Here is a 50,005-nt window from a genome sequence, read left to right as displayed (position 1 = left end):
TTTATCTAGGCGCCAGCCGGCGCGGTGTACCCCACCCCCCGCCCGCGCGTAAACCACCACGCCTGGCACCCGGTGGCGTGGCGCCGCGGGGGGCGGGGCGCGGCCAACGAAGCCTGGGGCAAGAAGCCGCTGGTGACGGTGTTCGTCACGAGGTGACGAACAAGGGAGTAGGGGAGTAGGGCAGTAAGGGAGTAGGGAAGTAGGAAGTAGGAGCGCAAACAGATGCACTTCTAGATCCAGTTTTTCCCTACTCCCCTACTGCCTTACTCCCCTACTCCCCTAACCCGGGAGTACGCTATGCTCGGACGCCTCAACCATGTCGCGCTTGCGGTGCCGGATCTGGCCGCGGCTGCGGCGGTCTATCGCGATACGCTTGGCGCGCGCGTGACCGCGCCGCAGGCGCTGCCGGAGCATGGCGTTACGGTGGTGTTCGTCGATGTCGGCAACACCAGGATCGAGTTGCTCGAGCCGCTCGGCGAAGCCTCGCCGATCGCCGCATTCCTCGCGAAGAATCCGTCCGGCGGCATGCACCATGTCTGCTATGAGGTGGACGACATTGTTGCGGCGCGCGACCGTCTCAAGGCCAGCGGCGCGCGCGTGCTCGGCGACGGCAATCCGAAGATCGGCGCACATGGCAAGCCGGTATTGTTTCTGCACCCCAAGGATTTCTTCGGCACGCTGGTCGAACTGGAGCAAGCATGAGTTGGGTTTCGTTTATCGCCCTGTTCTTCGCCACATGGTGGGTGGTGTTGTTCGCCGTCCTGCCGTTCAGCATGCGGACGCAGGACGAGGATCGGGACGTGACGCTTGGCACGGTTCCGAGCGCACCGCGCGGACCGCACATGCTGCGCGCCGCGCTGCGCACGACGATCGCCACGCTGGTCCTCATGGGTATCTTCTACGGCATCACGAGAGGGCTTGGCCTCGGTATCGACGACATCCCGCACATCGTGCCGGATTTCAACCAGAGCCCAGCGCATTAGCCGGCTACCTATCGTGTCCGACTATCCCAGCCTAGCTGAGGCTCTGAAATCAAGCTGAGCCAGCAAGGTCAACCCAAAGTAAAGGCCGGGGCGGGTTTGGGCTGACGCAACGTCATGTGGTTTGATAATCTGTCGTGCTAACCAGATGATTGCACAAAAAAAATGCAAGGCGCGAGGCCTTGCAATTTAAACGCGTCCGATCTGTTTCCGGTGTCCGGCGGCAGCGAGTTACCGCGCCTAGATCGCATCCTCCCAAGACTTTGACCGCGTAGGAGGGCAGATTTTTCTCTACCCTCTCGGTTATGGGGGCACACTAGCCTAAGGCGGGTGAAAATGTCACGAAGAATTTTGCCCAGAAACAGGCAATCTCGTGCTGCAGTGCACAATAGTACGGCAGGCGTTGCTTGCGAAACGCCCAGCAAGCCGCGTGCGGCAATTGCGGCGCCTGTGCAGCGCCTGGGCCGGGTTTCCATTCCGCCATGAAATGGCTATGAAGCCGGGGCAAGCAAGCCTGCGCTGCGCCGATTCCGGCGCCGCCATCCTCTCTCACGGACCAGTTCATGCGTTTGTCGCGCTATTTCCTGCCCATCCTCAAAGAAAATCCGCGCGAGGCTGAGATCGTCTCGCATCGGCTGATGCTGCGCGCCGGCATGATCCGCCAGCAGGGGCAGGGCAGCTTTTCCTGGCTGCCGCTCGGCAAGCGGGTGCTGGACAAGGTCTGCCGGATCATTCGCGAGGAGCAGAATCGCGCCGGCGCGCTCGAAATCCTGATGCCGACCATCCAATCGGCCGAGCTGTGGCGCGAAAGCGGCCGCTATGAAGACTACGGCAAGGAGATGCTGCGCATCAAGGACCGGCAAGACCGCGATATGCTCTACGGGCCGACCAACGAGGAGATGGTCACCGAGATCTTTCGCTCCTATGTCAAGTCCTACAAGGACCTGCCGCTCAACCTCTATCACATCCAGTGGAAGTTTCGCGACGAGGTGCGCCCGCGCTTCGGCGTCATGCGTTCGCGCGAGTTCCTGATGAAGGACGCCTATTCCTTCGACCTCGATTATGAAGGCGCCAAGGCCGCCTATAACCGCATGTTCGTGTCCTATCTCAGGACGTTTACGCGCATGGGGCTGCAGGCCATTCCGATGCGCGCCGACACCGGGCCGATCGGCGGCGACCTCAGCCATGAGTTCATCATCCTGGCCGACACCGGCGAGAGCCAGGTGTTCTGCCATCGCGATTGTCTGTCGCTGGCAGTGCCCGGCGCAGACACGGATTTTTCGAACGACGCCGAGATCGGCGGCATCGTCAAGACGTGGACGACGCCCTATGCCGCCACCGACGAGATGCATGACGAGGCGGCATGGGAGAAGGTGCCCGCGCGCGACCGGGTCTCGGCGCGCGGCATCGAGGTTGGGCATATCTTCCATTTCGGCGACAAATATTCCAAGCCGATGGGTGCCAAGGTGACCGGCCCGGACGGCAAGGATCATTTCGTTTCTGGCGGTTCCTACGGCATCGGCCCGTCGCGGCTGGTCGCGGCGATCATCGAGGCCAGCCATGACGATAACGGCATCATCTGGCCGGAGGCGGTGGCACCGTTCGATGTCGGCTTGATCAACATGAAGGCTGGCGATGCCGAATGCGACCGCGTCTGCGGCGAGCTGAATGCCGCCTTTGCCGCCGCCGGCAAGGAGGTGCTCTACGACGACACCGACCAGCGGCCGGGCGGCAAGTTCGCCACCGCCGACCTGATCGGGCTGCCGTGGCAGGTGATCGTCGGGCCGCGTGGTGTCGCCGCCGGCGAGGTCGAAATCAAGAACCGCAGGACCGGCGAACGCGAGACGCTGCCGATCGCGGACGTGAAGCAGCGCTTCGGTGCCGCGGCATGAACGAAGCGGCGGCAGCAAGACCATCGGGCGCCGGGCCTTTTTCCGGCTTCGAGCGCTTGGTGGCGTGGCGCTACCTGCGCTCGCGCCGCAAGGAGACGGTGATTTCGGTGATCGCCTCGATCTCTTTCCTCGGCATCATGCTGGGCGTTGCCACGCTGATCGTCGTCATGGCGGTCATGAACGGCTTTCGCGCCGAACTGCTGACGCGCATCCTTGGCGTCAACGGGCACCTGATCGTGCAGCCGCTCGACATGCCGCTGGAGGACTATGCCCAGGTCGCTGGCCGCATCAACGGCGTGCCCGGCGTTAAATACGCCATCCCGCTGATCGACGGGCAGGTGCTGGCGCAAGGCAATGTCGGCGGCGGCACCGGCGCGCTGGTGCGCGGCATACGCGGCGAGGATCTCGGCAAGATCACCATCGTCGCCAACAACATCAAGGAGGGCTCGATCGTCGGCTTCGACACCGGCGAAGGCGTCGCCATCGGCAGCCGCATGGCCGAAAATCTCGGCCTTGTGCTCGGCGATACCATCACGCTGATCTCGCCCGAGGGTGACATCACGCCGCTCGGTACGACGCCGCGCATGAAAGGCTATCCGGTCACCGCGATCTTCGAGGTCGGCATGTCGGAATATGACAGTTCCATCGTCTACATGCCGTTTTCGGAAGGGCAGCTTTACTTCAACATGGACGGCCGGGCGCAGACGATCGAGATCTACGCCGACAATCCCGACAATATCGACGCGCTGAAGCCGAAGGTCGAAGAGGCGGCGCAGCGGCCGATCAGCCTTGTCGATTGGCGGCAGCGCAACAAGACGTTCTTCGACGCGTTGCAGGTCGAGCGCAATGTCATGTTCATGATCCTGACGCTGATCGTGCTGGTGGCGGCCCTCAACATCATTTCGGGCCTGATCATGCTGGTCAAGGACAAGGGCCACGACATCGCCATCCTGCGCACCATGGGCGCGACGCGCAGTGCCATCCTGCGCATCTTCCTGATGACCGGGGCTGCGATCGGCGTTGTCGGCACCATCGCCGGCGTGCTGCTCGGCATCGTGATCTGCCTCAACGTCGAGCGCATCCGCCAGTTCTTCTCCTGGCTGGCCAACGAGCGGCTGTTCAATCCCGAGCTTTATTTCCTAAGCCAGCTGCCGGCCCGCATGGATGCCAGCGAGACGATCTCGGTCGTTCTCATGGCTTTGGCGCTGTCGTTCCTGGCGACCCTGTTTCCGGCCTGGCGCGCGGCCAGGCTCGATCCGGTCGAAGCGCTGAGGTACGAATGATGGCCGAGGCCATTATCGAGCTGAAGAGCGTCGAACGGCACTATGTCCAGGGGCCGCGCAAGCTGACCATCCTGAACGGCGCCGATTTTTCGCTGAAGCGTGGCGAGATGGTGGCGCTTGTGGCGCCGTCGGGCACCGGCAAGTCGACGCTGCTCCACACCGCCGGGCTGCTGGAGCGACCGGACGCCGGCGACGTGATCCTGGCGGGGCGCGCCTGCGGCCGGCTTTCCGACGACGAACGCACGGCGATCCGCCGCAACGACGTCGGCTTCGTCTACCAGTTCCATCATTTGTTGCCTGAGTTTTCTGCGCTGGAAAACATCATGATGCCGCAGCTGATAAAAGGGCTGCCGCGCAAGGAGGCGGCCGAGCGGGCGGCGCAATTGCTCGACTATATGCAGATCGGCAAGCGGGCACAGCATCGCCCCTCCGAGCTCTCCGGCGGCGAGCAGCAGCGGGTCGCCATTGCGCGTGCCGTCGCCAATGCGCCGCTGGTGCTTTTGGCCGACGAGCCGACCGGCAATCTCGACCCGGTGACTGCTTCCTATGTGTTCGAGGCGCTGGCAGCACTGGTCCGGCAATCGGGCCTGGCGGCGCTCATCGCCACCCACAATCACGAGCTCGCCTCGCGCATGGACCGCCGCGTGACGCTGGCCGACGGCAAGGTCGTGCCGCTTTAGAGTGCGCTGCAATTGAGGCGATGACGGCCTGCGAGCTGTGCCGTGCGCCGTCCCGCCGCTTTCGCGCGCCTGTCGGCCCCGAAACGCTCGGCATCTCCCTCTCAACCGTTTCTTAACCCTGTCGAAATGACCGAGCGCAATTCCGGTGACGCCCGGACTGCGATCGTTGACATTCGAACAAAATTAGAACAAAATACGAACATACTAACAACAGGAGAGAGTTATGACCGATCTTGTTCAGGATGTCGTCTCGCTGGTGTGCATGAGCACGTTCCTCATTTCCATGGCAATCTGGATCGGCGCGATGTGAGGATTGAGCTCAAGGGCGGGCTCGATGCTGATGAGCGACGGCCGCCTTCGCATAGTGGCGCAGGCATTGGGCGAGTGTTTCAGCCGGCCTTGCGGGAAACTTCGACAGGCGACACCGCGGCGGGCCCGAACACGTCCTCGAAAGCGGATTTCAGCGCCAGGTCGAGGTCGGCCATGGTCACGGGAAGGCCGAGGTCGACAAGGCTGGTGACGCCGTGATCCTGGACGCCGCACGGCACGATGCCGCTGAAATGGCTAAGGTCCGGCTCGACATTGATGGCGATGCCGTGAAAGCTCACCCAGCGCCTCAGCCTGATGCCGATGGCGGCGATCTTGTCCTCGGCCGCCGAGCCGTCGGGCAAAGCGGGGCGGTCCGGCCGAACCACCCAGACGCCGACGCGGTCCTCGCGGCGTTCGCCGCGTACGTTGAAGGCGGCCAGCGAGCCGATGATCCATTGTTCGAGTGCGGCGACGAAGGCGCGGACATCCTCGCGCCGCCGCTTCAGGTCGAGCATGACGTAGGCGACGCGCTGGCCCGGCCCATGATAGGTGTATTCGCCGCCACGCCCGGCGGCAAAGACCGGGAAACGGTCCGGCTCGATCAGGTCCTCGATGCGGGCGCTGGTGCCGGCGGTGTAGAGCGGCGGGTGCTCGACCAGCCAGACCATCTCGCCGGCGGCGCCGCTGCGGATTGCCTCGGCGCGCGCCTCCATCACGGCGAGCGCATCGGGATAGGCGGTGAGCCCCGGCTCGATGCGCCATTCGACCGGCGCCGAGCCGGGCAAGGGCAGGAACGACGTGGCGATCTGGCTGCGTTCTGTCATGATATCTCGTCTCGCCACTCATATGGCGGCAATCGGTACAAACGTCCAGTTCCGGCACGTTCGGCCCTTGAACAGTTATGCCGATGTCCGGCCGATTATTGCTGGCCGCGCACTTGTTTCACCGGAAACGATTTGCTACACGCCGCGGGCCGGTTGGTTCCGGCTCCTACCACGTGCGGTCGTGGCGGAATTGGTAGACGCGCAGCGTTGAGGTCGCTGTGGGGCAACCCGTGGAAGTTCGAGTCTTCTCGACCGCACCATTAAATTCGAAAGCGGAATCTCTTACACGTTGAATTCGAGCACGGCGAGGAGCGTCCTTGTCAGGGCGCGAGGCTTTTTGCCTGGTTGCGATCACGAATGTGGCCCAGTTAAGAAGCAATCGGCGCGCGGAGCCATCTATGCGGTTGGCGTGCAAACTATTCGCGCACCAAGCGTCCGATTGCCCACCGGATCACAAATACAACAACGATCGGTACGTAGCCGTCCACGGCATAGTGGCAGCCAGTGTACACCGATCCGTACAGGATCAGGCCTGTAAAGGTCCAACCGAGAACGAGCCGGCGCTGGGTGTGGTTCGAGGGCCAGCTCGATCTCGACGCTGATCGGATGGTTCATGGCCTATGGTCCAGCGACGATCGCAGCGAAAATAAGCACCTTTGCGCTTGCCTTGAAGGCATCCTATTCTGGCGGGTAGTATCCGCTCGTGGGCATAGAATGTCGGTACTGCCTTTCTTAAGAATTTACGCGCTGCTCAACGCGGTGCTGGCTGCGACTGGGCTTGTGGCGGTGGCTACGCTCACGATACCGGACATGCCCGGACGAAGCAGACTGGCTTTGGCTGCCGTGCTCGCGGTCATTTGGGGTGTCTATCTCCTGGAATTGGCGGAGAAACTGCTCAAGCGCCGGGCGGGAGACGTTCGGGACAGGACGCCGGCAATCGCCATTGATGTGCTCGCGGTTTTGGTTCCACTCGCCGCATTTCTGCTCGTCGGCACGCCTGACCGGAGCCTCTACTGTGCTGTCTGGCTGCTGAAACCGCTGCGCGACTCAACTTTCTTCCCGCTGCTGGGCAGAATCCTGACCAACGAAGCGCGCAACCTGATCGGCGTCGCCACGGTCTTCGGCATCGTTCTTTTCGGTTTTGCGCTCGCAGCCTATGTCATCGAGCGCGACGTCCAACCGCAACAGTTCGGCAGCATCCCCCAGGCAATGTGGTGGGCGGTGGTCACGCTGTCCACCACCGGCTATGGCGACGCTATTCCGGAAAGCTTCGCCGGCCGCGTCCTTGCCGGGGCGGTCATGATGAGTGGCATCGGCATCTTCGCGCTCTGGGCTGGCATTCTTGCCACCGGCTTTTATCAAGAAGTCCGTCGCGAGGATTTCGTCCGCAATTGGCAATTGGTCGCCGCCGTGCCGTTGTTTCAGAAGCTCGGCCCGGCCACACTAGTCGAGATCGTGCGCGCATTGCGACCTCGCATCGTGCCGGCGGGCGCTGTGATCTGCCGCAATGGCGAGACCGGTGACCAGATGTTCTTCGTCGTGGAGGGGCGCGTCAGCGTCGCGACGCCGAACCCGGTGGATCTGGGCCCTGGCGCCTTCTTCGGCGAGATGGCGCTGATCACCGGCGAACCGCGCTCGGCGACCGTCAGCGCCACAACGGTGGTCTCACTCCTGTCGCTACACTCGGCGGATTTCCAGATGCTGTGCAGCAGCAGCCCGGAGATCGCAGAAACCATCCGCAAGACCGCGCTCGAGCGGCGCGGCGCGGCGCCTAACGGTTGACCGTATTAGACTAGGTATTCGTCAGGAGGAGGATGCGGTGCCAAGGCGGCCAATTGCCTGCCGATGGCGGCTGGCTGGAACTACATGCTCTGCCGCTGCCGAACCACCCTCAATACAAATCGCCACGGAATCGTAGAAAAATGCTTTAAAAATCAACGCGGGAGGCGTTGCGGCGCTGCATCTCGACCGCACCATTAAATTCGAAAGCGGAATCTCTTGCCCGTTGAAATTCGAGCACGGCAGGGAGCGTCCTTGTCGGGGCACGTGCTTTTTGCCTGATTGCGGTCGCGAGTTTGGCTTATGCGAAGTGGCCATCGGCAGGCATGGCCATCTATCGACAAGCGCACATAACTATTCGCGCACCAGGCGTCCGGTCGCCCACCAGATCACCGATACAACAACGATCGATGCGTAGCCGTCCACGGCATAGTGCCAGCCGGTGAACACCGATCCGTACAGGATCAGGGCTGCAAAGATCCAACCCAGAACGCCAAGCCAGCGATTGATCGATGACAGCAAATAGGCGTTCAATGCGGCAAAGGCGACATGCATGCTTGGCATGGCCGAGATGCCGCCGCCAAGACTTGGCCGGCCGCTTTGGTAAGCCATCAGGAGATATGCCGCGGGTTCCCGCACCATGTAACTATGGTCCAGCCTGTCCAGGGCCGCATTCAATCCGTGGAAGCGATCCACGCCGACAAAGTGGTGGTAGTAAACCGGTCCGACCGATGCCAGCGCCAGGGCCAAGACCGTTCCGAGGACGGACAACGTCAGCGCTGCTGCGCAGAGATAGCGGATGCGGGCAATCTCGTCCGACCAGAGCGACACGAAAAGAATGGTGCCGAACCACTGGTAAAACCAAATGACTTCATAGCTGTTGAAGACGACGAACGACCAATTGTTGCTGTCGAGCTTATGGACGATCTCCCATGGCGGCATCCCGTGCAGCCATTCATCAGCGTCGGCCAACCAGTTGTCGGCATAGTATGGGACGACGGACGGGATGGCGATCTTGTAGGTAGAGAACGCGGTCAAGCTGGCAAAGAAGAACAGCAGCACCAGCAGACAACCGCGCCAGCGCCCTTGAACCAAATCCAGTGCGTAGCGAACCGGTTGCCGCCGGCCATGGATTAGCGCGGTACAGCAGACGCCACCGATAAACAACACCGGAATGCCAACAAGAAACTTGTGAGAATAGATTAAGGCAGACGTATAGAATACTTCTGGATATAGTGCAGATGCGCCTAAAACGTATGTCGCCATGAACAAGGAGAGGCGCAATTGCCATATGGCGGAGGGCCTGTACCGAGAGGCTTCCGTAGTTAGGGCCAAACCAATTTACCCGTTCTTAACGTTTCGCCGGAGAGACACATACACCGATAAGGTAAAAACCTTGCCGCCAGGTTTACTTTTCCCCGGTGGTCGACATTTGCCGGCCGGCCCGCATGCCGTGGATCGATTCCCTGAGCAATCTTGCATCCGCATTGCTGTCCATGCCCCGCGTGAAGGAAGCCTCGAGCCGGCCGGTTGCTTAAACACGGGCCCGCCACGCCTTCGGTTGACATATCATAAGTTTTAGCTTATCATAAGTCATGGTTTATGATTATGCAGGAATGGTGGCCTTGGCCGATCCGACGCGCCGCAAGGTGTTCGAGCTCATCGCCGATCGGCCACGCTCGGTCATCGATCTGACGCGAGTGCTTCCGGTCTCGCAGCCGGCGGTATCGCAGCACCTCAAGGTTTTGAAGGAAGCCCGGCTGGTCCGCGCAGAGCCGAAAGGTGCCAGCAACATCTATCATCTCGACCCGCATGGGCTCGGCGAGATGCGTGCCTGGCTCGACCGCATGTGGGGCGATGCGCTCGACGCCTTCAAACGGGAAGTCGACAACAGCAAGGAGAAGAGGAAATGACGACCATGATCAAGCCCGCGCCGGTCAGGAAGTCGGTGACCGTGGAGGTGCCGCTCGACAAGGCGTTCGATGTGTTCACCACAGGATTCGGGCGCTGGTGGCCGGCTTCGCATTCGATCGGCAAATCCGCCCTGACGACCGCGGTGATCGAACCGAAAGCCGGCGGCCGCTGGTACGAGATCGGCGAGGATGGGTCACAATGCGATTGGGGCGAGGTTCTCGCCTGGGATCCGCCGTCCAGGCTGACGCTCGCCTGGCGGATTGGAGCCGGCTGGCGCTACGATCCGGCATTGCTGACCGAAGTCGAGATCCGCTTTGTCGCGCTCGGCGAGAACGCGACGCGTGTGGAACTCGAGCACAGGCTTCTGGAGAACATGGGCGAAACCGCAGAGACGATGCGCGAGGCCTTCGAATCGGAGGGTGGCTGGAGCGGTCTCCTGGACCGCTATGCGGCTGAGGCCAAGCGCCACGCCGCCTGATCGGGAAGCCGTTAAGTCCAATATCCAGCGAGGCCGTCGCACCCTCGGCCTCGCCGTTTTTGAATCAGTGTCGATCTGCCCATCTGGTTGACCGGGGCGGGGAGATACGCTGCCCTTTACCTGCCGCCGCGAAGGTTTGCAGCGCCGCAGGTTTGTAGAACGTCCTCTCCTCCTACCATCCGGTATGCGCCGCGTCGTTTGGACGCGCGAACGGCGCTGTAGCAATTTGTCGTTGTGCATGGTCCTTTCGCAAAATCGATTCCGATTGTCAGGATCATGGTCTAGACCTGACAGGCACCTTATCCGGAAATCCGATGGCGGAGGCGCTGGTGGAAGGCCAGGACGAACAGATGACCGGCGCCAGGGCGGCTGAGAAGCGCCGCGCCGACATCTATGACGAGGACGGCGTCATCCTGTCGTCGTTCCTCGCCCAGATCGGTGCCGCGATCGCCGATCGCGATACGCTGACGCTGAAGCGCGAAGTCGACGATCTGCACCAGTCGGAACTCGGCCACCTGCTCGAGGCCCTGCACCCGGAACAGCGACGCGCGCTGGTCGAATTGCTGGGCAAGGATTTCGATTTTTCCGCGCTGACCGAGGTTGACGAGGCGATCCGCCGCGACATCGTCGACAGTCTGCCCAATGCGCAGATCGCCCAGGCGGTGCAGGAGCTCGATTCCGACGACGCCGTTTACATTCTCGAGGATCTCGACCAGGAGGACCAGGACGAGATCCTGTCGCGGCTGTCGTTCACCGAGCGGATCAGGCTGCGGCGTTCGCTCGACTATCCCGAAGAGACCGCCGGCCGCCGCATGCAGACCGAGTTCGTCGCGGTGCCGCCGTTCTGGACGATCGGCCAGACCATCGACTACATGCGCGAGGACAACAATCTTCCCGACCGTTTCAGCCAGATCTTCGTCATCGATCCGAGCTTCAAGCTGCTCGGCGCCATCGACCTCGACCAGATCCTGCGTACCAAGCGCTCGGTCAAGGTCGAAGAGGTCATGCATGAGACCAGGCATGCCATCCCGGCCACCATGGACCAGGAGGAGGCGGCACGCGAATTCGAACAATACGATCTTCTGTCCGCCGCCGTCGTCGACGAGAACGAGCGGCTGGTCGGCGTGCTGACCATCGACGACGTCGTCGACGTCATCCAGCAGGAGGCCGAGGAAGATCTGCTGCGCATGGGCGGCGTCGGCGACGAAGAACTCTCGGACAGCATCTTTTCGACCTCGCGCTCGCGCGTGCCCTGGCTGCTGGTCAATCTTTTGACGGCTTTCCTGGCGGCCTCGGTGATCGGCTTGTTCGACCGCACCATCGAGCATATCGTGGCGCTGGCGGTGCTGATGCCGATCGTCGCCGGCATGGGCGGCAATGCCGGCTCGCAGACCATGACGGTCACGGTGCGGGCGCTGGCGACCAGGGACCTCGACATCTACAATGCCGGCCGCATCATCCGCCGCGAAATCGGGGTGGGCTTCATCAACGGCATCATCTTTGCCATCCTGATCGGCCTCGTGGCTGCTGCCTGGTTCCACGATCGCAATCTCGGCGGCATCATTGCGGCTGCGATGATCATCAATATGTTCGTGGCGGCTCTGGCGGGCATCCTTATCCCGCTGCTGCTCGACCGCTTCAAGATCGATCCGGCTGTGGCTTCGGCGGTTTTCGTCACCACGGTCACCGATGTCGTCGGTTTCTTTGCCTTTCTCGGGCTCGCCACATGGTGGTTCGGCGTGCGCTGAACGTCACCTCAATTGACTTTTACGTAAATGCCATGCGAGGCTTTGAAAGGTGCCTTGTCCGCCGATTCTGGTACGCGCCTGGGCGCCGGCGGCGCCGGCCAGTTGGAACTCGCGGCGTGGCCGGGGCATTGGAGTGACGATGCGGGAATATTATTCGATCACGGAGCTGACCCGCGAATTCGACGTGTCGACGCGGACGTTGCGCTTCTATGAGGACGAAGGGCTGGTGCAGCCGGTAAGACGCGGCCGCACGCGGCTGTTCCGTCCGTCGGACCGGCATCTCATCCGCCAGATCATGCGGGGAAAAAGACTCGGCTTCTCGATCAACGAAATCCGCGAGATCATCCAGATGTACAGGGAGCCGCCCGGCGAGGTAGGCCAGCTCAAGCTGATGATCAAGCGCATCGAGGAAAAGCGCGAGGATCTTCGCCAGAAACGCCGTGACCTCGAAGAGACCCTGGCAGAGCTCGACCAAGCCGAGGAATCCTGCGTCGAGCGGCTGGTGGAACTCGGCGTCACCACATGAGCGTGGCGTCAGCGCCGGCTCAAATCCAGCGCCGCACCCTTTTGGCGTAGTCCCGGTATTTCTTACCGAATTTGGCCGTCAGCACCTTCTCCTCGCTCTCGATCGTCAGCTTCTGCGTCAGGAACGCCGCGATGACTGCCAGCGGCAGGAACCAGGCGATCCCAGTGACAAAGGCGAGGCTGACCAGCAGCAGCGTGTTGGCGAGGTAGATCGGGTTGCGGCTGACGGCGAAGGGTCCGGTGGTCACCAGATGGTCAGGCACGCCGTTCGGGTTGAGCGTCGTCTTGACGCGGATCATGGTGCGGATTGCCGTGAACCAGAGCGCGGCAACCGCCACCAACCCCACAAGGCCGGCGGCGAACAGGATGTCGCCGAGAAGATCGCCGATCCACGGCAGCGGATAGAACAGCCCTAGCGCGACGCTGACGATGATGGCGGCGATATAGATCAGCGGCGGCCATGGGATGTGCCCCAGCTTCGGCTGCCCAGGATTTTGCTGCATGGGTTTCGGGTGACTGTCGCTCATTATTGTCCTCCCTCGATTAGCGCGTTCCCGGTTCCGCCGCCTCGGTTTGGGCGGTGCAGGTGCCGGCGAGCTCGCCAATGTGCGCCTTCCACTCCGGGGACTGGTCGTCGCTGTAGAGCCGGTCAAGCGAGGCTTCGCCCTGGAGAGTGTCCAGCATGCAGGCACAATAGCTGGAGCAGAACTCGGTGTCGCGTGCCTGCTCGCAGGATATCTGGCAGGATTTCAGAAAACTCACCTCCCTGGTTTCGGCCTGCGCCGGCATGAATTGCGAAAACAGCCAGACCGAGCCGATCAGCACCGGCTGATGGATCAGGTAGAAGGCAAGGCTGTGCCGGCCGATGAAGACCAGTGGATTTGCCCAGCGGCCGGGCGCCAAGGCCGACAGCCGCGTCAGCGCGCCGGAGGTGGCGGCGAGCTTGGTAACCGCGATGCCGGCAAGTACGGCGCCGAACCAGGGCAGCAGCGGAACGTAGTCGTTGGAGCGCGGGTTGGTCGCCGACAGGCCGACCCACCACAAAGCCGGATGATCGAAAAGCTCGGATCGCAGGTAGAAAGGCGCAGCGACGACGAATACGGCGACAAGCAGCGTCAGCAGCGCCGGCAGGCGCAGGAACGCCAGGCCAAGCAGGCTGGCGAGCGCGATCTCGTGCAATATGCCGAAAAAGATGAAGCCGTCGGGCGTGGCGATGCGGGTGACCAGCGATATTGCGAGCGCTGCCCCGGCAACCATGGCGAAGCGCTTCCAGAAGCCGGTCCAGCGGATTTTTTTGCCATGGGCGAGATAGAGGCTGATGCCGACCAGGAACAGGAAGCTCGAGGCGATGCAGCGCGCGTAGATTTTCCACCAGCCGAAGGCGGTGAGGCCGGGATCGGTGTAGCCGAAGAATTCGAGGTCCCAGGTGAAATGATAGCTCGCCATGGCAAGCAAAGCGATGCCGCGTGCAATGTCGATAACGGCGATGCGCTTCGACTTCGGTTGATCCTGAACGGCTGCGGTCGGCGTGTCGATGCTCATGGTCTCGCTGTCTTGGTTCAGCCCCGGCAAGACGACTATCACGGTTGCCACCGTCAAAAGAAGCAGGGCCTTGCGTCGTGTTGGCGCCGGTCGGCATCAGGGCTGCTTTAGGCCACAGCCGGAAAGCCTTTGGCCGGCGTGCTGGCGTTCTTCGGCCTGGGCGCGGTTTTCGCGACGCTCGGGCTGCTGGCGGTGGCCTGCGGCTTCGTCACCTGGCGTTATCTGCCCAAATCGCTTTGATGTGCGAGCGCCGCATGGCGCTCGCGCACCCAGTTGTGGAAGCGGTGCAAGTCGTATTCCTCGGGCATCAGCACGCCGGCCTTGTGGCGCATCGAGCGCAGGCCCATCTGGTTGACCTCGCAGATATCAGCATCCTCCTCCAGCACCTGGGTACCGAACGCGACGATGTTGTCGATATCGGCGGCCGGATCGGCGAGCGCTTCGCGTCGCGGCAGACGAGCAGCCAGTTGCGATACCAGATGCCTCGAGATCGCGCTGATAGGCCGCGATGTCCCAATAGGCTGTTGACGGCAGCGTCGGCTCGGGCCGCGTCAGGCCGTTGTAGGGATCGCTTGTTCGGGCTGGGTTGCATGCCGGCTTCCTCCCCATCCGTCAGCCGACACCCGGCTGCGAAAATTGTCAATCGCGGCGCCGGTCTGCGAACTTGGCGAGGCGGCGCATTCGCCACACGATCCGGCGGAATTTGGTTTACCGGGCGCGGCGATTCTGCCTATAGTCGCTGATGTCGTCGGTTCCGTTTGGAACCAAGAGGGAATGTGGTTAGGGCAAGTTGTTTGCCCAATGCCGCGGCTGCCCCCGCAACTGTGTGCGGTAGTCCTCTCCATATGCCACTGAAGGTTCGCCTTCGGGAAGGTGGGGAAGGGCGCTGATCCGCGAGCCAGGAGACCTGCCGGCGACAGGAAACTGACTTCTATGCCCTCGGGTGGAGGGCGAAAGGACAAGACATGAATACCGCTTCCGTTTCGCTCGGCGCTTCCGCCTCCTCGCAGTCGCGTCTCATGCAGCTGGCGCTTGCTGCATTCCTCGGCATTTTCGTCATGGGCTTTGTCGGCTTTTCGCATATCGATGCGGTCCACAATGCCGCGCACGACTATCGCCATTCGATGGGCTTTCCCTGCCACTGACAAGGGGCTGACATCATGACACTGTTTCGCAACGTCGTGTTCATCGCGGCGATCGCAGGGCTTGTGGCCGGCGTGGCTCTCGCCTGCATGCAAGCCTATGCCACGGTGCCGCTCATCCTAAAGGCGGAAGTCTACGAACAGGCCGGCGGCGGCCATGACCATGCCGCGGCACCTGCGGCACCGGCCGAAAGCGCCGCGGGCACGACGGCTATGAGCAGCGCCGCGCCGGCACCGGCTGAAGCAATGGCTCCGGCGGAAGACGAAGGCTGGGCGCCGGCCGACGGTTTCGAGCGCTTCGGCTTCAGCGTCGTTGCCAATATCGTCACCGGCATCGGCTTTGCGCTGGTCCTGGTTGCGGTTTCGGAATTCGCCGGCGGCATCGGCAACTGGCGCCAGGGCCTGTTCTGGGGGCTTGCCGGCTTTGCCGTGTTCACGCTGGCGCCGGGCCTCGGCCTGCCGCCGGAACTGCCGGCGATGCCGGCGGCCGACCTTGTCCAACGCCAGATCTGGTGGTGGGCAACAGTGGTGGCGACCGCCGCCGGGCTCGGCCTTATCGCCTTCCGCAGATCGTTGCCGCTGGCGATCCTTGCCGTAGCGTTGATCGTGGCGCCGCATATTGTCGGCGCGCCGCAGCCCGATAGCTTCGAGACGGCGATCCCGGAACGCCTGCACCACCAGTTCGTGGTGGCGGTGACGCTGACCAATCTGGTGTTCTGGCTGGTGCTCGGCGCGGTCGTCGGCGTGGTGCGCGGACGCTTCACGGGCACGGCGACCAGCCTGCGCGACAGCTTTGCCTGCCCGCGCTGCCGGGGCACTCACCGTGGTCATGGGGGGTGCGCGCTCGGGAAAGCGCGCGCATGCCGAGAGCCTGGTGACGGTCGGCCCGCCGCCTTGGAGCTATATCGCCACGGCGCAAGCCTATGACGACGAGATGCGCCAGCGCATCGCGCTGCACCGCTCGCGCCGCGGCGCCGGCTGGACGACCATCGATGCGCCGCTCGACCTTGCCGGCGCGATCGGAGCGCTGCCTGACGGCCAGCCGGTGCTGATCGATTGCCTGACGCTGTGGCTGACCAATCACATGCTGGCCGACCATGATGTCGAGGCCGAATGCCGGAGGCTGGCCGATGTGCTGTCGCGGCCGCGTGGGCCGTGGTTCGTGGTGTCCAACGAGGTCGGCCAGGGCATCGTGCCGGACAATGCGCTGGCAAGACGGTTTCGCGACGCCGCCGGCCGGCTGAACCAGGACGTCGCGGCTGTTGCCGGCACCGTGCTTTTGATGGTGGCGGGGCTGCCGCTCAAGGTGAAATGACATGGCTGATACTATCGATCCCAAGGACGAGGAACGCCACCGCGCCAAGATGGCCAAGCGCAAGGCGGTGCAGGACGCAGAGGTCGCGGCCAAGACGGTCGAGAAGGGGCTGCTGATCGTCAACACCGGACCGGGCAAGGGCAAGACCACGGCCGCCTTTGGGCTGGCACTCAGGATGCTCGGCTATGGCAAGCGCGTCGGCGTCGTTCAGTTCATCAAGGGCAAATGGCACACCGGCGAGAAAGACGCCTTTACCGCCTTCGGCGACCGTGTCGTCTGGCACGCCATGGGCGAAGGCTTTACCTGGGAGACACAGGACCTGAAGCGCGACATCGCGGCGGCCGAGGCTGCCTGGGCGAAAGCGCTGGAGCTGATGGCCGAGCCGTCGATCAGCCTCGTGGTGCTCGACGAGCTGAACATCGCGCTGCGCTACGACTACCTCGATCTCGAAAAGGTGGTCGCGGCGCTGAAGGCGCGTCGCGAAGGCCTGCATGTCGTCGTCACCGGCCGCAACGCCAAACCGGTATTGGTCGAGGCGGCCGATCTGGTCACCGAGATGGGCGTGACCAAGCACCACTTCTCCGCCGGCGTGAAGGCGCAGCAGGGGATCGAGTTCTGAGGGGTGTTGCTGGCGCCTCTTCTTCCTTCTCCCCTTGTGGGAGAAGGTGGATTGGCGCGCAGCGCCAAGACGGTTGAGAGGTGCTGGCCGGGGCGCTGTTGGTGCCAAGCTGGAACACCCCTCATCCGGCCGCTTCGCGGCCACCTTCTCCCACAAGGGGAGAAGGGAAAGCCGCACGAAGCGGCTCGCCCCTGGAATGGTAAGGGTGAGGGGCAGCGCCGACCTGAAGCGATCATTTGAGGCGTAGCCCTATTTTGTTCTTGCTTTGTGCCGGCAGCTATGCTACTAATTTCGGTATGGTGCTAATTGGCTCCAACGACCCGCCGCATGGCGGGTTTTTGTTTCGCCTGAGATCGGGCGAAGATCACAACAGAATTACGACCGTCGAGATTACCCCAAACAGTGCGATCAGCAGAAAGTCGGCGATCCGGTAGAGTTTCAGTGCCGCCGGATGTCAGGGGATAGAGTTCTGGTCGCTTGCGAAGCTGGAGATTGTTCGTGGACCAGGCGATAATCGTCTATCTTATTCTCAATGATGGTCAGTTTGGTGCCGCTGACGAACGCGAATCCATTTATGCGCTCGAGGATCGGCTAGAGAAAGCTATCGAGGATGCATCGGTCGGCGAGTTTGACGGTGACTTGTTTGGTGAAGGCGAATGCATCCTCTACATGTATGGGCCAAACGCTGAACGACTTTTCGTCGTAGTCGAACCCTTATTGAAATCTTCTCCCGTAGCTGCCGGTGGGTACGCGATCAAAAGGTTTGGCGTGGAAGCCGATCCGAGCGCAAAGGAAGTCCGTGTTACCTGGTAGGTCGGGTTTGCCGACCCATTCGGACGTTCACGCGGCGATGACGATCACCGCGATGATTCCGAACAGCGCGATCAGCAGTAAGTCGGCGACGCGGTAGAGTTTCAGGGCCCGTCGGATGTCGGTGCTCTCGACATCATCGCGCCGGCCGCCGTCGCCCATCAATGCGTCTTCGACCATCACGCCGTCATAGGAACGGGGGCCGGCGAGCGCCAGGCCGAGCCCGCCGGCCATCGCTGCTTCCGGCCAGCCGGCGTTGGGCGAGCGGTGTTTTTTCGCATCGCGCCGCACGGCGTGCCAGGCGCCCTTGGCGTCGGCGCCCTTGACCAGAAAAGCGGCGAGTACGATCAGCAGCGCCGTCAGCCGCGACGCCGGCAGATTGATCCAATCGTCGAAGCGCGCCGCCGCCCAGCCGAAGGCTTCGTGGCGCGGGGTGCGATGGCCGATCATCGAATCGGCGGTGTTGGCGGCCTTGTAGGCGACGCCGCCGGCGAGCCCGCCGATACCGAGCCAGAAGGCCGGAGCGACGACGCCGTCGGAGAAATTCTCGGCCAGGCTTTCGATCGCGGCGCGGCAGACAGCGGCCCTGTCGAGCTTTTCCGGGTCGCGACCGACGATCCGCGAGACGGCAATGCGGCCCATATCCAGTCCGCCGCTGTCGAGTGCGTCGGCGACCGCTTCGACATGCTCGGCCAGGCTCTTCTGCGACAGCAGCGACGTCGCCAGGATTGCGGTGACCAACAAGCCGAGGGGAATGCTCCAAAGCAAGGTTTCGAGCCAGAGGGCGAGGGCGGCCGGCACCAGCACGATCACCAGCAGCGCGACGACGCCCCAGCCGCGACGGTGGGCGTCGGAATCAGTGGCGCGGTTGAGCCTGCGGTCGAGAAAGGATATCAGCCTGCCGAACCAGGTGACGGGATGGCCAATGGCATCGAAGAGCCGGGCCGGGTAGCCGAGTACAAGTTCGATGGCCAGCGACAGGAAAGTGATCAGGATCGGCATGAAGTCTCTTGATGGAGTGACGGCGGCAGTGGACCACGGCGGAAGCCTTGGCCGGGCGAGGGCGCTTTTCCCTCACGCGCCGCTGCCTTTCGTCGACCTCTCGACCGGGATCAATCCGCACTCCTACCCGCTTTTCGATTTGCCCGCCACCGCCCTGTCGCGATTGCCGGAAACAGCGCGCAGCCGCGACTTGGCTGAACTCGCGGCAAGCGCCTATGGCGCCCCGTCGGCGGCGAATGTCGCAGCGGCGCCCGGCACGCAGATCCTGTTGCCGCGCGTCGCTTCCCTGGTCAGCCCGGGCACGGCGCTGGTGCTCGGGCCGACTTATGCCGAGCATCGGCGGGCAGCGGCGATCGCCGGCCATGCGGCGGCTGAAGTCGATGATTTCGAAGCCCTGGCGGCGGCCGACCTTGCCGTCGTCGTCAATCCCAACAACCCGGACGGGCGCGTCGTCGAGCGCGAAAGATTGCTTCGACTTGCCGGGACATTACGCGCCAGAGGCGGGCTGCTGGTGGTCGACGAGGCCTTCATGGATGTCGGCCCGCGCAGCGAAAGCCTGGCCGGCGACGTCGACCAGGGCGGCATCGTCGTGCTGCGTTCGTTCGGTAAGTTCTTCGGCCTGGCCGGCCTGCGGCTTGGCTTTGTACTGGCCGATGCGCTGACGGTCGAGCGGCTGGAGGCGCAGTTCGGGCCATGGGCAGTTGCCGGGCCGGCGCTCGAATATGGCATAAGGGCGCTTGCCGATACCGGCTGGCAGGCCGGGATGCGGCGTCGTCTGGCCGAGGATGCCGCACGGCTCGATACGCTGTTCGGCCGCTTCGGCGTGCCTGTCGCCGGTGGCACCGCGTTGTTCCGCTATGTCAGGCTGGCGAACGCCGCCGGCCTATTTTCGGTGCTCGGCCAGCGCGGCATCCTGCTTCGGCATTTCGCCGATCGTCCGGATGTGCTGCGCGCCGGCCTGCCGGGAGCCGATGAAGAATGGCGGCGGCTCGAATCCGCACTTGCCGGCTGGGCCTCGCGGCGCGACGATGATGCCAAGGGAGAAACTACCCAATGATCCACGTCTGCTCGCTGTCCAAAGTCGAGGAAACGGTAACGAAGACCGGGGCCGGGCGGCTTCTTTCGCTGCTCGCTGCCGGAACGGAGGTGATGCGACCGGCCTCGATCACCAGGGAAAACCATCTGCATCTGGTCATGCATGACATTGCGGTGGCGCAGGAGGGCATGACCATGCCGGGCGAGGAGCATGTCTTGAACCTGCTCGATTTCGCCCGCCAATGGGATCGGTCGCGGCCGCTGGTGGTGCATTGCTATGCCGGCATCAGCCGTTCGACCGCCTCGGCCTACATCATCGCGGCAGCGCTGGCGCCGAAGCGCGACGAGGCCGAGTTGGCCGAGACGCTGCGCGCGCTGTCGCCCACGGCGACACCCAATCCGCGGCTGATCGCAATTGCCGACGCACTGCTCGATCGCAGGGGCCGGATGATCGAAGCGATCCAGGCGATCGGGCGCGGCGCGGATGCTTTCGAAGGCACGCCGTTCGAATTGAAAATCTGAGCTTAAAAACAAATTCCAGGAAAATGCGCAGGAGTTCTAGGACACGGCCAAGGGGCGAATGATGATCGGGAGAATTTTGGCCATCGTTGTTGGCGTGGTCTGCGCGACAGGCAGCGCCATGGCCGCGTCCATGCCGGCTCTCAAGTCGATCGACCTGGCAGCGCTCCAAGCCACTGTCGAGGGTTTGGCCAAGGAACTTATGCTGCCCGGTGCCATGGTTTTGCTCAAGACTCCGCAGGGCAACCTCGTCTTCGGCTACGGTACGACTGAACTGGGTGCCACGAACCCGCCGCGCGCCGATACCCACTTCCGTGCGGCCTCGAACACCAAGACGATGACCGCCGCTGTCATCGTGCAACTGGTGCAGGAGGGGAAACTGAGCTTCGCCGATCTGATCTCGAAATACGTCCAGCGCGTTCCCAGCGGCGACGAGATAACCATTCGGCAGCTCATAACAATGCGGAGCGGCCTCCCTAACTTCACCAATGCGCCGGAACTTGCCGAAAGCCTGGACAAGTATCCTTACAGGGTATGGACCGCTGATGAAGTACTCGGCATGGCGTTCAAACGGCCGCCGGACTTCGCGCCGGGTGCCGAATTCGAGTACAACAACACCAACTACTATCTGCTCGGCCTTGTTGCCGAGAAGATCGACGGCAAGCCGCTCTCGACCATCTTCCGGGACCGCCTGTTCGGACCGCTCGGCATGAAGAACACGGCGTTGCCGCCGAGCACGTCGAACGCCATCCCCGAGCCATACTCAAACGGCTATCTCTACGGCAGTACTTCGTACGCCCTGGCTGATGCGCCCTATCCGGACAACCTCCAGGCTGCGGCCAGGGCGGGAACGCTCAAGCCCAACGACGACACATGGCAGAACCCGTCCGCCTACTTTGCGGCTGGCGGAGTCATCTCCACCGCGGATGACCTCGCGACCTGGATGCGCGCGCTGGTCGGGGGCAAGCTCTTCAATGCCGACTTTCAGCGGCAGTGGCTTGCAAGCCCTGAGGCGCCGGAGCCGGGCGAACCCGCCATGCAAAAATACGGCTATGGCATCCTAACGCTGACCTTCGGGCCTAACGAAATCTACTATCACGAAGGCGAGATGCCCGGTTACCAGTCCTTCATGGGCTACGATCCGGCCAATGACGTCACCCTGGTCATATGGACCAACCTGACTCTCGCGCTCGACGGCCAGGCGACCGCCAACACCTTGATGGTGAAGATACTGGACGAAATCTACACGGTGTCGCCGCTTCAAGAGGTGAAGTGAGGATCCTCGCGCGCGAATGGAATCGCCCTCGTGAGCGAGGCCTGAACTGGTGGGATCAAACACCTACGCCAACCAATCCGCCAGCTTTGCCTTGCCCACGTCCCTCAGCAGGCCGATGAAGCCGTCGGCCTGATGCTCGGCGGTGAGCCGGCCTTTTTCGGCGGTGGCAATGCTGGCGTCGCCGACGACGCCATTCGGGTTGAGATCGCTGGCGATCCAGGCGAAGGCGTGCGTTCCGGTGTGGCGCAGCAGCGAAAATTCCTTTTCGGCGCGGGCGACCTTGGACACGAAATTGTCGGCCTTGGCCATGTCGACGAGGTCGGGCCGGAAATGCAGCATCAGCGAGGTCTCGACGTCGCCGCCATGAATGCCGTGGCGGTCCTCGAGCTCGGTGTACATGCCGGCCGGCCGGCCAAAACGCTGCCAGCTGGTCTTTACCGCCAGCATCTTTGCCCGCACGCGCAATTCGCGGGTGATGATGCCCATGATCTCCTCATTGCCGCCATGCGAGTTGACGACAATCAGTTTTCGGACGCCGGCGCGCGCGACCGACAGGCCAAGTTCGGTCCACGCCTCGACCAAGGTCGTCGCCGGCAGGGTGAGGGTGCCCGGCGCATGCAAATGCTCGTTCGACTTGCCTACCGCCTGGACCGGCAGGATGCGGATGTCGAGATCGCCGGGCAGGCGCGCGATCACCGTTTCCAGCATGCCGTTCATGATCGAGGTGTCGGTCGAGACCGGCAGATGCGGCCCGTGCTGCTCGATCGCCGCCAGCGGCAGAACGGCAATGGTCGCCTCAGGATCGACGGTCGCGTATTCGGTGGTCCGGTAGTCACCCCACCATACGCGTTTTTTTGCAGCGGTCATGTCATGCCCTCTTGAACCGACAAGCCCAGACCTAACGCGGGAACGATCGGCTGTCGATCATCCCGCCGCAATGACCTCGATCTCGACCTTGAATTCCGGCCGGGCAAAACCGGACACGATCATCAGCGTCGAGGCCGGCGCCGGGCTGGCGAACAGCCGGTCGCGAACCTCCATATAGGGCCGCAGGAAGGCGCGGTCGGTGACGTAGGTGTTGATGCGGACGATGTCGGACAGGCCGAGCCCCGCCTCGCCGAGAATCGCCGCTATGTTCCGGAAACAGAGCTCGGCCTGTGCTCCGGCCTCCTCGGGGATCTGGTCGTCCGGGGTGATTGCGACCTGGCCCGAACACAGCACCAGCCGCTTGCCGGGCGGCAGTTCGACGCCATGGCTGTAGCGGGCGAAGGGCGGCTTGATCGACTTCGGCGTGAGAAATTTGAACATGGCAATCTCCGTTCACGGCAGCCTATCGCATCGGCCCGAAAATCGGGATCGATTTTCGGAAAGCACGATGCGAAGATTCAAAGTTTTAGAGCGTACTTTGTGCGTCCAAGTGGACGCACGTCGCTCTAAGGCCGGATCGATGCGGGCATCAAGATGGCGGTGCATGTCACGAGGGCGATTGTGGACAGGCGATCAAAAAATAGGCACGATGCCTTTCGTACAGCATGACCCGTCCGGCCTTCGCGCCGCCATTGCACAGGCGGGCATTGCACAAGCGGGCGGTCCCGGCGCAACGCGCCGGTGGCATGTGTCTTGCTTCTTGAAACAATGGTGTCGAGCCCGGCGCGTGACGCGCCGGAGCGAACAAAGGGTGGTGTGGATGTACGGAAAACTCAAGATTTCGGCGGGCGTGATCGTGCTGCTTGGCGCAGGCACGCTCGCCGCGGCAGCGAACGAAAAAGTCACCTTCGGCACCAACTGGCTGGCTGAGCCGGAGCACGGGGGTTACTACCAGGCCGTGGTGGACGGCACCTATGCCGCCTGCGGCATCGACGTGACGATCATGCAGGGCGGCCCACAGGTCAGCGGCCGGCCGCTGCTGCTGGCCGGCAAGATCGATTTTTACATGGGCGGCAATCTGCTGTCGGCCTTCGATGCCGTGCAGCAAGGCATACCGATGCGCGTCGTGGCGGCCGACTTCCAGAAGGACCCGCAGGTCATCATGTCCCATCCCGGGCAGGGGCTGGATAAATGGGAAGACCTGAAGAACGCCGACCAGTACATCCTCGGCGACGAAGGTGCGCAGACCTTCTTCCAGTGGATGGTCACCGACCTCGGCTTCGATGCCGCCAAGCGCGTGCCCTACACCTTCAACCCGGCACCGTTCATCGCCAACAAGAAGTCGATCCAGCAGGGTTACGTCACCTCGGAGCCATTCGCCGTCCAGAAGCAGGGCGGTTTCACGCCGAACCAGTTCCTGCTGGCCGACTATGGCTGGGACACATATGCAACGACGGTCGAGACCATGCAGGAGACGATCGACAAGCGTCCCGAGGTGGTCCAGTGCTTCGTCGATGGCTCGGCCAAGGGCTGGTACAATTATCTCTACGGTGACAACAAGGCCGCCAACGAAATGATCAAGAAGGAAAATCCGGACATGACGGATGAGCAGATCGCCTTCTCGATCGAGCAGCTGAAGAAGTTCGGCGTGGTCGATTCCGGCGACAGCGAAAAGCTCGGCATCGGCGCCATGACCGATGCGCGCATCCAGAGTTTCTACGACAAGATGATCAAGGCCAAGGTCACGCCGGCGGGCATCGACATCAAGAAGGCCTACACGCTGGCCTTCGTCAACAAGAGCGTCGGGCTCGACCTGAAGAAGTAGGCCGTGAAGCTGGAGAAAGTGGCGCAACAGCCAGGAAGTATACCAGGGCCGACGCTGTTGGCGCTGCGCGGTGTCGGCAAGGTGTTTTCCAACGGCGTTACCGCGCTCAGCAATGTCGAGCTGACGATCCGGGAAGGCGACTTCCTCAGCCTGCTCGGGCCGTCGGGCTGCGGCAAGTCGACGGCGCTGCGGCTGATTGCCGGCCTGTCGACGCCGACCTCGGGCGTGCTCGACTGGCGCGGCAGCGGCGCCCTCGAGCGTTCGAATATCGGCGACCGTTCAAATATCGGCTTCGTCTTCCAGGAGCCGACGCTGCTGCCCTGGGCCGACGTCTTTGACAATGTCTGGCTGCCGCTGCGGCTGAAGGGCGTGTCGCGTGCCAAGGCGGCGCCGGCGGTGATGGAGATGCTGGCGCGGGTTCACCTGACCGGCTTCGAGAATGCCGTGCCGCGCGAACTGTCCGGCGGCATGAAGATGCGCGTCTCTATCGCCCGCGCCATGGTAACCAAGCCGCGCATTCTGTTGATGGACGAGCCGTTCGCCGCACTCGACGAGATCACCCGCTTCAAGCTCAACAACGACCTTCTCGAGCTATGGCAGGATGAGCGTTTTACCGTCGTTTTCGTCACCCACAGCGTCTTCGAAAGCGTATTCCTCTCCAACCGCATCGTCGTCATGGCGGCGCGGCCGGGCCGGGTGTTTGCCGAGCTTGCCGTCGATGCATCCTATCCGCGCGACGAGGCGTTTCGCACCTCGCCCGACTATGCCGCGCTCTGCCGCCAGGCATCCGACGTGCTGATCGGCGCCATCAACTCAACTGCCGGACCGCATCATGACGGCCATTGAAGAACCAGTCCTGGCGCTCGACCCGGAGGAGGCGCGCCGCGTCCGCCAGGAGCGCTTCGAGCGCATCGGCAGATGGCTGCTGCCGCTGGCGATCATGATCCTGGCCATCTGGCTGTGGGACCGCATCTGTGTCTGGAACGACATCCCGAAATACATACTGCCGCGTCCCGGCGTGGTGCTGCAAACGCTGCACGACGATGCCGGGCTGCTGTTCTCCTCGCTGCTGGTGACACTCAGGATAACCTTCTTGAGCCTGCTTCTCGCCGTGGTCGGCGGTGTCGGGCTGGCAGTGCTGTTCGCTCAGTCGAAATGGGTGGAGATGTCGTTCTTTCCGTTCGCCATCGTGCTGCAGGTGACGCCGATCGTCGCGATCTTTCCGCTGATCAACATCTATGTCGACAACCAGACGACGAAGCTTTTGCTTTGCGCCTGGATCGTCGCCTTCTTCCCGATCCTCTCCAACACCACGCTCGGCCTCAATTCCGTCGACCGCAATCTGCGCGACATGTTCAAGCTCAACGGTGCGACCCGCTGGCAGCAATTGCGCTATCTGCGGCTGCCGGCGGCGATGCCTTATTTCCTCGGCGGGCTGAAGATCGCCGGCGGCCTGTCGCTGATAGGCGCGGTGGTGGCAGAGTTCGTCGCCGGCGCCACCGGCCAGTCGTCCGGCCTCGCCTCGCGCATCATCGAGGCCGGGTACCGGCTCAACGCACCAAGACTGTTCGCGGCGCTGATCCTGATCTCGCTCACGGGCATCCTGATCTTCCTGGTGCTGTCGCTGATTTCGCATCTCATTTTGCGGCGCTGGCACGAGAGCGCGCTGAGGCAGGAGCGGTGATGGTGAGCAGCGCCGCCTTGATACCGGCTTCTGGTTCCTACCATCTTTCCAACGTCCGGCTTCACGCGTCGCTGACGCCGGGGCTTGCGGCTGCCTTTGACGCCGACGGATTTGCGCTCGCGGACATTGCCGTCGCCGATGGCAAGATCTCCGGGATTACGGCGCATCGATCCAACGCACCGGCGGACGCCACCGACCTCGGCGGCCGCATCGTGCTGCCGTGCTTTGTCGACTGCCACACCCATATCGACAAGGGCCATATCTGGCCCCGAAAGCCCAACCCGGACGGCACCTTCATGGGCGCTTTGAACGCCACCGGCGCCGACCGCGCGGCGCGCTGGAGCGCCGACGACGTTGCCCGCCGCATGGATTTTTCGCTGCGCTGCGCCTACGCGCACGGCACCAGGGCGCTGCGCACGCATCTCGACAGCGTCGCGCCGCAGGAAGAGATCTCCTGGCCGGTGTTCGAGACGATGCGGGAGAAATGGCGCGGCCGCATCGAGCTGCAGGCAGCCTGCCTGCTCGGCATCGAGGGCGTGCGCGACAGGAAATGGTTCGAGAGGCTGGCCAAACGGGTGGCTGCCGCCAAGGGTGTCCTCGGCGTCGTCACCTACATGGTGCCGGATCTCGAAGAATTGCTCGACCAGGTGTTTGCGCAGGCGATCAAGCATGGCCTCGACCTCGATTTCCATGCCGACGAGACCGACGATGTCTCGGCGATCTCGCTGAAGAAAATCGCCGAAGCCGCCCTTTGGAACGGTTTTGACGGGAACATCCTGGTCGGCCATTGCTGCTCGCTGGCGCGCCAGCCCGATCTCGACGTGCTCGACACCCTGGACAAGGTCGCCAAGGCGGGCCTGGCGGTGGTGTCGCTGCCGATGTGCAATCTCTATCTGCAGGACCGGCGAGGCGACAGGACAACGCCGCGCTGGCGCGGGGTGACGCTGCTGCACGAGATGAAGGCGCGCGGCATTGCCGTCGCCGTCGCCTCCGACAATACGCGCGACCCGTTCTACGCCTATGGCGATCTCGACATGCTGGAGGTCTACCGCATGGCGACGCGCATCCTGCATCTCGACCATCCGGTCGCCGACTGGCCGCAGGCGGTGACCGCGACGCCGGCCAAGGTGATGCGGCTCGATGGTTTCGGCACGCTTGCCGCCGGAGCGCCGGCCGATTTCGTCGTCTTCAAGGGGCGGAGCTGGACGGAATTGCTGTCACGGCCCGAATCGGATCGCATCGTCGTGCGCGACGGGCATGCGATCGAGCGCCAGCTGCCCGATTATGCCGAACTCGATGATCTGATGGTGGAATGATGGATATTGCGGCGCTCAAGCGCGACCTGGACGGTTTGAAGATCGACGACCATCCGGCGATCGTCCAGCAGAAGAGCCGCGACTTCTACTGGTACAGCCCGGTGCTGAAGCAGCAGCTCGATCACGTCACCGGCGACCTGATCGTGACGCCGAAAACCGAAGACGAGGTCGTCCGCATTCTCGCCGCCTGTCACCGGCATGGCGTCCCGGTGACGCCGCGCGGCAGCGGCACTGGCAACTACGGCCAAGCGATGCCCTTGTCCGGCGGCGTCGTGCTCAATCTCGCCGAGATGAACGCCGTCAAGACGATCGCCCCCGGCCGTGTCGTCACCGGCCCCGGCGCCGTGCTCGCCGACATCGACAGAGCGACGCGGGCGCATTCCGGCCAGGAGCTCCGCATGTCGCCGTCGACCTACAACACGGCATCGATCGGCGGCTTCGTTGCCGGCGGCTCCGGCGGCATTGGTTCGATCCGCTGGGGCGGACTGCGCGACCTCGGCAACGTCATCCGGCTGAGGACCGTGACGATGGAGGCACGGCCGCGGGTCATGGAGCTCACCGGCGAGGACGTGCTGAAGGTGATGCACGCCTACGGCACCAATGGCATCATCACCGAAGTCGAGATGCCGCTGACCGTCAGCTATGACTGGATCGACGTCATCGTCGGCTTCGACGATTTCATGGATGCGGCCGGCTTCGGCAACGACCTCGCCATCCAGGACGGCATACTGGCGAAACTGATCACGCCGATCGCAGCACCGATCCCCTACGATTACTTCAAGCGCCACCAGCGGTTTTTCCGGCGCGGCCAAAGCATCGTCGTCCTGATGATCGCGCCGCATGCGATGGATGCCTTCCTCGCCTTCACGGCGCGCAGCAAGGGCGAGATCGTCTTCCGCGCCGACAAGGAGGCCGATCTCAAGGGATTGCCGCCGGCCTATGAGCTGACCTGGAACCACACGACGCTGCGTGCCATCCGGGTCGATCCGACGATCACCTACCTGCAGACCCGCTACCCGTCGCCGGACCACCTCGGCCACGTCAAGGCGATGGTCGACCGCTTCGGCGACGAGGTGCCGGCGCATCTCGAATTCATCCGCTTCGACGGCGCCATCGGCATCGCAGGGCTGCCGCTGGTCCGCTTCACCACGGCGGAGCGGCTCGACGAGATCATCCGCATCCACGAGGACAATGGCTGCTGGATCTTCAACCCGCACCGCTATACGCTGGAAGAAGGCGGCATGAAGCGCACCGACGAGGTGCAGCTCGCCTTCAAGCGCGAAACCGACCCGCAAGGGCTGCTCAATCCGGGCAAGATGATCGCCTGGGAAAACCCGGACTATGATTATCGCTCGGGCAAGTCGTTCCTGTTCAAGGGGCTGGAGAAGGCGGGTTGAGACGATGACGGGCGTGTGGCGCTGTACCCCCCTCTGGCCTGCCCTCTTTGCCACCACTTGGCATCTCCCCCGCAAGGGGGGAGATTGGCAGTTCCATCGTCTCGACCATCTTCCAACGTCGTCGAGTGGCGAACGCGATACTGACAGCCGATCTCCCCACTTGAGGGGGAGATGCCCGGCAGGGCAGAGGGGGGTGCTTGGTGCCGACTTGCGAGATGTTCTCCTGTGAACATTCTCGTCCTCTATGCTCATCCTGTGGAGACCAGCTTCAACGCCGATCTGCACCGGACGATCATCGAGCGGCTGAAGGTCGCCGGCCATGTCGTCGACGACTGCGATCTCTATGCCGAGGGTTTCGATCCCAGGCTGACGCGGGCCGAACGGATGTCCTATCACGACGAACGCAGCGACGGCGATCCGGCGTCAGCCTATGTCGAGCGCCTTCTGCGGGCCGAGGCGCTGGTGCTGTCGTTTCCGGTGTGGAACTTCGGCTATCCGGCCATTCTGAAAGGCTTTTTCGATCGCGTCTTCCTGCCCGGCGTGTCGTTCAAGCTGGTCGACGGCAAGGTGACGCCGTCACTGCACAACATCCGCAAGGTGGTCGCGGTCACGACCTATGGCGGCAGCCGGTTCCGAGCCATGCTGATGGGTGACCCGCCGCGCAAGCTGGTCAAGCGGGTGCTGCGTGCGACGATCAAGCCCGGCGGGTCGGTTTCCTACCTTGCGCATTACTCGATGAACCTGTCGACGGACGAGACGCGGACGAGGTTCATCGCGAAGGTCGCGGCCAGGATGGACGCGTTCTGACGCGGGAGGGGACTTTTCCTTCTCCCCTTGTGGGAGAAGGTGGATCGGCGCGTAGCGCCGAGCCGGATGAGGGGTGCTGGAAGAAACGCGGCGTGGGAAGATTGGGACGGGAGCGCTAAACGCTAATTCCGTTGAGGTAGCGATCCTTCCAACACCCTCATCCGACACCCCTCATCCGACCGAGCTTCGCTCGGCCACCTTCTCCCACAAGGGCAGAAGGACAAGGGTTACATCCGCACCCGTTCCGATTTTGGATCGTACATCGGCTTGAGCGAGGCCTCGGCGGCAAAGCGCTCGCCGGCGATCTCGATCTCGTAGGACGACGACAGGACATCCGCCTTGCTCTCGCCCTGGCACGGCACGTAACCAAGCCCGATCGCGCCGCCGAGATGATGGCCGTAATTGCCCGAGGTGATCGGACCGACGATCTTGCCGTCGCGCAGGATCGCCTCATTGTGGAAGAGCAGCGGCTCGGTGTCGTTCAGGCGGAACTGCACCAGCCGGCGTGACAGGCCGGTTTCTTTCTTCTTCAGCACCGCATCGCGGCCGAGGAAGTCTCCCTTGGTGGTCTTCACCGCGAAACCCAGCCCGGCCTCCAGCACATTGTCCTCGTCGGTGATGTCGTGGCCGAAATGCCTGAACGCCTTTTCGATGCGGCAGGAATCCAGTGTGTGCAGGCCGCATAGCTTCAGGCCGACGTCGGCGCCGGCTTCTTCTATCGCCTCGAAGACGTGGGCGGCCTGGTCGGTCGAGACATAAAGCTCCCAGCCGAGCTCGCCGACATAGGTGACGCGGTGGGCGCGGGCCAGGCCCATGCCGATTTCGATCTCCTGAAACGTGCCGAACGGATTGTTCCCGTTGGAGAAATCGTTGGGGCTGACCTTTTGGATCAGCTTCCTCGAATCCGGGCCCATCAGGCAAAGCACGGCTTCGGCAGCGGTCACATCGGTGATGACGACGAACTCGTCGGCAAGGTGTTTTCGCAGCCAGGCCAGGTCGCGCTGCAGCGTGGCGCCGGGCACGACGAGCAAGAAGGCTGTTTCGGATAGCCGCGAGACGGTGAGGTCGCTCTCTATGCCGCCGCGCTGGTTGAGCATCTGGGTGTAGACGATCTTGCCCGGCGCCACGTCGATGTCGTTGGCGCAGAGCCTTTGCAGGAAAGCGCAGGCGTCGCGGCCCTCGACGCGGATCTTGCCGAACGAGGTCATGTCGAACAGGCCGACGCCGTTTCGGACCGCCAGATGCTCCTCGCGCTGGTTGTCGAACCAGTTCTGCCGTTTCCAGGAATAGCGGTATTCGCGCTCCTGGCCCTCCCGCGCAAACCAGTTGGCGCGCTCCCAGCCGGCGACCTCGCCGAACACCGCGCCGCGCGCCTTCAGATGTTCGTGCAGCGGCGAACGGCGGACGTTTCGCGAGGTTGCCATCTGCCGGTACGGAAAATGATCGGCATAGAGCAGGCCGAGCGTTTCGGAGACGCGCTCCTTGAGATAGCGGCGGTTCTTCTGGAACGGCTGGGCGCGGCGGATGTCGACCTCCCAGAGGTCGAAGGGCGCCTCGCCGTCATTGATCCATTGCGCCAGCGCCATGCCGGCGCCACCGGAGGAGACGATGCCGATCGAATTGTAGCCGGTCGCCATCCAGTAGCCGGAAAGCTCCGGCGCCTCGCCGAGATAATAGCGATCGTCGGGGGTAAAACTCTCGGGGCCGTTGAAGAAGGTGTGGATGCCGGCGGTGGCCAGCATCGGCATGCGGTTGACGCCCATTTCCAGGATCGGCTCGAAATGGTCCATGTCCTGCGGCAACTGGTCGAAGCAGAAATCCTCGCTTATGCCGTTCATGCCCCAGGGCTTGGCCACCGGCTCGAAAGCGCCGAGCATCATTTTGCCGGCATCTTCCTTGTAGTAGGCGCACTCGTCCGGCACGCGCAGCACCGGCAAGCGGGAAAGCCCGGGGATCGGTTCCGTGACGAGATAGAAATGTTCGCAGGCGTGCAACGGGATGGTGACGCCGTTCTGGGCGCCAAGTTCGCGTGCCCACATGCCGGCGCAGTTGACGACGATATCGGCCTCGATCAGGCCTTGCTCGTCGCCCTGCACCCAGGAAACGCCGGTGACGCGGCCGGCCCTGGTATGCACCTTGGTCACCTTGACGTTCTCGACGATCGTCGCACCGCGCTGGCGCGCGCCCTTGGCCAACGCCATGGCGATATTGGCCGGATCGCACTGGCCGTCGAGCGGCAGGTGCACGGCGCCGACCACATCTGACACATTGAGATGCGGGTACATCTGCTTGACTTCACTAGGCGAAATCTCGCGCACATCGACATCGAAGGCGCGGGCGAGAGACGCCTGCCGATAGATCTCGTGCTTGCGCTCCTCGGTAAGCGCCACCGTGATCGAGCCGACCTGGCGCATGCCGGTGCCGACATCGGTCTCGGCCTCCAGCTTGACGTAGAGGTCGGCCGAGTATTTCGCCAGCCGCGTCATGTTCTGCGAGCCGCGCAGCTGGCCGATCAGGCCGGCGGCGTGCCATGTCGTGCCCGACGTCAGCTGCTTGCGCTCGAGCAGCACGATATCGGTCCAGCCGAGCTTGGCCAGATGATAGGCGACCGAGCAGCCGGAGACGCCGCCACCGATGATGACCGCCCTCGCTTTGGGAGGAATGACCTTGGTCGGAATGGTTTTGGTGGGCGAGGCGTTCATGCGGCCTCGCGACCATAGCTGGAGGCAAAGCGGCGCAGGCGCGTGGCAGCCTCCATCAGTACCGGCTCAGGCTGGCAGAGGCTGAAGCGGATGTGGCCGGCGGCGGCCTCGCCGAAGCTCGAGCCGGGCATGACGCCGACATTTTCCTGGTCGAGGAAGGCCCAGGCGAATTTTTCGTCGTCCGGCTCGATCGCCGATATGTCGAGCATGACGTACATGCCGCCTTCGGAGCCGCGCACGGTGATGTTGTTCATACCGCGCATGGCATCGAGGACGACGGTGCGCCTCGCGGCGTAGCGCTCGGCGATTTCCTTGACGCCGTAGCCATTTTCGAGCGCCTCGGCGCAGGCGAGGCTGATGAAGGCCGGCAGGCCGTAGGTCATCACCAGATTGAGGTCGGTCAGCAGCGAGACCATCGGTTCCGGCCCGGTCAGCCAGCCCATGCGCCAGCCGGTCATGCCGTGGCTCTTGGACATCGAATTGATGACCAGCGTGCGTTCCGCCATGCCGGGCAGCGAGCGTGGTGAGACGTGCTCGCCGCCGCCCAGCGTCCAGTAGACCTCGTCCGACAGCAGCCAGAGGTCATGTTCGCGGCAGATCTGCGCCAGCTCTTCCAGGCGCTCGCGCGAATAGACGGCGCCCGTGGGATTGTTCGGCGTGTTGATCAGGATGGCGCGGGTGTTCGGCCGAAGGGCGGCGCGAATGTCGGCGGCGCGCGGCTGAAAGCCATCCTCGGCGGGGGTCTCGACGACGCTGAACTCGGCGCCCGCCGCACTGAAGGTGTTGGGATAGGTGGCGTAATAGGGCGCGACGACGATGGCATGGTCGCCCTGGTCGAGAACCGCTTGAATGGCCGCGTAAAGCGCGGCCTGCCCGCCCGGAGTGGCGATGACCTGGTTGGGGCTGGTCGCAACCCCGGTGCACCGCGTCGAGGCCGCCGCCATCGCCTTGCGCAGGCGCGGAACGCCGGCAAGCGGGGTGTAGTGGTGATTGCTGGCGCGAACCGCCGTCACGCAGGCTTCGATCGTCTCGCTCGGCGTGTCGAAATCATGGTCGCCGACCGACAGCATGATGATGTCCTCGCCGGCCTGCTTGCGCGCCCAGGCAGCGGAATGAACCTCCCAGCCATCCTTGCCCGAAGGCACGATGCCGGAAATGCGCGATGATGGCCTGGGCATTATGCTGCTCCCGAAATTTCATAACCGGCCTGTTCGAGCCGGTCGCGCAGCGCGGCGATGTGGGCCGGTCCGACTTCGCAGCAGCCGCCGACGATGCCGGCGCCGGCCTCGACCCAATCGACCGCCTGGCCGGCATAGGCATCCGGATCGAGGTCGTGGCGGGCGTGCAGCACTTCCACCGTACCGCCATGCTTGAGCGCCTCAATCGAGGTGAAGCCGTTGGCATAAGCGCCGACCGGACCGCCGAGAGCGATCAGTTCGGGCAGCGCTGCAGCGATCGCTTCGGGCCGGCAGCAATTGATCAGCCGGGCCGCGACGGGCAGGCCGGCAAGAGCGCCCGACGCCGCCGCAATGGCTTCGCCGCTGCGCAGGCGCGGCGTGCCGTGGTCGGCAAGCGTCCACGAAACCCATACGGGCTTGCCGCTTTCCGACGCCGCGGTGACGGCGGCGCGCGCCTCTTCGGCCGACGCCATGGTTTCGCACAGAAACAGATCGACGCCGTCCGCCTGCTCGGCAACGATACGGCGATAGATGTCGAGCGTATCCTGGAAGGATATCGTCAGCGCCGGCGCATAGCTGCCGAACAGCGGCGACAGGCAGCCGGCAATCGCCGCGTCGCCGGCCTGGTCGCGGGCTTGCCTTGCCAGTTCGATGCCGCGCTTCTGCAGCGGCTTGAACAGCTCTTCCGCGCCTTCGCGTGCCAGCCGCTCCGGCGTGGCCGAATAGGTGTTGATGGTGACGACGCGGGCGCCGGCGCGGATGAATTCCGCATGCAGGTCGCGCACCAGATCCGGTTCGTCGATCAGCACCCTGGCCGACCACAGCGGCGTCGGCTCGGAACTGCTGCGGCGGACCAGCTCCTGGCCCATGCCACCATCGGTAAGGATAACAGTCTTCATGCTCTGAGCCTCTCGTTCTTTGGATCCCATAACGGCTCATCCCTCTGCACGACCGCCCGAAAACGTTCGCCGAAGATCTCGACCTCGACCGCGGTTCCCGGCTCGGTGAGGTCGGCGCGCAGCATGCCGAGCGCGATCGACTTGTCGATGCGATGACCCCAACCGCCGGATGTCGTCTCGCCGACGATCCGGCCGTCATGCCACAGCGTCGACATGTAGGGCGCATCGCAGTCGCCGGGGTTTTCGACGACCAGCGTGACGAAGCGCCTCTTGATGCCCTGCTGCTTCTCGTTCTGCAGCGCCGCCTTGCCGCGGAAGTCGGGCTTATCCCATCTGACGAAGCGCTCCAGCCCGCCCTGCAGGATCGAATAGTCGGTCGACAGGTCGCCCTTCCAGGTGCGGTAACCTTTTTCGAGCCGCAGCGAATCCAGCGCGTACATGCCGAACGGTTTCAGGCTGTGCTTCTGGCCAGCTGCCCAGAGGGCGTCGAAGATGGCTGCGGTATCGTCGACCTTGCTGTGGACTTCCCAGCCGAGCTCGCCCGCGAAGGATACGCGCACCAGCTTTGCCCAACGTCCGGCGATACTGGTTTCCTGATGCGTCAGCCAGGGCAGGGTGAGGTCGGCCGCGCAGAGTTCGGCGAGGATTTTTCGCGAGTTGGGGCCGGCGAGGATCTGGGTGGAGTATTCCTCCGTCCGGTCGACCAGCTTGAAAGTGGCGTCCTTCGGGATGCGCGATTTCAGCCATTCGAAATCATGCCACTGAGCCACCGCGGCGGTGATCAGCGTCATCAGGTTCTCGTCGTGGCGGACCACCGACATTTCGGTGACGATGCGGCCCTTGTCGTCGGCAAAATAGACGAGGCCGATGCGGCCGGGTTTCGGCACCAGGCCTGTCACCTGGAGGCTCAGCCATTCGGCGGCACCCGGACCATCGAGATTGAAACGGGAAAACCCCGGCAGGTCCAGAATGCCGGCGGCATCGCGCACGGCGAGGCATTCCTCGCGCACACGATGCTGCCACGGCCCGTCGCGGCGGAAGGTCAGCGTGGATTGTTCGGAGATGTCGTCGCCTGGCTTCGCATACCAGGTGGCGCGTTCCCAGCCATTATAGGCGTCGAACCGGGCGCCGAGTGCCTTGATGCGGTCGTGGAGCGGCGACAGCTTGCGGTCGCGCCCGGCCGGCCAGGCATGGCGCGGGAACTGGATGGCATATTCGTTGCCATAGATCTCCATGCCCTTGGCGACGCAATAATCCGGGGCCGAGGCAAAGGCGGTGAAACGGCGCGGATCGCACGACCACATGTCCCATTCGGTCTGGCCCTCGGTCACCCATTCGGCCAGCACCTTGCCGGCGCCGCCGCCCTGGGCGATGCCGAAGGTGAAGACGCAGGCCTCGAAGGCGTTGGGCACGCCGGGCATCGGGCCGATCAGCGGGTTGCCGTCCGGCGCATAGGGGATCGGCCCGTTGATGACCTTGGACAGGCCGGCGGTGCCGAGGATCGGCACGCGGGCGACAGCATCGGCCAGGTAATGTTCCAGCCGGTCGAGATCGTCGGGAAACAGCTGGAACGAAAAGTCGTCGGGCATTGGGTCGTTGTGGCCGACCCAGTGGGCGCGGCAATTGCGCTCATAGGGGCCGAGATTCATGCCGTTCTTTTCCTGGCGCAGATAATAGGACGTATCGACGTCGCGCAGCAGCGGCAGCTTCTTGCCCTGCTCCTTCGACCATGCGGCCAGTTCGGGGATTTCCTCAAACAGGATGTATTGATGGCTCATCACCATCATCGGCACCTCGCGGCCGAACATCCTGCCGACCTCGGCGGCGCGGTAGCCGGCGGCGTTGACGACGATCTCGCAGCGGATCTCGCCTTGCGTTGTCTCGACCACCCACTCGTCGTTGTCACGGCGCACGCCGGTGACCGGACAGAAGCGGATGATCTTCGCGCCCATGTCACGCGCGCCCTTGGCCAGTGCCTGGGTCAATTGCGCTGGATCGATATCGCCATCATTCGGATCGTAGAGCGCGCCTTTCAGCTCATGCGTCTCGATGAAGGGGTAACGGCGCTTGATCTCGTCGAGCCCGACCACGTCGATATCCATGCCCTGGTAACGGCCCATGCCCTTGGCGCGCTGGAATTCCTGCATGCGCTCCGCGCTATGGGCTAGCCTGAGCGAGCCGGTGACGTGGTAGTTCATGGGATAGCCGACCTCGTCGGCCAGCCGGCGATAGAGCTCGGTCGAATATCGCTGCATGTTCATCAGCGACCATGACGAGGAGAAAGTCGGCACGTTGCCGGCGGCATGCCAGGTCGAGCCGGAAGTCAGCTCGTTCTTCTCCAGAAGCACGCAGTCGGTCCAGCCCGCCTTGGCGAGATGGTAGAGCGAGGAGGCGCCGATGGCACCGCCTCCGATGATCACAACGCGTGCCGTGGTCGGCAAACCGGCCATGTTCTTCTCCGACTATTTGTTTTGATGCATGTCGTTGTCCCAAAACCGCCACGCACTTTGGGCGACATGCATTCGTTCAATAGACAGGCGGCGAAACCACCCAGATGACGACAGCCGGCTCGGCTCCAGGATTGCGCCAGCGGAACGGCTTGCCGTCGAAGCGGAAGGAGTCGCCTTCGCCAAGCCGGTGCCAGACGCCGGCAATTTCGATGTCGAAACTGCCCGAAGCGACGTAGCCGGCTTCCTCGGTCGGCCGGCGCGCCTCGGCCTTCATCTCGGCACCCGGGGCGAAGACCGAACGCAGCATCTCGAAGCTACCGCCGAGATCGGGCGACAGAAGCTCCTCCACCAGGCCGGAATCGCTTGTGCCAAGCGTGCGCCGGTTGCCGGCGCGCACGACCACGCCGCGCTCGGTCTCGACAGGTACGTCATGGCTGAAGAACAGGCTGACCGGCACGCCGAACAATTCGGCGAAGGCCCTGAGATCGCCGAGCGACGGGACCGACAGACCGCGCTCGACCTGGCTGACCCAGCCGACGGAACGGCCGAGCTTCAGTGCGATTTCGGCAAGCGTCAGGCCGCGCGCCTTGCGCAACGCGCGAATGTCGCCGGCCAGCAGCCGTTCGCCGCTGTCCTGTTCCGATCTGGCGGCGGTTGAGGGCAAAGCCATCCCTGTCTTGGTGAAAAAATCCCAGCAAATTTCATTTGATGGCGGGTTCATGAAAAAATCAAGAGGATTTTCACGAAATCACAAGATTTACTTGCGCCATTTTGACGGTTCGGGCAAAGGCTCGGCGCACGAGCGGCGAGTGGGGCGTCCGGTCGAGGCGGGTAGGCTATCGGGCGTTCAAAAAGACGCGCAAGGATGCTCCATCACTTCTAGTCGGCGCATGATCCTTCCGGAAAATCGGGTTCGGGATCATACGCAAAAGGACGGCCCATGCTGGAAAACAACTCCCGGATTGCGGCGGCGATCGTCGATGACGCGATCACCTCGCGGCGGTCGGTACGCGCCTTCTTGCCCGATATGGTCGACGACGAGACCATCCGCGATATTCTCGCCGTTTCCGCGCGCGCGCCCTCAGGCACCAATATGCAACCCTGGAAGGTCTATGTGACCAAGGGCGAGGTCAAGCAGCGCATCACCGACGCCATCCTCAGCTCGGGCATCCGCGCCGAAAAGGCCGAGTGGGACGAGTACCGCTACTATCCCGACCAGTTCTTCGAACCCTATCTGACGCGACGGCGCGCCAACGGCTTCGGCCTCTACGGCGTGCTCGGCATCGGCCGGCGCGAGGTCGACAGGATGCGTGCGCAGCACGACCGCAACTTCGTCTTCTTCGACGCGCCGGTCGGCATGATCTTCACCGTCGACCGGCGGCTGAACAAGGGGTCGTGGATCGACTACGGCATGTTCCTGCAAAACATCATGGTCGCCGCGCGGGGCAGGGGCCTGCACACTTGTCCGCAAGCCGCCTTCGCGCCCTATCACCGGCAGATCAGGCCGGTGCTCAACATTCCCGACGAGGAGATCGTCGTCTGCGGCATGGCGCTCGGCCATGAGGATACGTCCAAGCCCGAAAATGCCTTCCGCACCGACCGCGCGCCGCTGGAAGAGTGGGTGACGTTCGCGGAGTGACGTGAAGCGCCGTCCGGCTCTACTGCACTTCGTAGCCGACTTCCTCGCTCGCATGGCAGAGCGCTTTCCAGAACGAGCGGGCAAACGAGCGGAACACATAGATGTCGAACTGATCGGCGCCGGTGCGCTGGATCTGCGCGAAGATGTCGTGATGCATGGTCGAGCGGCCGGCGCCGATCGGGAAGGCCGGCAGCGCGAAGTCGATGGCGAAGAATTTCGCCAGCACCCACTCGGCCTTCGGCCCGGCGATACGGATCGCGGTGCGGCCGTGCGAAAGGTCGGTCACCGTACCGATGGCCGAAGTGACGACACTGGCAAAGGCCGGCGCCAATCCCTCGGCTTCATCGACCACAGTGAACTTTCCCGGCGCAAAGCCGAACACCGACCTGGCGCCGTTCGTCACACCGCCACCGGCGCCGTCGGGCAAAGCCAGGCCGGTGACCGCATGGATGCCGGCCATCAACGTCTTCTCCTCGCCGGGCCAGGCGGCGAGCTGCAGGATCGAACCCGGCCTGGTTTCGGAGAGGATGATTTCGACACCATGCTCGAAATTGCCATGCGAGCCCGGATGCAGCACCGGCTCAAGCGGTGATTGGCGTTCAACCATGCATGCGGCTCCCGTCCGGATCGAAGAAATGGTTGGAGACGATCTCGACCGGCCCGAACCGGTTGCGCAACGGATCGGAAACGTAGGCACGCGAGCCGCGCCGCGCCTTGCCGCCCTTGACCAGGGCAAGCGCGATATATTTGCCGAGCGCCGGCGAATAGCAGCAGGCGGTGATGTGGCCAAGCGAGCCGTGTGGATTGGCTTCGTCAAGCTCCTCCACGATATGTGCGCCCCCATTGAGCGGCTGGTTGTCGAGCGAAACAATACCGACGAGTTCCAGGCGGTCGGGTGCGATCAGCCCCTCGCGATCCATCATCGCCGAGCCGATGAACGACTTCTTCTTCGACAGCATCCAGTCGAGATGCAGGTCGCGTGCCGTGGTACGGCCGTCGATCTCGGCACCGGTGACGTGGCCTTTCTCGATGCGCATGGTGCCCAGCGCCTCCAGCCCGTAGGTCACCAGCCCGAACGGCTTGCCGGCTTCGATCAGCGCCTCCCAAACATGGGTGCCGTAGCCGGCGCCGGAATAGACCTCGAAGGCCATTTCGCCGGAGAAGGACAGCCGGCAGATCATCACCGGCACGCCGGCGATTTCGCCGTGGACGATGCCCATGAAGGGCAGGGCGGCATTGTCGACGGCGGTGCCGCTGACGCAAGCAGCCAGTATCTGCCTTGCCTTCGGCCCACCGATGGCGGCACCGGCCCATTGGTCGGTGACCGAGGCGACGTGGACTTTCAGCTCCGGCCAGATCACGTCGAGGAAATATTCCAGATGCTGCATCACCTTGCCGGCATTGGCGGTGGTGGTGGTCATCAGGAAATCCTGCTCGCCGAGCCGCCATGTGGTGCCGTCGTCAAAGGCGAGACCGTCCTCGCGCAGCATCAGCCCATAACGCGCCTTGCCGACGGCCAGCGTCGAAAACACGTTGGTGTAGACGCGGTCGAGGAATTCCGCCGCGTCGGGGCCTTGCACCGCGATCTTGCCCAGTGTCGAGACATCGACGATGCCGGCGCTCTCGCGCGTGGCTCTCGCTTCGCGCACATAGGCCTGCTCGATCGTCTCGCCGGGATGGCCGTAGATCATCGGCCGATACCACAGGCCGGCCGAATACATGGTGGCGCCGTTGGCGACGTGCCAGTCATGCATCGGCGTCAGCCGCTCGGGCTTCAGATCGCCGAAGCGTTCGGCGGCTAGCGAGCCGATCGACACCGCCGAAAAGGGCGGGCGAAAGCGCGTCGTGCCGACCTCTGGGATCGGCTTGCCGAGCGCCTCGGCCATGATGGCGAGGCCGGGTATGTTGGAGCTCTTGCCCTGGTCGGTTGCCATGCCGAGCGTGGTGTAGCGCTTCAGATGCTCGACCGAGACGAAGCCTTCGCGATGCGCCAGCCGCACGTCATCCGCCGTCACGTCATGCTGGAAGTCGACGAAACTCTTTCCCTTGGCCTTGATCTCGAGCACCGGCGCCGGATCGGGATCGCCAGGTGCTGCCTCGACGGCAGGCAAGGCCGCCGGCGTGGCGGTTGCGCCCGCTGCGGAAAGGCCGGCGGCGCGGCCTTCGGCGATCGCCTCGGCGGTGGAGAAACTGCCGGTGAAGGCGCCGGCGCCGATCCATTGCCGCGTCGTCGGCTTGGGCGGCAGGAACGCTTGCAATGCTTCGTTCCATTCCGCTCTCGCGCCGGCCTGGCTGGCCAGATGAATGGTCGGCGACCATCCGCCCGACATCAGCAGGCAATCGGCGTGGATGCTGCGCGCTTCGCCGGAAAGCGCGCCGTTGACCATGTCGAAGCGCTGCACCTTGAAGCCGGAAAGCGCCTTGCCGCCCTCGGTGGCGATTACCGCGTGGCCAGAAAGGATCTCGGCCTCCGCTTCGCCGGCCAGCTTGCGCATTTCGCTCGAAAGTTCTGGGCGCACGTCGACGATGGCGACGACGACGGCGCCGGCCTTCTTCAGCGCAAACGCGGAGCGATAGGCGCTGTCATTGTTGGTGAACAGCGCGACCCTGTCGCCCGGCAGCACGCCATATTCATTGGCAAAACGCTCGGCAGCATGCGCCAGCATCACGCCTGGCCGATCGTTGCCCGGAAAGACCAGCGGACGCTCCAGGGAGCCGGTGGCCAGCACCACCGACTTGGCGCGGATCGTCCAATAGCGATGGCGCGGCTCGCCCTTGCCGGCCTTTTCCTTGTGGTCGGTGACACGTTCGAGCGCGGCAAGCGTGTTGCCGTCATAATAACCCCAGACAGTAGTGCGCGGCAAAAGGCGGATATTGTCACGGCCTTCAAGCTGACCGGCGGCGCGCGCTGCCCAGTCGGCGGCCGGCATGCCATCGATCGTCTCGCGCGACCAATTGGCCGAGCCGCCGAAATGCGGCTCGAGCTCGGCCAGGATGACGCGTGCACCCTGATCGGCAGCCGCCCTGGCGGCCATCAGCCCCGCCGGGCCGGAGCCGACCACCAGCACATCGCAAAACGCGTTCATGCGTTCGTAGCGCGCCGTATCGGGAGCCGTGCCTGCCTTGCCCAGGCCGGCGGCACGGCGGATGAAATGCTCACAGAACATCCAGAAGCGAGTGCCCTTCAGCGGACCGATCACCGGTCCCATGAAGGTTTTGTAGTAGAAGCCGGCCGACAAAAGCTTGCCGCCGAGCTGGTTCACGGCACTGACGTCCCAGGCAAGCGAAAGGAAGCGGTTCTGGCTGACTGCGGCCAGCCCGTCATAAATTTCGACCATTGTGGCGGGGATGTTCGGCTCGCGAACCTCGCCCCTCAACACTGTGACCAGCGCGTTCGGTTCCTCGACGCCGGCGGTCAGCACGCCGCGCGGGCGGTGATATTTGAACGAACGCCCAAACAGGGTGACGCCGTTGGCCAGCAGCGCCGAAGCCAGCGTGTCGCCGGCATGGCCGGTATAAGGCGCGCCGTCGAAGGTGAAACGGATGGTCCGCAGCCGGTCGATGCGCCCCCCGGCCTCTGTACGGCGCGGGCTCATGGCTTGTCCTCGGCCCGGTGCCGCGCAACCGAGTTGTGGTCGCCGCGCGCGAACGCGGTGCTGGAGATCTCGTGCGTCAGCGTATTGCGCACGACCCTGAGATGGGCGCGGCAGCCGCCGGAATGCTGCCAGATCTCATTGTGGTCGCCGGCTGGATTAAGCCGGTCGTAGACATAGGCGTTCCAGGCGTCGAGGTTCTGCGAGGCGGGCTGTGGGCGCTGGCGATTGCCGTCGCCCTGATAGGTGAATTCGATCACGTCGCGCGGGCCGCAATAGGGGCAGGTGATGAGCATGGATCTCTTAAACTTCTCGTTTGACCATGATCTTGTCCGAAAACCGGTTTCCACTTTTCGGGATCATGGCCTAATGCAGCCGGGGCGTGGCGCCCTGGCCCTTGTCGTCGATCACCATGCCACGGTAAAAGCGGTCGAGCGTGAAGGCCGCGTTGAGACCGTGCGGCTCGTCCTTGGCGATGGTCCAGGCAAAGCACCAGCCGGAAGCCGGCGTCGCCTTGAAGCCGCCATAGCACCAGCCGCAGTTGAGATACATGCCCGGCAGCGGACCGGTGGTGATGATTGGCGAGCCGTCCATCGACATGTCGCAGACGCCGCCCCATGAGCGCAGCATGCGGACACGGGCCAGCCCAGGGAACAGCGCCAGCATCTCGCTCATCACCTCATCGACGATCGGCAGGCTGCCGCGTTGGGCGTAGCTGTTGTAGCCGTCGAGATCGCCGCCATAGACAAGCCCGCCCTTGTCAGATTGCGACATATAAAAATGGCCCATGCCGAAGGTCAGGACCGTATCGATGAACGGCTTTAGCGATTCCGTGACGAAGGCCTGCAGCACGTGGCTCTCGATCGGCATCGTCTCGATGCCGGCAAGCCGCATGACCCGCCCGGTGCTGCCGGCAACCGCGACCGCTACCTTTTTTGCGCGGATTTCGCCGCGCGTTGTCGTGACGCCGGTGATGCGGTCGCCGTCGCGCAGGAAGCCGGTGACCTCGCAATTTTCGATGATGTCGACGCCGCGGCGATCTGCGCCGCGCGCATAGCCCCAGGCGACGGCGTCGTGGCGGGCGGTGCCGGCGCGCCGCTGCATCAGGCCACCGACGATCGGGAAACGCGCGGTGGCGGAGACGTCGAGCGCCGGCACCAGGCGCGCGATTTCGGCCGTGGTCATCAGTTCGGCGTCAACGCCGAGATGGCGCATGGCGTTTCCGCGCCGGGCATAGTCGTCGAACTGAGCAGGTGTGTGGGCGAGGTTCAGGCAGCCGCGCTGCGAGAACATGACGTTGTAGTTGAGGTCATGGGCCAGGTTCTCCCACAGCTTCATCGAATGCTCGTAAAAGCGCGTGTTGGCCGGCAGGAGATAGTTGGAACGGACCGCCGTGGTGTTGCGGCCGACATTGCCGGAACCGAGCCAGCCCTTCTCCAGCACCGCGACATTGGTGATGCCGTGCTCCTTGGCTAGGTAGTAGGCGGTCGACAGGCCATGGCCGCCGCCGCCGATGACGATCACGTCGTAGGACGCCTTCGGGTCGGGCTTGCGCCAGGCCGGCCTCCAGTCCTTGTTTCCGGTCAGCGCGTTCTTGAGAAGCGAAAAGGCCGAATATTCCGCCATTCTTATTGTCATCCATTTCAGGCTTTACGGCAGAGAATAGAGCAGGCTGCAAACGCAAAGCCAAGATTGCGCCATCGCTTTTCGACTCCCCGACTTCGATTGGATTTGGCCGACTTCGATTGGATTGGCCGACTTCGATTGGCGGGACTTCGAAAAACGAGACGCCTGGGATGACTTGCCCCGTGATATGAGCCTCTTTATCAAGGACGTGCTTCAAAACTGCCGATGCCGCCCGCGAGTCGCCAGAAAAATCATGTTCTTTCGTTTATTCCGCCTGGTTCTTGATTCTTGCGCTTGTTGTCTCGGCGCCGCCGTCGCTCGTTGCTATGGCGCAGGCACTCGGGCAGGGCGCCGCCGGGTTGATCGCCGACCAGCAGAAGGTCATCCAGAGTCTGACGGCCAAAACCGACGGTCTCGAGAAGAAGATACAGCAGGACGGCCAAGACGATGCCACCCTCGTGGAAATCCGTCTGCAATTGGAGGATCTGTCGCGGGCGGCGCTCACCAGCGCGCTGGCGTTCCGCTCGCGTCTCGGCGATATCAACGATCGGATTGAGATGCTGGGACCTCCGCCGGCCGCGGGCCAGCCGGCCGAGCCAGACATCGTAACCGGTGAACGCCAGGCCTTGGCTTCCGAAAAAGCCGAGATCAACGCCGTTATTGCCAGCGCGCAGAACCTGTCGATCCGCATCAGTGGGCTGATCGAGAAGATCGGCAACATGCGCAGCGAGCTGTTCCGCAATGTGCTTACCAAACGCTACGTGCTGTCCGATGCGCTTAGCCCCGAAGTCTTTTCCGACGCCAACGCTGAGTTTTCCGGCTTCTATAAGGCGGTGTCGTCCTGGCTGAGCTTCGCCTTCAAGTTCAAGTTCCAGGCCATTCTTGCCGCGACTTTGATGGCGCTCGCATTCGCTGCAGTGCTTTTTATCGGCGGTCGACGCCTGTTCGGCCGCGTCTTCGAAGCGGATCCCTCCGTCGAGGACCCCTCCTATCTCAGCCGCCTGTCGGTGGCGTTCTGGTCGACGTTGCTGCCGACGCTGGCGGTCGGCGCCTTCCTTGTCTCGACGATCTTCTTCTTCGATTATTACAATGTTTTACGCGGTGACATCGGCATCTTCCTGAATTCGCTGGTTGCCGTTATCGCGGTGGTGTTCTGCGTCAACCGCCTGACCAACGCAGCGCTCGAGCCCCGACTGCCGAACTGGCGTTTGATCCCGGTCGAAACCGGCCCGGCGCGCTGGCTGGTGCGGCTGACGACCGCCATGGCTGTCGTCATCGGCAGCAACAACTTCCTGTCTGTCGTCAACGACAAGATGGGCTCGCCACTGTCGCTGACCATCGCCAGAAGCTTCATCGCCACCATTGTCGTCGGCATCATCCTGATCCTTATGGGCCTGCTGAAGCCGTTCAAGGCCCCCGACGGAAGCTGGCGCCCGTGGCCGGCGTGGCTGCGCTACACCGCCGTCGCGCTAGGCCTATTCACCATCGCATCGGCACTGCTTGGCTATATCGGCCTTGCAATTTTCGTCTCGCTGCAGGTCGTGGTCACCGGCACCATCCTGGTCACCGCCTATATCGGCTTCCTGTCGGCGCGAGCGATCGGCGAGGAAGGCGGTTTCGCCAAAACTTCGATCGGGCGCTGGCTAGCGGCCAATTCAAGCTACGAAGAGACCGCCCTCGACCAGCTCGGGCTTGTCGTCAGCGCCGCCATCAACATCATGATTGTGCTGGTGTTCCTGCCGCTGATCCTGTTGATGTGGGGCTTCCAGCCCGGCGACATCCAGGCCTGGGCCTACAAGCTGGCGACCGGCCTCACCATCGGCTCGGTGACGATCTCGGTCACCGGCATTCTCACCGGCGTCGTCGTCTTCATCATTGGCTATTTCCTGACGCGCTGGTTCCAGGGCTGGCTCGACGGCTCGGTGATGGCGCGCGGCCGGGTTGACACCGGCGTGCGCAATTCGATCCGGCTGGCGGTCGGTTATGCCGGTGTCGCGGTCGCGGCACTGGTCGGCATCTCGGCGGCCGGTATCGACCTCTCCAATCTCGCGCTGGTCGCCGGCGCCTTGTCCCTCGGCATCGGTTTCGGCTTGCAGAATGTCGTCTCGAATTTCGTGTCGGGCCTGATCCTGTTGGCCGAGCGGCCGTTCAAGGTCGGCGACTGGATCGTCGCCGGCGACATCAGCGGCACGGTCAAGAAGATCAGCGTGCGCGCCACCGAGATCGAGACGTTCCAACGGCAATCGGTGATCCTGCCCAATTCAAACCTGATCAACAATGCGGTCGGCAACTGGACGCACCGCAACAAGCTCGGCCGCGTCGACATCAAGGTCGGCGTTGCCTATGGCAGCGACGTCAAGCACGTGCATGGCGTTCTGTTGGAGATCGCACGCAGCCATCCGCTGGTGCTGAAGAACCCGGAACCCTTTGTGCTGTTTTCCAATTTCGGCCCGGCCGCGCTCGAATTCGAGATCCGCGTATTCCTGGCAGACGTTCTTAGTGGCAATATCGTCCAGAACGACATCCGCTTTTCCATCTTCGATGTGTTCGCCGACCAGCATATCGAAATTCCGTCGACACCGCGCGCCGTCGTCGAGATCAAAAAGCACGAGGCGTGGCCGATCGACGACGACAAGATCGAAGTCGAATTCGCCGAGCGGGAACAAGCAAAAGCCCTAGCGGCGGTCGAGGCGAAACGTCTCGCCAAGTCGGGACGCAAGGTACGGAAGCCCGATCCTGACTAGCTGATTGGAGCTTGCCTTCAAGCCTTCGGAAACCAATTGCGGCATGAATGCGGCATTCAGTTGCCGTTCAGCTTGCATTGCATATAAGCTCACCTGCAAACGGCGAGAATGCCTTGCGAAATGCAACAGAGGCGGTGGCAACACCGATACTGCAAAATGTGGAAGTCTCTCGTCGCCGCCGTCGCTTTTCTGGCCGTGGGCGGCTCGGCCCATGCCGCCAGCGCGGTTAACAAGGACGCCGAGACCCGCACGCTGATCGTGACGGAAGGCGGCGGCAAGACCGAGCTGGCGCTGGCCGCTGGCGAAACCGTGGAATTTTGCCCGAGCGGCTGTTTTGTTACCTTGCCGAATGGCGACCTCGAGGCGCTGACCGGTTCGGAGACGATCGAGATCTCGGGCGGCGTCGCGCGCATCAAGTAAAGTCGACGCCATGATTTTTGAAGGCCGGGCAAACACCCGGCCTTTTATTTGCTTCCGGTAATCGGCGATGAAGGTATGCATTTTTCTTCGAAGCTGCGCAGGACGGGCTCTAGCAGCGTCTTCGTACCGAGCAGGGCGAAGGCGTAGGTCTAACTGCATTCGACGGGCTGGTGGCGCGGGCTTTTTTGGCGATGTCGCAAACAGGCTGCAAGCGCGGCGCCGCGCCGCCCTATAGTCTGCTCGCAATAGCATCTTGGAGTCGCGGGCAATGGCAGGGTTTCCGGAAAAGGCGAAGGTCGTCATCGTCGGGCTGGGCGGCATCGTCGGCGCATCGGTCGCCCATCACCTGATCGAGCGCGGATGGGACGATATTGTCGGCATCGACAAATCGGGCATCCCGACGGATATCGGCTCGACGGCGCACGCTTCCGACTTCTGCTACACGACCAGCCATGATTTCCTGTCGTGCTGGACGACGCTCTATTCCATCGATTTCTACGAAAAAATGGGTCACTACGCGCGCATCGGCGGCCTCGAGGTCGCCCGCGTCGGCGACGACGCCCGCATGGCGGAGATCAAGCGCAAGATCGCCTCGGCGAAGGCCTTCGGCACACGCGCCCGCCTGATCGATCCCGCCGAGATCAAGGAAAAATTCCCGCTGATCGAAGAACAGATGGTACAGGGCGGCCTGTGGGATCCCGACGCCGGCCTCGTCATCCCGCGCTCGCAGACCGTCGCCGGCAAGCTTGTCGATCAGGCGGAAGCTTCCGGCAAACTCAGGGCGTTTGCCAATACGTCGGCCAGGTCGCTCGTCATCGAGAACGGCCGCATCAAGGGCGTGGTGACCGACCGCGGCACCATCGAGGCCGACTATGTCGTGGTCTGCACCGGCATCTGGGGACGGCTGATCGCGGAAATGGCGGGCGAGGACCTGCCGGTCATGCCGATCGACCATCCGCTTACCTTCTTCGGGCCGTACACCGAGTTCGCCGGCACCGGCAAGGAGATCGGCTGGCCGCTGCTGCGCGACCAGGGCAACTCGGCTTACATGCGCGATACTGGCGACCCCAAGACCGCCGAAGGCGGGCAGATCGAATGGGGTTATTACGAAGAGACCAATCCGCGCCTTTGCCATCCGCGCGATATTCTCGAGAAAAACGAGGCGCGGCTTTCGCCGTCGCAACGCGATCTCGACATGGAGCAGATCCTGGCGCCGCTCGAGCGCGCCATGGAACTGACGCCGATCCTGGGCGAGCTGGGCTACAATGAGAGCCATTCCTTCAACGGCCTATTGCAGGTGACGGCGGACGGCGGCCCCTCGATGGGCGAAAGCCAGAAGGTCAGGGGCCTCTGGTATGCGGTGGCGATTTGGGTCAAGGACGGCCCCGGCATGGGCAAGGTCATCGCCGACTGGATGACGGACGGCCGCACGGCGATCGACCACCACGCCATCGACTATTCGCGTTTCTATCCGCACCAGACGAAAGAACAGTTCATCTGGGATCGCTGCACCGAAACCGCGATGAAGGTCTACAACCCGGCGGTCCATCCGCGCGAGCCCTTCTCCAAGGCTCGCAATGTCCGCCGCTCGCCCTTCTGGGAGCGCGAGAAGGAACTCGGCGGCTATTTCATGGAGCTCGGCGGCTGGGAGCGCGCCCATGGCTACGCCGCCAACGAGCATCTGCTCGAGAAATACGGCAACCGGGTGCCGGTGCGCCAAAACGAATGGGATAACCGCCACTTCTGGCGCGTCTCGAACGCCGAGCATCTCGCGATGAGCGAGGATTGCGGCATCGTCAACCTGTCGCATTTCGCCATGTACGACGTGGAAGGCCCGGACCATGTCGCGCTGATGGAATGGCTGTGCGCGGCAAAGATCGGCGGTGACGGCAATATCGGCAAGGGCATCTATACCCATTTCCTCGACGAGGAAGGCATGGTGCGCGCCGACCTGACCGTCATCCGCATGGCCGGCCGCTGCCGCGTCATCGACGGCGCCGATGCCGGGCCGCGCGACTTCCAGTATATGCGCCGGACGGCAGAGGACAAAGGCTTCGACGTTAGCGTCACCGATGTGACCGAGAGATATGTGACCGTCGGCATCTGGGGTCCGAACGCGCGGGCGACATTGAGCAAGTGCGTGGAAAACCCCGACGGGCTGACGCCGGAGAATTTTCCCTTTGCCGCGATCAAGCCCGTCAGGATCGCCGGCAAGGACGTGACCGCCTTCCGCATCTCCTATGTCGGCGAGCAAGGCTGGGAACTGCACATGCGCTACGAGGACGGTCTGGCTGTCTGGGACGCGCTGCGGTCGACCGGCGTGATGGCCTTTGGCGTCGAGACCTATGCCAACAGCCGCCGCATGGAGAAGAGCCTGCGCCTGCAGAATGCGGACCTGTTGACCGAATACAATCTGCTGGAAGCCGACCTTGCCCGTCCGAAAGTCAAGGAGGCCGATTTCTGCGGCAAGGCAAAGCATCTGGAATATCGCGCCCGGGTGCATCAGCCGGCCATGCTTTGCACGCTTATCATGACGGACAATACCGATTCCAATGGCGTTCCCCGCTATCCGGTCGGCACGATGCCGGTGATGGACCCGCAAACCGGTGAGACGCTCGTCGACGAGCTCGGCCGCCGCTCCTTCACGACTTCGGTGGCCTATGGTCCGACCCTCGGCAAGAACATCGCGCTCGCCTACCTGCCCTGGGCGTATTGCCAGGAGGGCCGCAAGCTGAGCGTCGAATATTTCGGCGAGAAGTACCCGGTCGAAGTGGCCGCCGTCGGTTACAGGCCGCTCTACGACCCGGAGAACGTCAATCCGCGCAGCTAAACGTTGCTTGCCTGCCGATTCTCCACACAGGCAAGCCGAGCAGTGCCAGCAGGACCTGAATGCAGAAGCCCGATTCATCGTCGGGCTTTTCGCTTTGTGGAGCGATGATTCTCGCATACCGTCGCGCTGCGATTGGGGGGTGCCTTTGCGGCGGATCGGCTGGGACAGAAAAAACGATACGCTTGTGTTTCAGCTGAAGTTGTGTGCGTCAAGTTCTGCAAAAATGGCGTGGCATTGCGGTGACGTTGGCGTGTCCGCCGCGCAGCCCCCGTGTTTAGCGGAGCGGCGGACACATGACGGTGCTCAGGCGGCCAAGGCCCTCAGGCTCTCCTTCTTGTGCTCGCGCAGATGATCCA

General features: G+C 63.3%; 43 protein-coding genes, 1 tRNA gene, 2 pseudogenes and 1 riboswitch. Of the genes and pseudogenes, 29 read left to right on the top strand and 17 right to left on the bottom strand.

The window, feature by feature from the left end:
- Positions 1-297 precede the first annotated feature (297 nt).
- From mce to NKH99_RS29380, 5 genes are all read left to right on the top strand, one after another.
- Positions 298-702 (top strand): methylmalonyl-CoA epimerase, encoded by a 405-nt coding sequence (gene mce, locus NKH99_RS29400; protein ID WP_352450005.1) that lies wholly within the window; start codon positions 298-300, stop codon positions 700-702.
- A complete protein-coding gene (locus NKH99_RS29395) occupies positions 699-983 on the top strand; it encodes a DUF1467 family protein (protein ID WP_352470241.1) in 285 nt (94 codons plus the stop codon). The genes mce and NKH99_RS29395 overlap by 4 nt, the downstream gene beginning before the upstream one ends.
- A gap of 560 nt (positions 984-1,543) precedes the next feature.
- The gene (gene proS / locus NKH99_RS29390) at positions 1,544-2,872 is read left to right on the top strand and encodes a proline--tRNA ligase (protein ID WP_353017272.1); all 1,329 of its coding nucleotides are present in this window, start codon (positions 1,544-1,546) and stop codon (positions 2,870-2,872) included.
- On the top strand, positions 2,869-4,155 hold the full coding sequence (locus NKH99_RS29385; RefSeq protein WP_353017270.1) for a lipoprotein-releasing ABC transporter permease subunit: 1,287 nt from the start codon (positions 2,869-2,871) through the stop codon (positions 4,153-4,155). Before proS ends, NKH99_RS29385 begins: the two co-directional genes overlap by 4 nt.
- Complete coding sequence (locus NKH99_RS29380) at positions 4,152-4,835, top strand: ABC transporter ATP-binding protein (RefSeq protein WP_254818120.1); 684 nt, start codon at positions 4,152-4,154, stop codon at positions 4,833-4,835. The genes NKH99_RS29385 and NKH99_RS29380 overlap by 4 nt, the downstream gene beginning before the upstream one ends.
- A 389-nt stretch (positions 4,836-5,224) precedes the next feature.
- Here the strand turns inward: NKH99_RS29380 and lipB are convergent, their stop codons facing one another.
- A complete protein-coding gene (lipB, locus tag NKH99_RS29375) occupies positions 5,225-5,968 on the bottom strand; it encodes a lipoyl(octanoyl) transferase LipB (protein WP_352450002.1) in 744 nt (247 codons plus the stop codon).
- Positions 5,969-6,143: 175 nt separating this feature from the next.
- On the opposite strand from lipB, the gene NKH99_RS29370 reads away from it, so the two are divergent.
- Both NKH99_RS29370 and NKH99_RS29365 read left to right on the top strand, forming a co-directional pair.
- A tRNA-Leu gene (locus NKH99_RS29370) sits at positions 6,144-6,228 on the top strand.
- 454 nt (positions 6,229-6,682) lie between these two features.
- Entirely contained in the window at positions 6,683-7,750 is a 1,068-nt protein-coding gene (locus tag NKH99_RS29365) for a cyclic nucleotide-gated potassium channel (protein WP_353017268.1), read from the top strand.
- A 351-nt stretch (positions 7,751-8,101) separates the two neighbouring features.
- On the opposite strand, the gene NKH99_RS29360 is transcribed toward NKH99_RS29365, so the two are convergent.
- Positions 8,102-9,013, bottom strand: a complete 912-nt coding sequence (locus NKH99_RS29360; protein WP_353017266.1) for a phosphatase PAP2 family protein — start codon at positions 9,011-9,013, stop codon at positions 8,102-8,104.
- Between the two features lie 329 nt (positions 9,014-9,342).
- Here NKH99_RS29360 and NKH99_RS29355 point away from each other — a divergent pair, with 329 nt between their 5' ends.
- The 4 genes from NKH99_RS29355 (at position 9,343) to NKH99_RS29340 (ending at position 12,413) form a co-directional block, all read left to right on the top strand.
- The gene (locus NKH99_RS29355; protein WP_023720727.1) at positions 9,343-9,660 is read left to right on the top strand and encodes an ArsR/SmtB family transcription factor; all 318 of its coding nucleotides are present in this window, start codon (positions 9,343-9,345) and stop codon (positions 9,658-9,660) included.
- Complete coding sequence (locus NKH99_RS29350) at positions 9,657-10,139, top strand: SRPBCC family protein (protein ID WP_353017264.1); 483 nt, start codon at positions 9,657-9,659, stop codon at positions 10,137-10,139. The genes NKH99_RS29355 and NKH99_RS29350 overlap by 4 nt, the downstream gene beginning before the upstream one ends.
- A gap of 314 nt (positions 10,140-10,453) precedes the next feature.
- The gene (gene mgtE / locus NKH99_RS29345) at positions 10,454-11,887 is read left to right on the top strand and encodes a magnesium transporter (RefSeq protein ID WP_353017261.1); all 1,434 of its coding nucleotides are present in this window, start codon (positions 10,454-10,456) and stop codon (positions 11,885-11,887) included.
- Between the two features lie 139 nt (positions 11,888-12,026).
- Positions 12,027-12,413, top strand: coding sequence for a MerR family transcriptional regulator (locus tag NKH99_RS29340; RefSeq protein WP_023676566.1), 387 nt, complete (start codon positions 12,027-12,029; stop codon positions 12,411-12,413).
- Between the two features lie 19 nt (positions 12,414-12,432).
- On the opposite strand, the gene NKH99_RS29335 is transcribed toward NKH99_RS29340, so the two are convergent.
- The 3 genes from NKH99_RS29335 to NKH99_RS29325 all read right to left on the bottom strand — a co-directional run bounded on the left by NKH99_RS29335 (position 12,433) and on the right by NKH99_RS29325 (position 14,409).
- Positions 12,433-12,939 (bottom strand): methyltransferase family protein, encoded by a 507-nt coding sequence (locus tag NKH99_RS29335; RefSeq protein ID WP_352815301.1) that lies wholly within the window; start codon positions 12,937-12,939, stop codon positions 12,433-12,435.
- Positions 12,940-12,955: 16 nt separating this feature from the next.
- On the bottom strand, positions 12,956-13,954 hold the full coding sequence (locus NKH99_RS29330; protein ID WP_352997498.1) for a heparan-alpha-glucosaminide N-acetyltransferase: 999 nt from the start codon (positions 13,952-13,954) through the stop codon (positions 12,956-12,958).
- A 218-nt stretch (positions 13,955-14,172) separates the two neighbouring features.
- Positions 14,173-14,409, bottom strand: a complete 237-nt coding sequence (locus NKH99_RS29325) for an SRPBCC family protein (RefSeq protein ID WP_353017276.1) — start codon at positions 14,407-14,409, stop codon at positions 14,173-14,175.
- A gap of 277 nt (positions 14,410-14,686) precedes the next feature.
- Positions 14,687-14,883: riboswitch (cobalamin riboswitch) on the top strand.
- A gap of 36 nt (positions 14,884-14,919) precedes the next feature.
- Here NKH99_RS29325 and NKH99_RS29320 point away from each other — a divergent pair.
- The 5 genes and pseudogenes from NKH99_RS29320 (at position 14,920) to NKH99_RS29300 (ending at position 17,843) form a co-directional block, all read left to right on the top strand.
- Positions 14,920-15,099 (top strand): CbtB domain-containing protein, encoded by a 180-nt coding sequence (locus tag NKH99_RS29320; protein WP_023676561.1) that lies wholly within the window; start codon positions 14,920-14,922, stop codon positions 15,097-15,099.
- Positions 15,100-15,114: 15 nt separating this feature from the next.
- Positions 15,115-15,894: pseudogene (locus tag NKH99_RS29315) on the top strand (CbtA family protein); the annotation flags it as partial.
- Positions 15,890-16,411 carry a bifunctional adenosylcobinamide kinase/adenosylcobinamide-phosphate guanylyltransferase gene (cobU, locus tag NKH99_RS29310; RefSeq protein ID WP_353017258.1) on the top strand — a complete coding sequence of 174 codons (522 nt, stop codon included), beginning with the start codon at positions 15,890-15,892 and terminating at the stop codon, positions 16,409-16,411. The pseudogene NKH99_RS29315 and the gene cobU, both read left to right, overlap by 5 nt.
- A gap of 1 nt (position 16,412) precedes the next feature.
- Entirely contained in the window at positions 16,413-17,030 is a 618-nt protein-coding gene (gene cobO / locus NKH99_RS29305) for a cob(I)yrinic acid a,c-diamide adenosyltransferase (protein WP_352918907.1), read from the top strand.
- A gap of 498 nt (positions 17,031-17,528) precedes the next feature.
- Positions 17,529-17,843, top strand: a complete 315-nt coding sequence (locus tag NKH99_RS29300) for a hypothetical protein (protein WP_353017256.1) — start codon at positions 17,529-17,531, stop codon at positions 17,841-17,843.
- A 27-nt stretch (positions 17,844-17,870) separates the two neighbouring features.
- On the opposite strand, the gene cbiB is transcribed toward NKH99_RS29300, so the two are convergent.
- Positions 17,871-18,842 carry an adenosylcobinamide-phosphate synthase CbiB gene (cbiB, locus tag NKH99_RS29295; RefSeq protein WP_352681655.1) on the bottom strand — a complete coding sequence of 324 codons (972 nt, stop codon included), beginning with the start codon at positions 18,840-18,842 and terminating at the stop codon, positions 17,871-17,873.
- Here cbiB and cobD point away from each other — a divergent pair.
- Genes cobD through NKH99_RS29280 form a run of 3 tightly spaced genes read left to right on the top strand, consistent with a single transcriptional unit; the run spans position 18,841 to position 21,672 of the window.
- Positions 18,841-19,899 (top strand): threonine-phosphate decarboxylase CobD, encoded by a 1,059-nt coding sequence (cobD, locus tag NKH99_RS29290; RefSeq protein WP_353017254.1) that lies wholly within the window; start codon positions 18,841-18,843, stop codon positions 19,897-19,899. The two genes, cbiB and cobD, sit on opposite strands and share 2 nt — an antisense overlap.
- Positions 19,896-20,399 carry a tyrosine phosphatase family protein gene (locus NKH99_RS29285; protein WP_352635666.1) on the top strand — a complete coding sequence of 168 codons (504 nt, stop codon included), beginning with the start codon at positions 19,896-19,898 and terminating at the stop codon, positions 20,397-20,399. The genes cobD and NKH99_RS29285 overlap by 4 nt, the downstream gene beginning before the upstream one ends.
- 58 nt (positions 20,400-20,457) lie before the next feature.
- Positions 20,458-21,672 carry a serine hydrolase domain-containing protein gene (locus tag NKH99_RS29280; RefSeq protein WP_353017251.1) on the top strand — a complete coding sequence of 405 codons (1,215 nt, stop codon included), beginning with the start codon at positions 20,458-20,460 and terminating at the stop codon, positions 21,670-21,672.
- Between the two features lie 63 nt (positions 21,673-21,735).
- Here NKH99_RS29280 and NKH99_RS29275 read toward each other — a convergent pair whose 3' ends face one another.
- Entirely contained in the window at positions 21,736-22,539 is an 804-nt protein-coding gene (locus NKH99_RS29275; RefSeq protein WP_352539639.1) for a creatininase family protein, read from the bottom strand.
- Between the two features lie 57 nt (positions 22,540-22,596).
- Complete coding sequence (locus NKH99_RS29270) at positions 22,597-22,980, bottom strand: RidA family protein (RefSeq protein WP_353017248.1); 384 nt, start codon at positions 22,978-22,980, stop codon at positions 22,597-22,599.
- A 379-nt stretch (positions 22,981-23,359) separates the two neighbouring features.
- Here NKH99_RS29270 and NKH99_RS29265 point away from each other — a divergent pair, with 379 nt between their 5' ends.
- The 6 genes from NKH99_RS29265 to NKH99_RS29240 all read left to right on the top strand — a co-directional run bounded on the left by NKH99_RS29265 (position 23,360) and on the right by NKH99_RS29240 (position 29,568).
- Positions 23,360-24,364, top strand: a complete 1,005-nt coding sequence (locus tag NKH99_RS29265) for an ABC transporter substrate-binding protein (RefSeq protein WP_352470264.1) — start codon at positions 23,360-23,362, stop codon at positions 24,362-24,364.
- A 3-nt stretch (positions 24,365-24,367) separates the two neighbouring features.
- Positions 24,368-25,210: an ABC transporter ATP-binding protein gene (locus NKH99_RS29260; RefSeq protein ID WP_352613968.1), complete on the top strand. Its 843-nt coding sequence runs from the start codon at positions 24,368-24,370 to the stop codon at positions 25,208-25,210.
- A complete protein-coding gene (locus tag NKH99_RS29255) occupies positions 25,197-26,048 on the top strand; it encodes an ABC transporter permease (RefSeq protein WP_352490743.1) in 852 nt (283 codons plus the stop codon). Before NKH99_RS29260 ends, NKH99_RS29255 begins: the two co-directional genes overlap by 14 nt.
- A 17-nt stretch (positions 26,049-26,065) precedes the next feature.
- On the top strand, positions 26,066-27,364 hold the full coding sequence (locus NKH99_RS29250) for a cytosine deaminase (protein ID WP_352539761.1): 1,299 nt from the start codon (positions 26,066-26,068) through the stop codon (positions 27,362-27,364).
- Positions 27,361-28,761, top strand: coding sequence for an FAD-binding oxidoreductase (locus tag NKH99_RS29245; protein ID WP_502900121.1), 1,401 nt, complete (start codon positions 27,361-27,363; stop codon positions 28,759-28,761). The genes NKH99_RS29250 and NKH99_RS29245 overlap by 4 nt, the downstream gene beginning before the upstream one ends.
- Before the next feature lie 225 nt (positions 28,762-28,986).
- Positions 28,987-29,568, top strand: a complete 582-nt coding sequence (locus NKH99_RS29240; RefSeq protein WP_353017246.1) for an NAD(P)H-dependent oxidoreductase — start codon at positions 28,987-28,989, stop codon at positions 29,566-29,568.
- Between the two features lie 227 nt (positions 29,569-29,795).
- Here NKH99_RS29240 and NKH99_RS29235 read toward each other — a convergent pair whose 3' ends face one another.
- From NKH99_RS29235 to NKH99_RS29215, 5 genes are all read right to left on the bottom strand, one after another.
- A complete protein-coding gene (locus NKH99_RS29235) occupies positions 29,796-32,270 on the bottom strand; it encodes a GcvT family protein (RefSeq protein WP_353017244.1) in 2,475 nt (824 codons plus the stop codon).
- Positions 32,267-33,448: a pyridoxal phosphate-dependent aminotransferase gene (locus tag NKH99_RS29230; RefSeq protein WP_353017242.1), complete on the bottom strand. Its 1,182-nt coding sequence runs from the start codon at positions 33,446-33,448 to the stop codon at positions 32,267-32,269. The genes NKH99_RS29235 and NKH99_RS29230 overlap by 4 nt, the downstream gene beginning before the upstream one ends.
- A complete protein-coding gene (locus NKH99_RS29225) occupies positions 33,448-34,347 on the bottom strand; it encodes a homocysteine S-methyltransferase family protein (RefSeq protein ID WP_353017240.1) in 900 nt (299 codons plus the stop codon). The genes NKH99_RS29230 and NKH99_RS29225 overlap by 1 nt, the downstream gene beginning before the upstream one ends.
- Entirely contained in the window at positions 34,344-36,797 is a 2,454-nt protein-coding gene (locus NKH99_RS29220) for a GcvT family protein (protein WP_353017238.1), read from the bottom strand. The genes NKH99_RS29225 and NKH99_RS29220 overlap by 4 nt, the downstream gene beginning before the upstream one ends.
- A gap of 76 nt (positions 36,798-36,873) precedes the next feature.
- Complete coding sequence (locus tag NKH99_RS29215) at positions 36,874-37,467, bottom strand: helix-turn-helix domain-containing protein (RefSeq protein WP_352766935.1); 594 nt, start codon at positions 37,465-37,467, stop codon at positions 36,874-36,876.
- 270 nt (positions 37,468-37,737) lie between these two features.
- Here NKH99_RS29215 and NKH99_RS29210 point away from each other — a divergent pair, with 270 nt between their 5' ends.
- Positions 37,738-38,436, top strand: coding sequence for a nitroreductase (locus NKH99_RS29210; protein ID WP_352500967.1), 699 nt, complete (start codon positions 37,738-37,740; stop codon positions 38,434-38,436).
- Positions 38,437-38,455: 19 nt separating this feature from the next.
- Here NKH99_RS29210 and NKH99_RS29205 read toward each other — a convergent pair whose 3' ends face one another.
- The 4 genes from NKH99_RS29205 to NKH99_RS29190 all read right to left on the bottom strand — a co-directional run bounded on the left by NKH99_RS29205 (position 38,456) and on the right by NKH99_RS29190 (position 43,655).
- On the bottom strand, positions 38,456-39,043 hold the full coding sequence (locus NKH99_RS29205) for a sarcosine oxidase subunit gamma (protein WP_352786982.1): 588 nt from the start codon (positions 39,041-39,043) through the stop codon (positions 38,456-38,458).
- On the bottom strand, positions 39,036-42,032 hold the full coding sequence (locus NKH99_RS29200; protein WP_353017235.1) for a sarcosine oxidase subunit alpha: 2,997 nt from the start codon (positions 42,030-42,032) through the stop codon (positions 39,036-39,038). Before NKH99_RS29200 ends, NKH99_RS29205 begins: the two co-directional genes overlap by 8 nt.
- Complete coding sequence (locus NKH99_RS29195; RefSeq protein WP_023676536.1) at positions 42,029-42,325, bottom strand: sarcosine oxidase subunit delta; 297 nt, start codon at positions 42,323-42,325, stop codon at positions 42,029-42,031. Before NKH99_RS29195 ends, NKH99_RS29200 begins: the two co-directional genes overlap by 4 nt.
- A gap of 70 nt (positions 42,326-42,395) precedes the next feature.
- Positions 42,396-43,655, bottom strand: coding sequence for a sarcosine oxidase subunit beta (locus NKH99_RS29190; RefSeq protein ID WP_353017233.1), 1,260 nt, complete (start codon positions 43,653-43,655; stop codon positions 42,396-42,398).
- Between the two features lie 253 nt (positions 43,656-43,908).
- On the opposite strand from NKH99_RS29190, the pseudogene NKH99_RS29185 reads away from it, so the two are divergent.
- The 3 genes and pseudogenes from NKH99_RS29185 (at position 43,909) to NKH99_RS29175 (ending at position 49,649) form a co-directional block, all read left to right on the top strand.
- Positions 43,909-46,399, top strand: a pseudogene (locus NKH99_RS29185) (mechanosensitive ion channel family protein).
- A 156-nt stretch (positions 46,400-46,555) separates the two neighbouring features.
- Positions 46,556-46,819 (top strand): hypothetical protein, encoded by a 264-nt coding sequence (locus tag NKH99_RS29180; protein WP_352452117.1) that lies wholly within the window; start codon positions 46,556-46,558, stop codon positions 46,817-46,819.
- A gap of 268 nt (positions 46,820-47,087) precedes the next feature.
- Positions 47,088-49,649, top strand: a complete 2,562-nt coding sequence (locus NKH99_RS29175; RefSeq protein ID WP_353017231.1) for a GcvT family protein — start codon at positions 47,088-47,090, stop codon at positions 49,647-49,649.
- Positions 49,650-50,005 lie beyond the last annotated feature (356 nt).

It is taken from the genome of Mesorhizobium sp. M0854, assembly GCF_040319815.1.
Classification (GTDB): Bacteria; Pseudomonadota; Alphaproteobacteria; order Rhizobiales; family Rhizobiaceae; genus Mesorhizobium.
Note: the sequence above shows the minus strand (reverse complement) of the source record. Positions and strands in the feature narration are given on the sequence as shown.

Coding starts and splice junctions, on each gene's coding strand:
- mce (WP_352450005.1), top strand. CDS start 298: ATGCTCGGACGCCTCAACCATGTCGCGCTTGCGGTGCCGGATCTGGCC.
- NKH99_RS29395 (WP_352470241.1), top strand. CDS start 699: ATGAGTTGGGTTTCGTTTATCGCCCTGTTCTTCGCCACATGGTGGGTG.
- proS (WP_353017272.1), top strand. CDS start 1,544: ATGCGTTTGTCGCGCTATTTCCTGCCCATCCTCAAAGAAAATCCGCGC.
- NKH99_RS29385 (WP_353017270.1), top strand. CDS start 2,869: ATGAACGAAGCGGCGGCAGCAAGACCATCGGGCGCCGGGCCTTTTTCC.
- NKH99_RS29380 (WP_254818120.1), top strand. CDS start 4,152: ATGATGGCCGAGGCCATTATCGAGCTGAAGAGCGTCGAACGGCACTAT.
- lipB (WP_352450002.1), bottom strand. CDS start 5,968: ATGACAGAACGCAGCCAGATCGCCACGTCGTTCCTGCCCTTGCCCGGC.
- NKH99_RS29365 (WP_353017268.1), top strand. CDS start 6,683: ATGTCGGTACTGCCTTTCTTAAGAATTTACGCGCTGCTCAACGCGGTG.
- NKH99_RS29360 (WP_353017266.1), bottom strand. CDS start 9,013: ATGGCGACATACGTTTTAGGCGCATCTGCACTATATCCAGAAGTATTC.
- NKH99_RS29355 (WP_023720727.1), top strand. CDS start 9,343: ATGGTTTATGATTATGCAGGAATGGTGGCCTTGGCCGATCCGACGCGC.
- NKH99_RS29350 (WP_353017264.1), top strand. CDS start 9,657: ATGACGACCATGATCAAGCCCGCGCCGGTCAGGAAGTCGGTGACCGTG.
- mgtE (WP_353017261.1), top strand. CDS start 10,454: ATGGCGGAGGCGCTGGTGGAAGGCCAGGACGAACAGATGACCGGCGCC.
- NKH99_RS29340 (WP_023676566.1), top strand. CDS start 12,027: ATGCGGGAATATTATTCGATCACGGAGCTGACCCGCGAATTCGACGTG.
- NKH99_RS29335 (WP_352815301.1), bottom strand. CDS start 12,939: ATGAGCGACAGTCACCCGAAACCCATGCAGCAAAATCCTGGGCAGCCG.
- NKH99_RS29330 (WP_352997498.1), bottom strand. CDS start 13,954: ATGAGCATCGACACGCCGACCGCAGCCGTTCAGGATCAACCGAAGTCG.
- NKH99_RS29320 (WP_023676561.1), top strand. CDS start 14,920: ATGAATACCGCTTCCGTTTCGCTCGGCGCTTCCGCCTCCTCGCAGTCG.
- cobO (WP_352918907.1), top strand. CDS start 16,413: ATGGCTGATACTATCGATCCCAAGGACGAGGAACGCCACCGCGCCAAG.
- cobD (WP_353017254.1), top strand. CDS start 18,841: ATGAAGTCTCTTGATGGAGTGACGGCGGCAGTGGACCACGGCGGAAGC.
- cbiB (WP_352681655.1), bottom strand. CDS start 18,842: ATGCCGATCCTGATCACTTTCCTGTCGCTGGCCATCGAACTTGTACTC.
- NKH99_RS29285 (WP_352635666.1), top strand. CDS start 19,896: ATGATCCACGTCTGCTCGCTGTCCAAAGTCGAGGAAACGGTAACGAAG.
- NKH99_RS29280 (WP_353017251.1), top strand. CDS start 20,458: ATGATGATCGGGAGAATTTTGGCCATCGTTGTTGGCGTGGTCTGCGCG.
- NKH99_RS29275 (WP_352539639.1), bottom strand. CDS start 22,539: ATGACCGCTGCAAAAAAACGCGTATGGTGGGGTGACTACCGGACCACC.
- NKH99_RS29270 (WP_353017248.1), bottom strand. CDS start 22,980: ATGTTCAAATTTCTCACGCCGAAGTCGATCAAGCCGCCCTTCGCCCGC.
- NKH99_RS29265 (WP_352470264.1), top strand. CDS start 23,360: ATGTACGGAAAACTCAAGATTTCGGCGGGCGTGATCGTGCTGCTTGGC.
- NKH99_RS29255 (WP_352490743.1), top strand. CDS start 25,197: ATGACGGCCATTGAAGAACCAGTCCTGGCGCTCGACCCGGAGGAGGCG.
- NKH99_RS29245 (WP_502900121.1), top strand. CDS start 27,361: ATGATGGATATTGCGGCGCTCAAGCGCGACCTGGACGGTTTGAAGATC.
- NKH99_RS29235 (WP_353017244.1), bottom strand. CDS start 32,270: ATGAACGCCTCGCCCACCAAAACCATTCCGACCAAGGTCATTCCTCCC.
- NKH99_RS29230 (WP_353017242.1), bottom strand. CDS start 33,448: ATGCCCAGGCCATCATCGCGCATTTCCGGCATCGTGCCTTCGGGCAAG.
- NKH99_RS29225 (WP_353017240.1), bottom strand. CDS start 34,347: ATGAAGACTGTTATCCTTACCGATGGTGGCATGGGCCAGGAGCTGGTC.
- NKH99_RS29220 (WP_353017238.1), bottom strand. CDS start 36,797: ATGGCCGGTTTGCCGACCACGGCACGCGTTGTGATCATCGGAGGCGGT.
- NKH99_RS29215 (WP_352766935.1), bottom strand. CDS start 37,467: ATGGCTTTGCCCTCAACCGCCGCCAGATCGGAACAGGACAGCGGCGAA.
- NKH99_RS29210 (WP_352500967.1), top strand. CDS start 37,738: ATGCTGGAAAACAACTCCCGGATTGCGGCGGCGATCGTCGATGACGCG.
- NKH99_RS29205 (WP_352786982.1), bottom strand. CDS start 39,043: ATGGTTGAACGCCAATCACCGCTTGAGCCGGTGCTGCATCCGGGCTCG.
- NKH99_RS29200 (WP_353017235.1), bottom strand. CDS start 42,032: ATGAGCCCGCGCCGTACAGAGGCCGGGGGGCGCATCGACCGGCTGCGG.
- NKH99_RS29195 (WP_023676536.1), bottom strand. CDS start 42,325: ATGCTCATCACCTGCCCCTATTGCGGCCCGCGCGACGTGATCGAATTC.
- NKH99_RS29190 (WP_353017233.1), bottom strand. CDS start 43,655: ATGGCGGAATATTCGGCCTTTTCGCTTCTCAAGAACGCGCTGACCGGA.
- NKH99_RS29180 (WP_352452117.1), top strand. CDS start 46,556: ATGTGGAAGTCTCTCGTCGCCGCCGTCGCTTTTCTGGCCGTGGGCGGC.
- NKH99_RS29175 (WP_353017231.1), top strand. CDS start 47,088: ATGGCAGGGTTTCCGGAAAAGGCGAAGGTCGTCATCGTCGGGCTGGGC.